General features: G+C 60.5%; 52 protein-coding genes and 1 tRNA gene (1 of these 53 running past the window's edge). 36 read left to right on the forward strand and 17 right to left on the reverse strand.

All coding sequences use genetic code 11. The features are described 5' to 3' along the window. Positions 1-256: 256 nt before the first annotated feature. Positions 257-466 carry a hypothetical protein gene (locus tag FHT84_RS27315; protein ID WP_183765298.1) on the forward strand — a complete coding sequence of 70 codons (210 nt, stop codon included), beginning with the start codon at positions 257-259 and terminating at the stop codon, positions 464-466. Positions 467-972: 506 nt separating this feature from the next. Here the strand turns inward: FHT84_RS27315 and FHT84_RS27320 are convergent. Then, positions 973-1,062 (reverse strand) — tRNA-Ser (locus FHT84_RS27320). Positions 1,063-1,368: 306 nt separating this feature from the next. Here FHT84_RS27320 and rplU point away from each other — a divergent pair. The 11 genes from rplU (at position 1,369) to modC (ending at position 11,000) form a co-directional block, all read left to right on the forward strand. After that, a complete protein-coding gene (gene rplU / locus FHT84_RS27325; RefSeq protein WP_028753733.1) occupies positions 1,369-1,686 on the forward strand; it encodes a 50S ribosomal protein L21 in 318 nt (105 codons plus the stop codon). Positions 1,687-1,718: 32 nt separating this feature from the next. After that, the gene (gene rpmA / locus FHT84_RS27330) at positions 1,719-1,988 is read left to right on the forward strand and encodes a 50S ribosomal protein L27 (RefSeq protein WP_112339827.1); all 270 of its coding nucleotides are present in this window, start codon (positions 1,719-1,721) and stop codon (positions 1,986-1,988) included. Between the two features lie 129 nt (positions 1,989-2,117). Continuing rightward, on the forward strand, positions 2,118-2,753 hold the full coding sequence (locus FHT84_RS27335) for a GNAT family protein (RefSeq protein ID WP_112339828.1): 636 nt from the start codon (positions 2,118-2,120) through the stop codon (positions 2,751-2,753). Continuing rightward, positions 2,750-3,337: a GNAT family N-acetyltransferase gene (locus FHT84_RS27340; protein WP_183765295.1), complete on the forward strand. Its 588-nt coding sequence runs from the start codon at positions 2,750-2,752 to the stop codon at positions 3,335-3,337. The genes FHT84_RS27335 and FHT84_RS27340 overlap by 4 nt, the downstream gene beginning before the upstream one ends. Positions 3,338-3,605: 268 nt before the next feature. Continuing rightward, positions 3,606-4,712 (forward strand): GTPase ObgE, encoded by a 1,107-nt coding sequence (gene obgE, locus FHT84_RS27345; protein WP_113250833.1) that lies wholly within the window; start codon positions 3,606-3,608, stop codon positions 4,710-4,712. Continuing rightward, positions 4,709-5,878: a glutamate 5-kinase gene (proB, locus tag FHT84_RS27350; RefSeq protein ID WP_113250832.1), complete on the forward strand. Its 1,170-nt coding sequence runs from the start codon at positions 4,709-4,711 to the stop codon at positions 5,876-5,878. Before obgE ends, proB begins: the two co-directional genes overlap by 4 nt. Continuing rightward, positions 5,871-7,154: a glutamate-5-semialdehyde dehydrogenase gene (locus FHT84_RS27355; RefSeq protein ID WP_183765292.1), complete on the forward strand. Its 1,284-nt coding sequence runs from the start codon at positions 5,871-5,873 to the stop codon at positions 7,152-7,154. Before proB ends, FHT84_RS27355 begins: the two co-directional genes overlap by 8 nt. Positions 7,155-7,191: 37 nt before the next feature. Continuing rightward, complete coding sequence (locus FHT84_RS27360; protein WP_245430224.1) at positions 7,192-7,773, forward strand: nicotinate-nucleotide adenylyltransferase; 582 nt, start codon at positions 7,192-7,194, stop codon at positions 7,771-7,773. A gap of 568 nt (positions 7,774-8,341) precedes the next feature. Further along, positions 8,342-9,139, forward strand: coding sequence for a molybdate ABC transporter substrate-binding protein (gene modA / locus FHT84_RS27365; RefSeq protein ID WP_169646304.1), 798 nt, complete (start codon positions 8,342-8,344; stop codon positions 9,137-9,139). A gap of 89 nt (positions 9,140-9,228) precedes the next feature. Beyond that, on the forward strand, positions 9,229-9,930 hold the full coding sequence (gene modB / locus FHT84_RS27370; protein ID WP_112339834.1) for a molybdate ABC transporter permease subunit: 702 nt from the start codon (positions 9,229-9,231) through the stop codon (positions 9,928-9,930). Then, positions 9,927-11,000 (forward strand): molybdenum ABC transporter ATP-binding protein, encoded by a 1,074-nt coding sequence (gene modC, locus FHT84_RS27375; RefSeq protein WP_183765286.1) that lies wholly within the window; start codon positions 9,927-9,929, stop codon positions 10,998-11,000. The genes modB and modC overlap by 4 nt, the downstream gene beginning before the upstream one ends. Here the strand turns inward: modC and FHT84_RS27380 are convergent, their stop codons facing one another. Continuing rightward, positions 11,001-11,384, reverse strand: coding sequence for a winged helix-turn-helix domain-containing protein (locus FHT84_RS27380; protein ID WP_112339836.1), 384 nt, complete (start codon positions 11,382-11,384; stop codon positions 11,001-11,003). 283 nt (positions 11,385-11,667) lie between these two features. On the opposite strand from FHT84_RS27380, the gene FHT84_RS27385 reads away from it, so the two are divergent. The 7 genes from FHT84_RS27385 to FHT84_RS27415 all read left to right on the forward strand — a co-directional run bounded on the left by FHT84_RS27385 (position 11,668) and on the right by FHT84_RS27415 (position 18,076). Continuing rightward, a complete protein-coding gene (locus FHT84_RS27385; RefSeq protein ID WP_112339838.1) occupies positions 11,668-11,967 on the forward strand; it encodes a DUF1330 domain-containing protein in 300 nt (99 codons plus the stop codon). Positions 11,968-12,126: 159 nt separating this feature from the next. After that, on the forward strand, positions 12,127-12,573 hold the full coding sequence (gene rsfS, locus FHT84_RS27390) for a ribosome silencing factor (RefSeq protein WP_112339839.1): 447 nt from the start codon (positions 12,127-12,129) through the stop codon (positions 12,571-12,573). Between the two features lie 115 nt (positions 12,574-12,688). Then, complete coding sequence (gene rlmH / locus FHT84_RS27395; protein WP_113250829.1) at positions 12,689-13,171, forward strand: 23S rRNA (pseudouridine(1915)-N(3))-methyltransferase RlmH; 483 nt, start codon at positions 12,689-12,691, stop codon at positions 13,169-13,171. Between the two features lie 189 nt (positions 13,172-13,360). Further along, positions 13,361-14,800, forward strand: coding sequence for a murein hydrolase activator EnvC (locus FHT84_RS27400; RefSeq protein ID WP_246698650.1), 1,440 nt, complete (start codon positions 13,361-13,363; stop codon positions 14,798-14,800). After that, positions 14,790-16,118 carry a S41 family peptidase gene (locus FHT84_RS27405; protein WP_112339842.1) on the forward strand — a complete coding sequence of 443 codons (1,329 nt, stop codon included), beginning with the start codon at positions 14,790-14,792 and terminating at the stop codon, positions 16,116-16,118. Before FHT84_RS27400 ends, FHT84_RS27405 begins: the two co-directional genes overlap by 11 nt. 218 nt (positions 16,119-16,336) lie before the next feature. Then, positions 16,337-17,521, forward strand: a complete 1,185-nt coding sequence (locus FHT84_RS27410; RefSeq protein WP_183765283.1) for a divergent polysaccharide deacetylase family protein — start codon at positions 16,337-16,339, stop codon at positions 17,519-17,521. Between the two features lie 15 nt (positions 17,522-17,536). After that, a complete protein-coding gene (locus FHT84_RS27415; protein WP_112339844.1) occupies positions 17,537-18,076 on the forward strand; it encodes an RNA pyrophosphohydrolase in 540 nt (179 codons plus the stop codon). Positions 18,077-18,123: 47 nt separating this feature from the next. On the opposite strand, the gene bfr is transcribed toward FHT84_RS27415, so the two are convergent. The 5 genes from bfr to FHT84_RS31585 all read right to left on the reverse strand — a co-directional run bounded on the left by bfr (position 18,124) and on the right by FHT84_RS31585 (position 24,954). After that, positions 18,124-18,609: a bacterioferritin gene (gene bfr / locus FHT84_RS27420; protein ID WP_069611399.1), complete on the reverse strand. Its 486-nt coding sequence runs from the start codon at positions 18,607-18,609 to the stop codon at positions 18,124-18,126. Then, entirely contained in the window at positions 18,575-18,886 is a 312-nt protein-coding gene (locus FHT84_RS27425; RefSeq protein ID WP_112339845.1) for a (2Fe-2S)-binding protein, read from the reverse strand. The genes bfr and FHT84_RS27425 overlap by 35 nt, the downstream gene beginning before the upstream one ends. Positions 18,887-19,026: 140 nt before the next feature. After that, positions 19,027-22,494, reverse strand: coding sequence for an error-prone DNA polymerase (locus FHT84_RS27430; protein WP_183765280.1), 3,468 nt, complete (start codon positions 22,492-22,494; stop codon positions 19,027-19,029). Beyond that, complete coding sequence (locus FHT84_RS27435; RefSeq protein ID WP_246698653.1) at positions 22,491-23,918, reverse strand: DNA polymerase Y family protein; 1,428 nt, start codon at positions 23,916-23,918, stop codon at positions 22,491-22,493. Before FHT84_RS27435 ends, FHT84_RS27430 begins: the two co-directional genes overlap by 4 nt. 40 nt (positions 23,919-23,958) lie before the next feature. Then, positions 23,959-24,954: a hypothetical protein gene (locus FHT84_RS31585; RefSeq protein WP_246698651.1), complete on the reverse strand. Its 996-nt coding sequence runs from the start codon at positions 24,952-24,954 to the stop codon at positions 23,959-23,961. 162 nt (positions 24,955-25,116) lie between these two features. On the opposite strand from FHT84_RS31585, the gene FHT84_RS27440 reads away from it, so the two are divergent. Then, entirely contained in the window at positions 25,117-25,554 is a 438-nt protein-coding gene (locus tag FHT84_RS27440; RefSeq protein WP_112339847.1) for a metallopeptidase family protein, read from the forward strand. A 47-nt stretch (positions 25,555-25,601) separates the two neighbouring features. Here the strand turns inward: FHT84_RS27440 and FHT84_RS27445 are convergent, their stop codons facing one another. Continuing rightward, a complete protein-coding gene (locus FHT84_RS27445) occupies positions 25,602-25,808 on the reverse strand; it encodes a DUF1737 domain-containing protein (RefSeq protein ID WP_112339848.1) in 207 nt (68 codons plus the stop codon). 26 nt (positions 25,809-25,834) lie between these two features. Continuing rightward, positions 25,835-26,779, reverse strand: coding sequence for a CoA ester lyase (locus FHT84_RS27450; protein ID WP_183765274.1), 945 nt, complete (start codon positions 26,777-26,779; stop codon positions 25,835-25,837). 111 nt (positions 26,780-26,890) lie between these two features. Between FHT84_RS27450 and FHT84_RS27455 the strand changes: the two genes are divergently transcribed. From FHT84_RS27455 to FHT84_RS27500, 10 genes are all read left to right on the forward strand, one after another. Beyond that, the gene (locus FHT84_RS27455) at positions 26,891-27,127 is read left to right on the forward strand and encodes a hypothetical protein (RefSeq protein WP_112339850.1); all 237 of its coding nucleotides are present in this window, start codon (positions 26,891-26,893) and stop codon (positions 27,125-27,127) included. Between the two features lie 193 nt (positions 27,128-27,320). Beyond that, entirely contained in the window at positions 27,321-27,929 is a 609-nt protein-coding gene (gene leuD / locus FHT84_RS27460) for a 3-isopropylmalate dehydratase small subunit (RefSeq protein ID WP_113250824.1), read from the forward strand. Positions 27,930-28,393: 464 nt separating this feature from the next. Continuing rightward, on the forward strand, positions 28,394-29,212 hold the full coding sequence (locus tag FHT84_RS27465; RefSeq protein ID WP_183765271.1) for a sugar phosphate isomerase/epimerase family protein: 819 nt from the start codon (positions 28,394-28,396) through the stop codon (positions 29,210-29,212). Positions 29,213-29,481: 269 nt separating this feature from the next. Beyond that, the gene (gene leuB / locus FHT84_RS27470; protein ID WP_112339853.1) at positions 29,482-30,594 is read left to right on the forward strand and encodes a 3-isopropylmalate dehydrogenase; all 1,113 of its coding nucleotides are present in this window, start codon (positions 29,482-29,484) and stop codon (positions 30,592-30,594) included. A gap of 186 nt (positions 30,595-30,780) precedes the next feature. Further along, entirely contained in the window at positions 30,781-31,545 is a 765-nt protein-coding gene (gene lpxE / locus FHT84_RS27475) for a lipid A 1-phosphatase LpxE (protein WP_183765269.1), read from the forward strand. A 238-nt stretch (positions 31,546-31,783) separates the two neighbouring features. Beyond that, a complete protein-coding gene (locus FHT84_RS27480; RefSeq protein ID WP_112339939.1) occupies positions 31,784-32,038 on the forward strand; it encodes a helix-turn-helix domain-containing protein in 255 nt (84 codons plus the stop codon). Positions 32,039-32,197: 159 nt separating this feature from the next. Further along, complete coding sequence (locus FHT84_RS27485; RefSeq protein WP_112339854.1) at positions 32,198-32,947, forward strand: glucose 1-dehydrogenase; 750 nt, start codon at positions 32,198-32,200, stop codon at positions 32,945-32,947. A gap of 298 nt (positions 32,948-33,245) precedes the next feature. Then, positions 33,246-33,755, forward strand: a complete 510-nt coding sequence (locus FHT84_RS27490; RefSeq protein WP_112339855.1) for a DNA starvation/stationary phase protection protein — start codon at positions 33,246-33,248, stop codon at positions 33,753-33,755. 369 nt (positions 33,756-34,124) lie between these two features. Further along, positions 34,125-35,159, forward strand: coding sequence for an aspartate-semialdehyde dehydrogenase (locus FHT84_RS27495; RefSeq protein ID WP_112339856.1), 1,035 nt, complete (start codon positions 34,125-34,127; stop codon positions 35,157-35,159). Positions 35,160-35,445: 286 nt separating this feature from the next. Continuing rightward, positions 35,446-36,267 (forward strand): lytic murein transglycosylase, encoded by an 822-nt coding sequence (locus FHT84_RS27500; protein WP_183765267.1) that lies wholly within the window; start codon positions 35,446-35,448, stop codon positions 36,265-36,267. 93 nt (positions 36,268-36,360) lie between these two features. Here the strand turns inward: FHT84_RS27500 and FHT84_RS27505 are convergent, their stop codons facing one another. Together FHT84_RS27505 and pdxY are read right to left on the reverse strand one after the other, a co-directional pair. Next, positions 36,361-37,002, reverse strand: coding sequence for a carbonic anhydrase (locus FHT84_RS27505; RefSeq protein WP_183765265.1), 642 nt, complete (start codon positions 37,000-37,002; stop codon positions 36,361-36,363). A 72-nt stretch (positions 37,003-37,074) separates the two neighbouring features. Continuing rightward, entirely contained in the window at positions 37,075-37,950 is an 876-nt protein-coding gene (gene pdxY, locus FHT84_RS27510; RefSeq protein ID WP_113250819.1) for a pyridoxal kinase PdxY, read from the reverse strand. A 292-nt stretch (positions 37,951-38,242) separates the two neighbouring features. Between pdxY and FHT84_RS27515 the strand changes: the two genes are divergently transcribed. Both FHT84_RS27515 and FHT84_RS27520 read left to right on the forward strand, forming a co-directional pair. Beyond that, positions 38,243-43,033: an NAD-glutamate dehydrogenase gene (locus tag FHT84_RS27515; RefSeq protein WP_183765263.1), complete on the forward strand. Its 4,791-nt coding sequence runs from the start codon at positions 38,243-38,245 to the stop codon at positions 43,031-43,033. Positions 43,034-43,085: 52 nt separating this feature from the next. Beyond that, positions 43,086-44,474: an MFS transporter gene (locus FHT84_RS27520; protein ID WP_183765261.1), complete on the forward strand. Its 1,389-nt coding sequence runs from the start codon at positions 43,086-43,088 to the stop codon at positions 44,472-44,474. Between the two features lie 66 nt (positions 44,475-44,540). Here the strand turns inward: FHT84_RS27520 and purH are convergent, their stop codons facing one another. The 4 genes from purH to htpX all read right to left on the reverse strand — a co-directional run bounded on the left by purH (position 44,541) and on the right by htpX (position 50,454). Then, positions 44,541-46,157, reverse strand: coding sequence for a bifunctional phosphoribosylaminoimidazolecarboxamide formyltransferase/IMP cyclohydrolase (gene purH, locus FHT84_RS27525; protein ID WP_113250816.1), 1,617 nt, complete (start codon positions 46,155-46,157; stop codon positions 44,541-44,543). Between the two features lie 95 nt (positions 46,158-46,252). Further along, the gene (locus tag FHT84_RS27530) at positions 46,253-47,899 is read right to left on the reverse strand and encodes a heparinase II/III family protein (RefSeq protein ID WP_113250815.1); all 1,647 of its coding nucleotides are present in this window, start codon (positions 47,897-47,899) and stop codon (positions 46,253-46,255) included. Between the two features lie 150 nt (positions 47,900-48,049). Continuing rightward, the gene (locus tag FHT84_RS27535; RefSeq protein ID WP_183765258.1) at positions 48,050-49,459 is read right to left on the reverse strand and encodes an RsmB/NOP family class I SAM-dependent RNA methyltransferase; all 1,410 of its coding nucleotides are present in this window, start codon (positions 49,457-49,459) and stop codon (positions 48,050-48,052) included. Next, positions 49,456-50,454, reverse strand: coding sequence for a zinc metalloprotease HtpX (gene htpX / locus FHT84_RS27540; RefSeq protein WP_113250813.1), 999 nt, complete (start codon positions 50,452-50,454; stop codon positions 49,456-49,458). The genes FHT84_RS27535 and htpX overlap by 4 nt, the downstream gene beginning before the upstream one ends. A gap of 110 nt (positions 50,455-50,564) precedes the next feature. Here htpX and FHT84_RS27545 point away from each other — a divergent pair, with 110 nt between their 5' ends. Together FHT84_RS27545 and FHT84_RS27550 are read left to right on the forward strand one after the other, a co-directional pair. Beyond that, positions 50,565-50,792 carry a DUF1674 domain-containing protein gene (locus FHT84_RS27545; RefSeq protein WP_112339865.1) on the forward strand — a complete coding sequence of 76 codons (228 nt, stop codon included), beginning with the start codon at positions 50,565-50,567 and terminating at the stop codon, positions 50,790-50,792. A gap of 41 nt (positions 50,793-50,833) precedes the next feature. Further along, positions 50,834-51,109 carry a DUF3658 domain-containing protein gene (locus tag FHT84_RS27550; RefSeq protein WP_281023919.1) on the forward strand — a complete coding sequence of 92 codons (276 nt, stop codon included), beginning with the start codon at positions 50,834-50,836 and terminating at the stop codon, positions 51,107-51,109. Positions 51,110-51,133: 24 nt separating this feature from the next. Here the strand turns inward: FHT84_RS27550 and acs are convergent, their stop codons facing one another. Continuing rightward, positions 51,134-53,092, reverse strand: coding sequence for an acetate--CoA ligase (gene acs, locus FHT84_RS27555; RefSeq protein ID WP_183765231.1), 1,959 nt, complete (start codon positions 53,090-53,092; stop codon positions 51,134-51,136). 224 nt (positions 53,093-53,316) lie between these two features. On the opposite strand from acs, the gene FHT84_RS27560 reads away from it, so the two are divergent. Then, positions 53,317-54,024 (forward strand): DUF1013 domain-containing protein, encoded by a 708-nt coding sequence (locus FHT84_RS27560; protein WP_112339868.1) that lies wholly within the window; start codon positions 53,317-53,319, stop codon positions 54,022-54,024. 262 nt (positions 54,025-54,286) lie between these two features. Here FHT84_RS27560 and FHT84_RS27565 read toward each other — a convergent pair whose 3' ends face one another. Continuing rightward, entirely contained in the window at positions 54,287-54,946 is a 660-nt protein-coding gene (locus FHT84_RS27565; RefSeq protein WP_113250810.1) for a YggS family pyridoxal phosphate-dependent enzyme, read from the reverse strand. A gap of 202 nt (positions 54,947-55,148) precedes the next feature. On the opposite strand from FHT84_RS27565, the gene leuS reads away from it, so the two are divergent. Next, positions 55,149-57,671 carry the 5' portion of a leucine--tRNA ligase gene (gene leuS, locus FHT84_RS27570; protein WP_113250809.1) on the forward strand. Its footprint extends 108 nt past the window's final position, so the window shows 2,523 of its 2,631 coding nt (coding positions 1-2,523); its start codon is at positions 55,149-55,151; the stop codon falls past the right edge of the window.

Here is a 57,671-nt window from a genome sequence, read left to right on the forward strand (position 1 = left end):
CGTAGCGGCGACGCGTCATCAAAGGCCTCCGTAGTTGGAAGCCTTGAATCAGAGCCGACCATAAACGACAAGCAATTTTATGAGTTTACGCCGTAAGAGAAGCTATCCGGCTACGACGGACGTTTCACCGCAAATTCTATCATCTGGCTACTACGCATTCGGCGCCAATCGCCTCAGATTATTCACGCATTGAATGAAGTCCTCGAATTTTTAGAAGAACACAAAGGTCTGAAAGTTTAACTTTGGAAGAGCATCGATGGCTTTTGTAGAGCTGCAGCATCTCATCCTCAAAAAGGAGTCTCCAGAGAAGAGACTGTCTAAAGCCGACGGCAGCACAGAGCGACATATGAGCGAAGCGGCGGTCATGCTCGCCTTTGCAATGCTCTATTCTCTCGCGGCGCTAAGAACGTATACGTTCGTCCAGACGGTGAGCACGGCAAGCGGTTCGAGATTCAAGCTTGGTTGATGATGCACGGCTTCACCTGGCACAAGGGCTGGGGAACGACGAGCCATGCTGGTCGGTATATGAACGGCGACCTAACTCTTGAGGTTCATGTAAGTCCTGGAAAGGGTGACGTCGTCGCGACGATCGGAGGCTGCCCAGTTATTGCAGAATGCAAGGGCGGCATCATAAACTCACGTCACGCCGGGCAGGTGTCTCGTCTGCGGAAGGGACTGCACGAGGCAGCCGGACAACTCCTTGCGAGGGCAGGAGAAGGTGAGATTAACATCGCGGTGGTCCCATACACGACTACAACGCGCAATCTCGCAAGCAAGATGGCACCACGAGCGAATCAGGCGGGTATTGCCATAGCGCTTGTCTCGGCGACCGGAGCCGTTGAATACTACGGCGCAGACCCGTTTAGTGCCGGGGTCGTGGCTCTCTGATGAAAAATGCCGACACTTCGCTCAAAAGTCGCCTGAACCAAGCTAGTAGTCATGCCACAATAGCTTGATCCTAAAGGAAAAACGTGGCGGAGAGGGTGGGATTTGAACCCACGATACCCTTGCAGGTATGCCGCATTTCGAGTGCGGTGCATTCGACCACTCTGCCACCTCTCCGGTTATGCTGGTCGGCGCGTTTTTCAGCGCGGGCTGTCTCATAGCGACAGAAGAGGAGGATGGCAAGGGCGAATATGAAAGCTTTTCATCCTTTCGCCTTGACAGATCAGGGGCGCTTATATATCCCGTGCGACGCAATAGGTGTGGATAAGTCCGCACCTTGCCCACCCTGCTTCGCGCAGGGTTTCACCGGCAGAATTTTTTGAGGGCTCAAGCCTTTGGAATCCCTGCTAAGTTTCGACTGATAAAAAGACGGCCGCTCGTCCTCTGGTCGAGAGAGCCGGAACGAACATGAAAGGATAAAAAATGTTCGCAGTCATCAAGACCGGCGGTAAGCAGTACCGTGTGGCAGCCAACGACGTGCTGACCATCGAGAAGCTCGAAGTCACGGCCGGCGACACCGTAGAATTCACCGAAGTCCTCGTTATCGGCGAAGGCGCCGACGCTGCGATTGGTGCTCCCTTCGTCAAGGGCGCTTCCGTCAAGGCCGAAGTGGTCGAGCACAACCGCGGCAAGAAGGTTATCGCCTTCAAGAAGCGCCGTCGTCAGAACTCGAAGCGTTCGCGCGGCCATCGCCAGCATCACACGGTTGTCCGCATCACGGACATCGTGGCTGCCAAGTAAGTAACGGGATCAAGGTTTAAAGGAGAACTCCAATGGCACACAAAAAAGCTGGCGGTTCCTCGCGCAACGGTCGCGATTCCGAATCCAAGCGCCTTGGCGTGAAGAAGTTCGGCGGCGAAGCCGTCATCGCAGGTAACATTATCGTGCGTCAGCGCGGTACGCAGTGGCATCCGGGCGCCAATGTCGGCCTCGGCAAGGATCACACGATTTTTGCGCTTACGGCGGGTAACGTGAATTACCGTACGAAGGCCAATGGCCGCGTGTACGTGTCTGTAATGCCGAAAGCGGAAGCAGCGGAATAAGCCGGTAGCGCTCTAAAACAGCCGGCGTCTCATCGACCCGGCTGACCGCATCAGGTTCAGTCCAGAAAACAGGGGAGATGGGGCGCCATCTCCCCTTTTTCTTTACCCTCAACCAAGGAGGACTGAACCATGCAAGGCGAATTGTTAAGGGAAGGCCAATCGAGGTCTCCCGAAGAACGGCTGAGGCCGGATAGGTTAAGGACCGATTGCCCTGTCTTACTGTCGGAAAGGCTCGTTCTGCGCGCGCCCCACGAAGAAGACATCGACGCCCTTGCCCATCTCGCCAACAACGCCAATGTCGCCACAATGGTATCGCGTATGCCGCACCCGTATACGAACGCCGATGCCGCCGATTTCGTGCGACGCACGAAGCTTGGCGAGATTGGCAAGTGCGTCTATGCCATTACCAAAGCCGACAACGGCGCCTTTCTCGGTTGCTGCGGGGTCGAGCCCACTGGCGATCCGAACACGGTCGAGATCGGTTACTGGTTGGGCGAGCCCTACTGGAACCAGGGCTACACCACGGAAGCGGCCCATGCCCTCATCGACATGGTCTTCCGCACGCGTGAGAACGTCGCGCAGATCGATGCCCGTTGCCGGGTGACGAACGTCGCCTCCAGGCGCGTCGTGCAGAAGTGCGGCTTCCAGTTCCAGGGATCCGGCCTTGCCGCATCGCTGGCGCTCGGCAGCACCGTGCCGGTCGAATGGTACCGGCTCGACCGCAAGACCTGGATCTCGCTGCGCAGCTGGGGAGGCATGAGATGAACGCTCTCGCCCTCACCCGCCGCGATGCCCGGACCCTGATGCCCGGGCCGACGCCGGTCATCCAGACCGGCCGACTGACGCTGCGCCCGCACCGGCTCAGCGATGCCGATATGATTGCGGAATCGCTTTCGGATTTCGCCGTCACCCGCATGCTGGCCCGCGTTCCCGCGCCCTATGACCGGCAGGATGCGCTCGACTGGCTGATCGAGCACACCTCCGGCCTCGGTGTCGATTGGCAGCTCGCCATCTCCGAGCGGGATGATGCCCATATCGGCTGTGTCGGCATCGAGCTTCGCCACGGCCGCTGGCACCTCGGTTACTGGCTGAACCGCTTCTACTGGCGGCAAGGTATCATGACCGAAGCAGTCAAGGCTTCGCTCGAACGTTTTGCCCGCCGCATGCCCGAAGTCGCCGTTCATTCCGGCGTCTTCGCCGACAATCCGGCATCGCTCAAGCTGCAGCAGAAGCTCGGCTTCGAGATCACCGGTTGCTCGGAGATCTACAGCTTTGCCCGCAATACCATGGTTCCGCATATCGAAACCATGCTGAAGCCGGGCGCGCTGCGGCTCTCGCAGGCGGCCTAAGGCCCTGAGAACAGGCCATCGCCGGCTCGTCCGGCGATGGCTGTCATACCAATCATGCAGTTCCGCCTCTTTATGGCACTGGAACCGCACGATATTCTTTGACCTCAGCCCGAAGCGCCTATATCGAAGGCGACATAACGGGCAAACGGCCGCCCGATGTGTCTTTTGGATGCAGAAGGAGCGGCAGATATTGAAAAGAGCGCATAGGCTTTTGTGAATCCCATTCGATCCGAAGGGATATGCGCCGACACCGGGTGACGGACGTACGATGAAATTTCTCGATGAAGCAAAAGTCTATATTCGCTCAGGCGATGGCGGCGCGGGCAGCGTCTCCTTCCGCCGCGAGAAATTCATCGAGTTTGGCGGCCCGGATGGCGGCGATGGCGGCCGCGGCGGCGATGTCTGGGTCGAGGCCGTCAACGGCCTGAATACGTTGATCGATTTCCGCTACCAGCAGCACTTCAAGGCGAAGGTCGGCATGCACGGCATGGGTAAGAACCGCGCCGGCGCCAAGGGCGATGACGTGACGCTGAAAGTGCCGGTGGGAACGCAGATTTTCGAAGAAGACCAGGAAACGCTGATCTGCGATCTGACGGAAGAGGGCCAACGCTTCCGCCTGGCCGCCGGCGGTAATGGCGGCTTCGGCAATGCCTATTTCAAATCCTCGGTCAATCAGGCGCCGGACTGGGCCAATCCAGGCCTCCCGGGCGAAGAAAAGACCCTTTGGCTGCGGCTGAAGCTGATCGCCGATGCCGGCCTCGTCGGTCTGCCGAATGCCGGTAAATCGACCTTCCTTGCAGCCGTCAGCCGTGCGCGGCCGAAGATCGCCAACTATCCCTTCACGACGCTGCACCCTAATCTCGGCGTTGCCACCATCGACGGCCAGGAATTCATTCTGGCGGATATTCCCGGCCTGATCGAAGGCGCCCACGAAGGTGTGGGCATCGGCGACCGCTTCCTCGGCCATGTCGAGCGCACCCGCGTGCTGTTGCATCTTGTCTCCGCTCAGGAAGAGAAGGTCGGCAAGGCCTACAAGACCGTGAAGCATGAGCTGGAAGCCTATGGCAACGACATCACGGACAAGCCGGAAATCGTCGCCCTCTCGCAGATCGACGTGCTGGACGAGGAAACGCTGAAGAAGAAGACGCGCGAGCTGGCGCGGGCCTGCGGCAAGACGCCCTTCCAGATTTCCGCCGCCACCGGACGCGGCATGACGGAAGTGTTGCGCGCGCTGCGCGACGTGATTGTCGAAGCCAATGCCGGCGAAGCGGATAAGCCCACGAAAACGCCGAAGCTGCGGCACCGGGACATGCAGCTTTCCGACGATGCGGGCGAGGATGATCGCCGTAGTGACGACGGGGATCATCAGGGATGACTGCCCGCAAGCCGCTTGATCGCTACCGCCGCATCGTCATCAAGATCGGCTCTGCCCTTCTCGTCGATCGCAAGACCGGCTTGAAGAAATCCTGGCTCGACGGCATGTGTGCGGATATCGCCGCACTGAAAGCCAAGGGCATCGATGTGCTGGTGGTTTCGTCGGGCGCGATCGCGCTCGGCCGCTCCGTGCTCGACCTGCCCTCCGGAGCGCTGAAGCTGGAGGAAAGCCAGGCAGCGGCGGCGGTTGGGCAGATTTCGCTGGCCCGCGCGTGGTCGGAAAGCCTGTCACATGACAATATCGTCGCCGGCCAGATCCTGCTGACGCTCGGCGACACTGAAGAGCGTCGCCGTTATCTCAACGCCCGCGCCACCATCAACCAGCTCCTGAAGATCGGCGCGGTGCCGATCATCAACGAGAACGATACGGTCGCGACCAGCGAAATCCGCTATGGCGACAATGATCGCCTCGCCGCTCGCGTCGCCACCATGACCGGCGCCGACCTTTTGGTGCTGCTGTCGGATATTGACGGCCTCTACACCGCCCCACCGCATCTCGATCCCCAGGCGAAATTCCTCGATACGATCGCCGAGATCACGCCCGAGATCGAGGCCATGGCCGGCGGTGCCGCCTCGGAACTTTCGCGCGGCGGCATGCGCACGAAAATCGACGCGGGCAAGATCGCAACCGGTGCCGGATGCGCCATGATCATCGCATCGGGCAAGACCGACCGGCCGCTGAACGCGATCGAAAGCGGCGCCCGCTCCTCCTGGTTCGCGCCGTCAGGCACACCCGTTACCGCTCGCAAGACCTGGATCGCCGGTCAGCTGCAGCCGGCCGGTGAATTGCATGTCGACGATGGCGCGGTGACCGCGCTTGGCGCCGGCAAGAGCCTGCTGCCCGCCGGTGTGCGCCGCGTCGTCGGCCATTTCGGCCGCGGTGATACCGTTGCCGTCATCGGGCCCTCCGGCCGCGAGATCGCCCGCGGCCTTGTCGGCTACGACGCCGAAGAGGCCCGCCAGATTACCGGCCGCAAATCAGCTGAGATCGAGGCGATCCTCGGCTATGCCGGCCGCACCGCCATGGTGCATCGCGACGACCTCGTCATGACCGCTTCCGTCAAGGCGAAGGCCGAGAAATCGAAGAAGGATGAAGCTCATGCTTGATACTGTCGCACAAAGCCCCGACATCGATGCGCTGATGAATGATATCGGCCGCAAGGCCCGGGCTGCGTCGCGACCGTTGGCCTTCGCGTCGACTGAAAGCAAGAACAAGGCCCTGAATGCCATGGCGGATGCCATTCTGGCCCGAAAGGATCATATCCTCAATGAGAACGCCAAGGACCTGAAAGACGTCGAAGGCACCGATATGCTCGCCTCCTTCGTCGATCGCCTGACTCTGAACGACAAGCGCGTCGCCGAAATGGCCGAAGGCATCCGCGCCATTGCTGCCCTCGCCGATCCCGTCGGCGAAGTCATCGCCGCCTGGGACCGCCCCAACGGCCTGAAGATCGAGCGCGTCCGCACGCCGCTTGGCGTCATCGGCGTCATCTTCGAGAGCCGGCCGAACGTGACCGCCGACGCCGGCGCACTGTGCCTCAAGGCCGGCAATGCCGTGATCCTGCGTTGCGGCAGCGACTCGCGCCGCTCCTCGCAGGCGATCCATGAGTGCCTGGTCGAAGGATTGAAGGCTGCCGGCTTGCCGGAACATGCTATCCAACTCGTGCCCGTCAGCGATCGCGCCGCCGTCGGCGCCATGTTGCGCGGCCTCGAAGGCAATATCGACGTCATTGTGCCGCGCGGCGGCAAGAGTTTGGTCGGACGCGTGCAGACCGAGGCGCGCGTGCCGGTCTTTGCCCATCTTGAGGGCCTTTGCCACATCTACATCGATGCGTCGGCTGATCTCGACATGGCGAAATCCATCGTCGTCAACGCCAAGATGCGCCGCACCGGTATTTGCGGTGCCGCCGAAACGTTGCTGGTCGACAAGAAGGTTGCCTCCACCCATCTGAAGCCGCTGCTCGACGGCCTTGCCGCGGCAGGCTGCGAAATCCGCGGCTCCGCCGATGTCCTCCAGATCGTTCCCGGCCTCAAAGCGGCAACGGAAGAGGATTGGACGACGGAGTATCTGGCCGCGATCATCTCCGTCGCGCTGGTCGATGGCATTTCCGGAGCAATCGACCATATCGGCAAATATTCGTCGAACCATACCGAAGCCGTGATTGCCGAAGATCCTCGTGTTGTCGAACGCTTCTTCACCGAGATCGATTCGGCGATCCTGCTGCACAATGCCTCGACGCAATTTGCCGATGGCGGCGAATTCGGCATGGGTGCTGAAATCGGCATCGCCACCGGCAAGATGCACGCGCGCGGGCCTGTTGGCGTCGAGCAGCTCACCTCTTTCAAATATCGCGTTCGCGGCACCGGACAGATACGGCCCTGACGTGCTGAAGGAAGAGGTCGATCAACGCCATCTGCGCATGCCCCATGCCGAGCGCGGCATGGTGGTTGGTCTTTTCGGGGGATCCTTCAATCCGCCGCATGAAGGCCACGCACTCGTGGCCGAGATCGCCATCCGAAGGCTGGGCCTCGATCAGCTCTGGTGGATGGTGACGCCGGGCAACCCGCTAAAGAGCCGCAATCATCTGGCGCCGCTCGCCGAACGTATCACGCTCAGCGAACGGCTTCTCCACGACCCGCGCATCAAGGTGACCGCCTTCGAGCAGACGCTGGGCATGAGCTACACGGCCAACACGTTGGCGCATGTGAAGGCACGCAACAGTCATGTCCACTTCATCTGGATCATGGGTGCCGACAGCCTGAATACGTTTCACCGCTGGCAGAAATGGCAGGAAATCGCCCGCACCTTCCCGATTGCCGTCATTGACCGGCCGGGATCGACGCTATCCTATCTTTCGGCCAAGATGGCCAAGACCTTCCATTACGCCCGCGTCGACGAGGATGACGCCCGCGTGCTCTGGAAGAAGCGGGCGCCGGCCTGGACCTTCATTCACGGACCGCGCTCGGCGCTCAGCTCGACAGCCCTGCGCGACGCACAATAATCGATCCAAATTCCTGGCTAAAATTTTTAGGAAGAGTTTAAAAATAAAAGCCCGACGCGGGAGGAGGTGCGTCGGGCTTTTGAACCTGATCAGCAACTGGGAGGAGGAGAGTTGCTGATCCATATCGAACGGCATTGGGAGGAGGAGATTGCCGTTTCGATGATTATGTTTTAGCAGATTTTACCGACAGATAAATGGCCGATTGCGCAATGCAGCAATGCAACAGACGCATGTCTCTGAAAATTTTCTGCCCAAAAAACGCTTCTTTTCCAATTTCTCAGGATTTGATTTTCAGTGTCGAACTTAATTCGGCGAAAGAATGGCACGGGACCCCACGTTTCGTAACGTTAAGTCTTGCTTCGTGAGCGTTCGCCAATCCACTGGGCAAATCCAGTCATGCATTTTTGCAATGCCCAAGATCGTTCATATGCGCTGCGCCACGGAAAATCCATAGAATTCGTAAGGTTACACGATCACATCGCGATGTATTTTTGTAAATACATCCCTAGTCAAGCCTCGCGCGTCGTTATATCTGTCGAAATATGTCGATATCTTTGGAGAGAATAAAATGGCCACCAGCCGACGCCGATGGATCAAGCTTGCAACCGCCGCCCTTTCCGCCGCGTGGCTGGGCCTCTCGAGCGCGCCTGTGCCGGCATTCGCCGCCGATAAGATCGTGGTTTTTGCCGCCGCTAGCATGAAAAACGCACTTGATAATGCCGATGCCGCCTTCACCAAGGAAACCCGCAAGGAAGTCGCCGTCTCCTATGCGGCAAGTGGCCCGCTCGCCAAACAGCTTGAAAACGGCGCACCGGCCGATGTCTTCATCTCCGCCGACACAAACTGGATGGATTATGTTGCCAGCAAGAAGCTGATCAAGGACGATAGCCGCGTCAACCTGTTAGGCAACAAGCTCGTTCTCGTTGCCGCCAAGGACAAGGCGAAGCCCGTCGAAATCAAGCAGGGCTTGGACCTGGCCGGCCTGCTCGGCGACGGCCGCCTAGCGATCGGCCAGCCGGAATCGGTTCCGGCTGGCAAATACGGTAAGACGGCGCTGGAAAAACTTGGCATCTGGGCTTCCGTCGAAAAGAAGATCGCCGGCGCCGAAAGCGTGCGCGCCGCCCTCGCGCTGGTTTCGCGCGGCGAAGCGCCTTACGGCATCGTCTATCAGACCGATGTCTCGGCCGATCCGGGCGTTGCCATCGTCGGCACCTTCCCGGCCGACAGCCACCCGCCGATCGTCTATCCGATCGCCATCACCAGCAGCAGCAAGAACGCGGATGTACAAGCCTATTTCGACTTTCTGAAATCGGCTAAGGCTGTTCCATTCTTCGAGCACGAGGGCTTCACGATCCTGAAGCAGTGAGCGTCATCACCGCAAGTCAGGCATGAAAAGTTCAAGCCATCAGGCTCGCAGGCTCGTGGCGAGCCTGAGATGTTTAAGGGGGCGGGTATTTGGAAGCGTTGGGTCTGAGCAGCGACGAATGGACGGCGATAGAGCTGAGCTTGCGGGTTTCCATCGTCGCCATGCTGGTCAGCCTGCCCTTCGGCATTGTCGCCGCACTCCTGCTCGCACGCGGTCGGTTCTGGGGCAAATCGGTCCTCAATGGCATCATCCATCTGCCGCTGATCCTGCCGCCCGTCGTTACTGGCTTCATCCTCCTCATCCTCTTCGGCCGCAAGGGGCCGATCGGATCTTTGCTTGATCAATATCTCGGTATCGTTTTCTCCTTCCGCTGGACGGGTGCCGCACTTGCCTGCGGCGTCATGGGCTTCCCGCTGATGGTCCGAAGCATCCGCCTGTCGATCGAAGCCGTCGACCGCAAGCTGGAGGAAGCCGCCGGCACATTGGGCGCCAGCCCCATATGGACCTTTCTGACGGTCACCCTGCCCTTGATCCTGCCCGGGATCATCGCCGGCATGATTCTCTCCTTCGCCAAGGCCATGGGCGAGTTCGGCGCCACCATCACCTTCGTCTCCAATATTCCCGGCGAGACGCAGACGCTATCGTCTGCCATTTATACCTTCACCCAGGTTCCGGGCGGCGATGCCGGCGCCATGCGGCTCACCATCGTCGCCATCGTCATTTCCATGGCAGCGCTGCTCGCTTCTGAATTCCTTGCCTATCTCGCCGGACGGAGGGTGGATTTCGAATGACGCTTTCGGTCGATATCCGCCACCGCCTCGGCGCCTTTTCGCTGGAGGCTGCCTTCACGTCCGATGGCGGCGTGACGGCCCTTTTTGGCCGCTCTGGCTCCGGCAAGACGTCGATCGTCCGCATCATTGCCGGCCTCACGCGCCCTGATCACGGCCATGTCAGCCTCGACGATACCGTACTTGCCGACACCAGCAGGCAGGTCTTCGTGCCGCGTCACCACCGCCGCTTCGGCTATGTCTTTCAGGAAGCACGCCTGTTTCCGCATCTTTCGGTACGACAGAACCTCAATTACGGCCGTTGGTTTGCGCCCAAAAGCGAGCGCGGTGAAAGCTTTGACGGCGTCGTCGATCTCCTTGGCATCAGTGCTCTTCTCGATCGCCGGCCAGCAAAACTTTCCGGCGGCGAGAAGCAGCGCGTCGCGATCGGGCGCGCCCTGCTTTCCTCGCCGCGCCTCCTATTGATGGACGAGCCGCTTTCCGCCCTCGACGAAGCCCGCAAGGCGGAAATCCTGCCCTATCTCGAGCGGCTGCGCGACGAGACGAAGATCCCGATCATCTATGTCAGTCACTCGATGGCCGAGGTGGCACGCCTCGCCAGCCGCGTCGTCGTCATGCGTGACGGCAAGGTCGAGACGATCGGCGCCGCCGTCGATATTTTCAGCCAGCTGTCCGGCCCGCTGGCGGCCGATCGCCGCGAAGCCGGTGTACTGCTGGAAGGCCGCGTGGAGTCGGTGGACGACCAGCATCATCTGACCGTTATTGCCCTGAAGACGGCGAAACTGGTGGTGCCGGGTCAGGCCGTCGCTATCGGCAAGACCGTGCGCGTCCATATCCCCGCCCGCGACGTCATGCTGGCGACAACGCGGCCAGAAGGTCTCAGCGCCCTCAATATCCTCGACGGCGAAGTGCTGGGGATCGGTGCGGCCGCGGACGGAACGGCGGAGATCAGGATCGATTGCGGCGGCGACGCGGTGCTTGCACGCATCACGCAATTCTCCGCCGAGCGGCTGGGATTACGCATCGGCCTACCGATCCATGCTGTTATCAAGACCGTGGCGCTCGAACATTGATCAGGATTTTTCCTGGGAAGCCTTAGCGGGGTTGCGATTGGCCTCGAGCCAGTTGAGATCGTCGGCTATTGCCGCCCGCAGCGTCGTTTCCATGCCACGGAAACGCTGCAGCAACTCCTCGCCGAACGGCGTCAGGGCCGCGCCGCCGCCCTTCTGCCCACCGCGCTGCGACTCCACCACAGGCTCGCGGAACATATGGTTCAATTCGCTGATGAGCAGCCAGGCCCGGCGGTAGGACATGTCCATGGCGCGGCCGGCGGCCGAGATCGAGCCGGTCTCCTGTATATGTTCGAGAAGCTCCATCTTGCCGCGCCCGAGCCGATCCTGCCCCGAAAAACTGATCCGGAGAATAGGCTTCAAGGGCGGTTGCGGAGCATTTGTCATGGCATCTGTAACGGTTTGGTTTACCGGGAACACGATGCCGAAAACTGTAAGCGATTTTCGGATGACATCATGCTCTATCTATTTGATGCTAGCGCGGATTCAGATTTCAGGTCAATTCGAGCTGAAACGCGCAGCGGCGGTCGCCTGCCTGTATATGCCGGCGGGAATGGACGAGCGGCGACACCGGCCTATCTGATCTCCGATATAAAAGATGCGTCCGCATGCAAACCGAGGCCCAAGCGGGATTGCGCGGGAATTCGGCTTCGCGTGGAAGGGAGACACTATGCCGGCTTATATCATCTCCGACGTCACGGCGAGGGATGCCGAAGCTTTCGAGGCCTACCGGACCCGCGCTGCCGCCTCCATAGCCCATTATGGCGGCCGCTATCTGGTCCGCGGCGGTCCGATCGAACAACTGGAGGGCAACTGGTCGCCGCGAGCCCTCGTCATCGTGGAGTTTCCCGACATCGAGCAGGCCAAAGCCTGGTATCGCTCGCCGGAATACGCAACTGCGCTCGACATCCGCGACAGGGCCCTCACCCGCAATCTCCTTCTTGTCGACGGCGTGAGCCCGGAAGCCTGATTTTTGGCCCGCGGCGCGAATATTTACCCATATCTGGTGCGAAAGAGCCCTAGTCGGACACAAATCCTTGTCCTGAACGCCCTAAGATGGCCTTTGGCGTCTTGAAACCTTAATGCTTTGATGCCTATCTTTACGGGGTGATCGACTCAGATCACCTCCGTGCATGTTCTGTTACTCAAGGAAGGAAGAGCACTGACAACAGTACACGCCAAGGGAAGAACGCCTGTCGTTATCCCGAAGAGCTCGGAACGTGGCGCCGATGCCGCTGCCCGCGCCCTGCAAGCCGTCCTCGCAAGCCTCGAGGATTCCAAGGCCGAAAATATCGTCACCATCGACATTGCTGGCAAATCCGCGCTTGGAGACTACATGGTCGTCGTCTCCGGCCGATCGAACCGCCATGTCCTGGCGATTGCCGACCATCTCATGACCGATCTCAAGGACGAGGGCTTCGGCACTGCCCGCGTCGAGGGTCTTGATGGCGGCGACTGGGTGTTGATCGACACCGGCGACATCATCGTTCATGTCTTCCGACCCGAGATCCGTGAGTTCTACAACATCGAAAAGATGTGGGCAGCACCCGATCTCGACGAAGGCACGCTGCACTAACCGACCCCGGAACGCTTTCCCGGCCCCGGTTGGCAGCTTTACATCGCCGGACATGAGCTTCCGGCAGGAGTTTCGTTTTGTGCCGCCATGACGGCGGATAGGCTTGGGAGCGGGAATGCGGATAGGTCTTTTTGCGGTGGGACGGCTGAAAGCCGGCCCGGAAAAGGATCTTGCGGCTCGCTATCTCGACCGTTTCGCCAAGGCCGGACCGGCGATCGGCCTGGAATTGGCGCGCATGACCGAGGTTGCCGAAAGCCGCGCTTCCAATAGCGAGACCCGCAAGCGCGAAGAGGCGGGTCTCTTGCAAAAGGCCCATCCGGAAGGCGGCGTCCTCATTCTCCTCGACGAACGCGGCAAGGCGCTCGACAGCGAAGCCTTCGCCGCTATGCTCGGGACATACAGAGATCAGGGCAAGCGCGACCTGACGATCGCCATCGGCGGCGCCGACGGACTGGACCCGTCCCTTTACGAAAAGGCCGATCTGACCATTTGCCTCGGCAAGCTGACATGGCCGCACCAGCTGGTCCGCATCCTGATCGCCGAGCAGCTCTACCGCGCCGTCACCATCCTCTCCGGCCATCCCTACCACAGGGTGTAACCGTCCCATCCCGTTTCGAAAACAGTTTGGCTTTCGGGCTTTTTGCGTTAACGAAACGCTCACAGAGGCGTGTTTTGATTCTCGCCCTGAAAATGACGATGCTTCCTAGCTGATCGCGGCAAATCAGCCTATTTTCACGCGATCCGAAGGGACCAGGCCCGAACCGACTGGATGAGAAAAGCCCAGCCCATGCTTTCCCGTCTTCTGCTGCCACCCCTGGCGGCATGTCTCGGTGTGGGCGTCTATATGACCGCCTTTTTCCCTTTGCTGAGCGCGGCCGTGGCACAGGAGGCCGATAGCACTGCACCCCAGGCGCCAGATGATCGCGCCGCGATGACCGCATCGGTGCCGCCAGCGCAAGAAGCGCCCGACCCGGCAGCGGATCTCGCTCGCAAGCGCGACGAAACCCGCGCTCAGCTGGATGAACTGTCGAAGACGATCAATCTCTCCTCCGGCAAGACGAAAGAGCTGGAAGACAGCATCGCCTCTCTCGACAAGAGTACCGACAGCCTGCGCCAGGCGCTGATCGACAGCGCCGCCCGCCGCAAGGAACTCGACCGCAAGATCCAGCAGAGCGAGAAGACGCTGACGGGCCTTGCCGTCAAGGAAGGCAAGATCCGCGCTTCCCTGCATGACCGCCGCGCCCTGCTGGCCGAGGTGCTGGGCGCTCTTGAGCGCATGGGCCGCAACCCGCCGCCAGCGTTGCTGGTGACGCCGGACGATGCGCTCGCCTCGGTGCGCAGCGCCATTCTCCTCGGCGCCGTCGTGCCCGGTATGCGCAAGGAGACGGACAAGCTCATCGCCGATCTCACGGATCTCAGCAAGCTGCATGCCGACACGGCCGCCGAAAAGGCGAGCTTCACCGCCACCATGACCAACAGTCTGGAGGAGGAGCGGCGCATGGATCTGCTGATTGCCGAAAACGACAAGCACAGCAAGGAGAATGCCGCCCAGCTCGGCGCCGAGCGCAAACGCGCCGAGGAACTGGCGAGCCAGGCAACCAGCCTGGAAGGACTCGTCGCCTCGCTGGAAAGCCAGATCGGCTCGGTACGCGACGCTGCGGCTGCCGCGCGTGCGGAAGAGGCGCGCCGGGCGCAAATGACCGAACAGCAGCGCGAGCAGGCGAAAGCCCTGGCCGAGAACGGTGTGCCCGATAAAAACCGCATTACGCCCGCATATCCCTTCTCGGACCTTAAACAGAAGTTGGAGCTGCCCGTGGCGGGCGATACCCTCCGCCAGTTCGGCGACGACGACGGTACCGGTCATACGGCGATGGGGTTGACCATTGCGACAGGTCCGGAAGCACTCGTCACGGCTCCTGCCGATGGCACGGTTGTCTATGCCGGCGCGTTTCGCAGCTACGGTCAGATGATCATCCTGGATACGGGTGACGGTTACCACATGGTGCTGTCGGGAATGGACGCGATCAAGACGCGCCCAGGCAGATTTGTCTTCGCCGGCGAGCCGCTCGCCACGATGGGCCAAAAAAGAGTCGCGAGCGCGACCGCATTGGCGCTGGAAACGGATCGGCCAACGCTTTACATTGAATTCCGAAAAGATGGAAAACCAGTCGATTCCCGGCCCTGGTGGACCTCCAAAGACACTGGAAAGGCACGCAATGATACGTAGGGCTTCTCTTGTTCTCGTCGGCGCATTGATGGGTGCGACCGCGATGGGCGTTATCTACTCGGCGGTAGCGCCGGCGGAAGCCGCTGGCACTTCCACCTATAAGGAGTTGTCGATTTTCGGCGACGTCTTTGAGCGCGTCCGCGCGCAGTATGTGACGCCGCCGCAGGAAGACAAGCTCATCGAAGCCGCCATCAACGGCATGCTGACCTCTCTGGACCCGCATTCGAGCTATATGAATGCTAAGGATGCCGAAGACATGCGCACCCAGACCAAGGGTGAATTCGGCGGTCTCGGCATCGAAGTGACGATGGACAACGACCTCGTCAAGGTCATCACCCCGATCGACGACACGCCCGCCGCCAAGGCCGGCGTTCTTGCCGGCGACTACATCACCGCGATCGATGGCCAGTCCGTTCGCGGCCTGAAGCTGGAAGACGCCGTCGAGAAAATGCGCGGCCCGGTCAAGACGCCGATTAAGCTCACCTTGATGCGCAAGGGCGTCGACAAGCCGATCGAACTTACCGTTGTTCGTGACGTCATCGCCGTCGCCGCCGTCAAGTCGCGCGAGGAAGGCGGCGATGTGGGCTATATCCGCATCATCTCCTTTACGGAAAAGACAACGCCGGATCTCGAAGCCGCGATCGCGAAGATCAAGAAGGATATTCCGGCCGACAAGCTAAAGGGCTATGTCCTCGACCTGCGTCTCAACCCGGGCGGCTTGCTCGACCAGGCGATCAATGTCGCTGACGACGTGCTCGAGCGTGGCGAGATCGTTTCCACGCGCGGCCGCAATCCGGACGAAACCCGCCGCTTCAACGCCACTCCCGGCGATCTGACCGACGGTAAGCCGATCATCGTGCTCACCAACGGCGGCTCGGCTTCCGCTTCGGAAATCGTCGCAGGCGCCTTGCAGGATCTGCGTCGCGCCACCGTCCTCGGCACGCAGTCCTTCGGCAAGGGCTCTGTCCAGACGATCATTCCGCTCGGCGACGGCAACGGCGCGCTGCGCCTGACGACGGCACTCTACTATACGCCCTCGGGCCGTTCGATCCAGGGCACCGGCATCACGCCTGACATCAAGGTCGACCAGCCGCTGCCGGATGACCTTAAGGGCAAGCTGACGACGGAAGGCGAATCCAGCCTGCCGGGCCACATCAAGGGCCAGAGCGAAACCGACAAGGGCTCCGGCTCTTCGGCCTATGTGCCGCCGGACCCGAAGGACGATCTCCAGCTCAACTATGCGCTCGACCTTCTGCGCGGCGCCAAGACCGATCCGGCCTTCCCGCCGAACCCGGAAAAGGCAGTTTCCTCCAAGTAAGGGGATGGCGCCGGGCTGGAAACAGACCCGGCGCTTTCATGAAGGAGGGAGCAGCATTTGCGTTGGTCCGCTCCCCTTGGCCGGATGACATCGGCCTTGTTCAAAACAGCTTTGTTCACGTTTTGGAACTTTGAGTGTTGCGGGCATCTTGCCGCTCGGCTGCGGGGGAGAGAGTGCCCGGCGCCGATTCAGTTTTCCGCTTGAGGTGGATAGGAACTTTGGGAACGGATCTGCATGCACCGTTGGGACAGAATCGCCGCCCCGGCCGCCAGCGGCGTCTTCCACCCTTTGGGCGCATTCTCGGCAGCTTCTGTCTGATCGCGATTGCCTGTTTCTCCCTCTATTCCGCGCTGCAGCGCGACGAGCTTCAGAAAACCCGGCCGATCGAGGCCGCAAAGAAGGAAGAGCCAGCGCCGCAAGCCGAGACCAAGGCGACGCCGAACGGCCAATCGACCCTGACCCAGGTCGATCCGCAATCCGGCGCCAATACGACGCGCGTCGTCACCGACGACGGTTCGGTCGTCACCATGTTCAGCCCCGGCAATCGCGACGGCAGCGGCCCGGTCTTGATCAACGCCAATCAGGTGGGCCAGGATCCGCGCATGGCGGCGACGCCGAACGAAAGCCTGCTGGAGGATTCGCCCTTCGGCAAGCTGCCGATCACCGCGCCGAGCGGGCTTAGACCGATGGATCAATATGCGCGACCCTGGTCCGGTACCCGCGGCACGCGCATAGCCATCGTCGTCAGCGGCCTCGGCCTCAGCCAGACGGGCACCCAGCGCGCCATCGAAAAGCTGCCGGAGGAAATCACGCTCGCCTTTGCCGCCAGCGGCAACAGCCTGCAGCGCTGGATGCAGGAAGCAAGGCGCAGCGGCCACGAGATCCTTATCCAGGTGCCCTTCGAGCCCTTTGATTATCCCAGCAACAATCCCGGCCCGGATACGCTGCTGACCTCGCTGTCGTCGGCGAAGAATATCGACAACCTGCATAAGGCAATGGGCAAGATCACCAATTATACCGGCGTCATGAACTATCTCGGCGGCCGCTTCCTTGCCAATCCCAATGCGCTGGAACCGGTGCTGCGCGACGTCGGCAAACGCGGCCTGCTGTTCCTCGATGATGGCTCATCGGCACAATCGAAATCCGGAATGCTGTCGAAAACGCTGGAAGTGCCGCATGCCTTTGCCGATATCCAGCTCGATGGAGAGCTGCAGCAGGATGCTATCCTGAAGAAGCTCGATGAGCTGGAGCGCATTGCCCGCCGCAACGGTTCGGCGATCGGCGTTGCCTCCGCCTTCGATGAAAGCGTCGACGCCATCGGCAAATGGAGTGAGGAAGCCGCCATGCGCGGCATAGAAATCGTTGCTGTCTCGGCGCTTGCCGAAGACCCGAAACATCCCTGATCGCTGGAGAGAAAGATGAGCACGCCCCACGCGCCCGTGAGAGCTGAAGACCTGCCCTACCGCCCCTGTGTCGGCGTCATGATCCTGAACCGGGATGGTCTGGTCTGGGCCGGGCGCCGCATTCCCGACGGCAATTCCGAATACGACGGCTCGCCGCAGCTTTGGCAGATGCCGCAGGGGGGAATAGACGAGGGCGAAGATCCATTGAAAGCCGCCTATCGCGAGCTCTACGAGGAAACGGGTATGAAAACCGTGACCCTGCTGGCGGAGGCGAAAGACTGGATCAACTACGATCTGCCGCCGCAGCTGATCGGCATCGGCCTCAGGGGAAAATACCGCGGCCAGACGCAGCGCTGGTTTGCTTTCCGATTCGATGGCGACGAAAGCGAGATCGCCATCAACCCGCCGCCGGGCGGCCATGAGCCGGAATTCGATGCATGGGAGTGGAAGCCAATGGAGGCGCTACCCGAACTCATCGTCGCCTTCAAGCGATCGGTCTATGAGCGGGTCGTCTCGGAATTCAGCCATCTCGCGGGCCTGAAAGCCGAGGACTGATTACAAGAGAACCGGCCGCGAAAGCGGCCGGTTCTGCAAAGCGTCAGCTATTCTGCGGAATCGGCGGAGTCGGCGTTGAGCTGGCCATACTTGGCTTCGCCGATCTTCCCGAGGAGTTCGAGCTGGGTTTCCAGGAAATCGATATGGCCTTCCTCGTCCGCCAAGAGCTCTTCGAACAGCTTCATCGAAACATAGTCGCCGGCATCGTGACAGATGTCGCGGGATTTCTTGTAGGCCGTGCGGGCGTCGTATTCGCCAGCGAGATCGGCTTCCAGCACTTCCTTGACATTCTGGCCGATGCGCAGCGGCGCCAGCGTCTGCAGGTTGGGATGACCTTCGAGGAAGATGATGCGGGCAACGAGGCGATCGGCGTGCTGCATTTCCTCTATGGATTCTGCGCGCTCCTTTTTGGCGAGTTTGGTGTAGCCCCAGTCTTCGAGGAGTCGATAATGAACCCAATATTGATTGACTGCACCAAGCTCGAGAAACAGCGCCTCGTTAAGCCGCTCGATGACTTTTTTGTCGCCTTTCAATGTCCGCTCTCCTGTTGTCTTCATGGAATTTTTTCAGGCGGGACATGAAATCAAATATTTCCGCTTCCGTCGAGTGGCGACGGGCATGATAATCCTCGGTTGTCTGTATAATGATATCAACGACATTCGGGAAACAGCCGCAGCAACGGCCGCGCTTTTCCATAGCGTGATAAACCTTGGCGGGAACGATGAGCTGCCAACAGTCCTGATCGAGGAGTTCAGTGATGACGTCCCTGATTTCCTTGTCGGTGATGTAATTACAACTGCAAACCAGCATTCTTCGTTCAGCCCGTCAAACATGACATCCGCTGTCTTGTTATCTGCTAAAGAAGACGCCCTTTGTCAAGAAAGAAACGATTCGAATTCATCCGTCGATGAGGCCATTGACCTTTCGCCTGGCATGCGAAGGCCGGAAACTCAATGGAAATTACGACCTCGCGGCATGACTCTGGCCGTTTCGGCACCGTTGCTGCGGTCGTCCGCCGCTGTCCCGGCAGCGGTTCCACCTGGCAGCATAGGGGACTTCTCCTTTCGTCGGTGGTCCATAGTCGGCCGCAGCGCCTCATCCGCCCGATCGCTGACGCCGAAACGCCGTGCCTCGCGCTGAAGAATGCCGAGCGCCGGCGTCATATCCTCGATATGATCGACCACCACGTGGATAACGCCGCTCTCGCTCTGCAGCCGGCCACGGATCTTCACCAGCCGCGCGCCCATGACGATGGCGCGGTATTTCTCGAATTTTTTCCGCCAGACGATCGCATTGGCGACACCGGTCTCATCCTCCAAGGTCATGAAGATCACCCCCTTGGCCGAACCCGGCCGCTGGCGCACCAGCACCAGGCCCGCGATCGTCACCATCTGCCCATTCGCCACCTTTGGCAGATCCCGGCTTTGCACGATGCCCTGCCGCGCGAAATCGGCGCGCAGGAATGAAACCGGATGTGCTTTCAGCGACAGCGACAGATAGCGATAATCTTCGATGACCTGCTCGCCGGGCAGCATTTCCGGCAGCGCAACCGCCGGCTCGACCTGCAGCTCCGCATGATCGGCGAGATCGAAGAGGGGAAACTTTTCGGCGGCACTTCCGGCATCGAGGGCCCGCACGGCCCATAGCGCCTCCCGTCGGCTCAAGCCGATCGAGCCGAACGCATCCGCATCCGCCAGACGCTCGATCTGCGCCTTTGCAAGACCGGAGCGCAGCCAGAGATCGCGCACGGACCGATAGCCATCACCACGACGCTCGACGAGCTGCTGCATCTCCTCCTCGGATAGGCCTTTGACCTGCCGGAAGCCGAGGCGGACGGCACATTGCGTCTTGATGATCCCGCGCATCGACGCATGGCGCGGCTCGACCGCATCCTTATCGAAGCGTCCCCGCTCGAGCAGGCAATCCCAGCTGGAACGATTGATATCCACCGGCCGCACCTCGACGCCATGCTCGCGTGCGTCACGCACCAACTGCGCCGGGGCATAGAAGCCCATCGGCTGGGCATTGAGGATCGCCGCACAGAAGACATCGGGATAATAGGCCTTGAGCCAGGAGGAGGCGTAGACGAGCAGAGCGAAGGAGGCCGCATGGCTTTCGGGAAAGCCATACTCGCCGAAACCTTCGATCTGGCTGAAACAGCGTTCGGCAAAGTCCTGAGGATAGCCATTCGCGACCATGCCCGAAACCAGATCCTTCTTGAATTCATCGACCCTCCCCGTTCGCTTGAACGTCGCCATGGATCGGCGCAGCCGATCGGCCTTGGCGGGCGAAAATCCGGCTGCGGTGATGGCGATCTGCATCGCCTGTTCCTGAAACAGCGGAACCCCCAAAGTTCGCTCCAGAACAGCCTTCAACTCCGGACGATGATATTCGATCGGCCGCTTGTGAAGATCGTCATCCCGCCGCTTGAGGTAAGGATGAACCATGTCTCCTTGAATGGGGCCGGGACGGACGATCGCTACCTCGATGACCAGATCATAGAACTTGCGGGGCCGAAGACGCGGCAACATGCTCATCTGTGCCCGGCTTTCGATCTGAAAGACGCCGATCGTATCGGCACGACAGATCATGTCATAGACCGGGAACCGGTCGGGGTATTCACCGCTGCCAAGGTCGGAGAGCTGCTTCTTCACGTCGTAATGCAGCAGCAGCAGGTCGAAGGCCTTGGCAAGGCAGGTCAGCATACCAAGCGCGAGCACGTCGATCTTCAAGATGTTGAGATTGTCGAGATCGTCCTTGTTCCACTCGATCATATAGCGATCGTCCATCGCCGTATGCATGATCGGCACGACCTCATCCAGCCGATCCCGGGTGATGACGAAGCCGCCGACATGCTGGGTCAGATGCCGCGGAAATCCCATTAGCGTCGAGGCATAGGAAAGGACGTTCTGCGTCGTCTTGTTTGTAAGATCGAGGCCGGCAATCTTCGCCTCACGCTCGGACAGTTCTTCCGTCGACCAGCCCCAGACACCGCTGGCAAGGGCGGACTGCACATCCTCCGACAGACCGAAGGCTTTCGCCACTTCACGGCCGGCCGAGCGCGCCCGATAGCTGGTGACCGCCGCCGTCAGCCCGGCATGCTCCTTTTTGTAATGCCTGTAGATGAACTGGATCACCTCTTCCCGCTTCTCGTGCTCGAAATCGACATCGATATCGGGCGGCTCCTCGCGCTCCGTCGAGATGAAGCGCTCAAAAAGCAAGCTTGTTATTTCCGGATTGACCTCGGTAATCCGGAGGCAATAGCAGACCGTCGAATTGGCCGCCGATCCGCGCCCCTGACACAGGATATTCGCACTGCGGGCAAACTCCATGATGCGATGCACCGTCAGGAAATAAGGCTCATATTGCCGCTCCCGGATGAGTTTGAGTTCATGTTCGATCTGCGTCGAAACCTTCGGAGGAATCCCTCCAGGAAAGCGCCATCTGGCGCCCTCCCAGGTCAGTCGCTTCAGCGTCTCCGCAACGGTTTCGCCCTTGGTGCTTTCGTCGGGATAGTTATGCTTCAGCTCATCCAATGAGAAAGACAGCCGGCTAAAAAACTTCTGCGTATTGGCGATAGCCTTCGGATAATCTCTGAAGAGTCGCGCCATCTCGGCAGCGTCCTTCATGTAGCGTTCGGCGTTCGCCGCCAGCCTGAAGCCGGCCTCGGCGATCGGTACATGCTCACGGATCGAAACGACGATATCGGCAAGCGGCTTGCGTTCGGTCGCATGATAGAGTGGCTGGTTGCTGGCGATCAGCCGCACGCCATTGCGCTGCGCCAGGATGGAAAGCGTCGCGAAGGCCATGCGGTCCCGCCCGTCATAGGCTGGCGACAGGACCATGTGGAACTTCCGGCCGAAGCGCATCCAGAGCCGCTTCAGACATTGTTCCAGCCTTGCCTGCTCCTCCGGCGCCTCGACACTTTCAGCATCGGGAACGAGCGCCAGCATCATCTCGTCACCCCATTCTACGAGGTCGCTTTCATTAAGGATGCATATGCCTTTTTCGCCGCGCAGATTACCGGCGCTCAGCAATCGGCAGAGATGCGCCCAGCCCTTGCGATTTTCCGGATAGGCAAGAATGTCGGGGGTGCCGTCTGAAAACACGAGGCGGGCGCCCGGCTGGAAAGGGACCGGCTTCAGAAGCGGCTTTTCTGGCTCGCCCTTGGCTCGAAGCGTCAGATTTTTCTCAATGCCTTCCTTATATTTTTCCCAGAGAACCTTGGTATGCGCATGCGCCTTGACGACGCCGGCAACCGAATTGCGGTCGGCAATCCCAAACCCCGACAGTTTCAGGATGGCGGCCTGCACCACCATTTCCTCCGGATGCGAGGCACCTTCGAGAAAGGAGAAATTCGTTCTCACCCCGATCTCGAAGAAGGGCATGGGTTCGTGAAAGCTCGGGCGCGCATTCATGCGAAGACCCCATGCATATACCAGTCCGGCGTCGTGCTGCCTCGGCCATAGAGCCCCTTGCGGAACAGCCAGAAACGATGACCTTCTTCATCTTCGATCTGGAAGTAATCGCGGACAGGTTCTTCCTTTTCCTCAAGCCACCATTCCGCCGAAAGCCGCTCCGGCCCTTCGGCCCGGCTGACCCGATGCATGACCCGCCGCCAGCGGAACTGCCGGGGAGGGCCGTCAGGCACTTCGGCAGCAATGGTTTCGACTAGTTCCGGCATGCGAAGCAGCCGCAGCGGCCGCTCGCCGCGGAAGAAGCCGTGGCCGGCATCCTCCTGACCTGCGCGCCGCCTCGATGCGAGGATAGTCATGGCCGGCAGTGGCCGCACGGCTCGTTCGGGGATATGGCTCTGCCGCAGCTCGAATCCTTGCAGGCAGTCCGGTCCGAGCCGGGCGGCCACGCGATCGACAAAGGCGGCAAGCGACCCTTCCTGGCGGCCTTCTCCGACGAAATCACCTTGCATGGCATCGAAGGGCGCATGCTGCAGCACATTGAGGCGGATGATTTCGAAACCATAGCCGACATCGAGATCGTCATGAACGGCGCCAAAGCGCTCCGTGAACAGGCTGGCGATCCTGCTCGGCTCCCGCAGCGGCTGCGACGCGCCGGCCGCGATGCGGAAGACCGCACCATCCACACGGAAGAGCAGGAGCTCGAAGGAACGACCGCCAATGCCGCGGGCTTCCAGCCCCGACTTCAGGCTTTCGGCAAGCTGGCGGGCAAGCTGGAGAATATCGGCTTCCGCCTGCACCGGCTCGGCCAGCCGCCGCTCGGCCGATAATTGCGCGACCGGACGGCGCGGCGAGATCGGCTCCTCGACGAGGCCGACGGCCTGATCGAGCCGCAGCAGCAGCTGCGCGCCGAACCGGCGGGCAAGCGGCGCCCGCGGCGCGGCCAGAAGGTCGCCCACCTGCTTCAATCCCAGCTTCTGCAACGCGGCAATGGTCTCTTCACCGAGCCTCAGAGACGCCACAGGCAGTGGCGCCAAGGCTTCCTCCATGGCTTCCGAAGGAACGACACGGCTATCGTCGAAACGAGCAACCGCCCAGGATAGGCCGGGCGCGGAGGAAATGGCGCCGCGCACATCGAGACCGAGCCGGGAAATCCGGATCAGGATGTCCTCGAGGAGTGCCTCTTCGCCTCCAAAAAGATGGGCGCAGCCGGTAATATCGAGAAAAAGGCCATCCTTGCCATCGATCGCCACCAGCGGCGTATAGCGGTCGCACCAGTCGGCAATCGCTTCCAAAAGCTTGCGATCCGCGGCGAGGTCCTCCTCGATGACATCGAGATCGGGACAGATCGCCTTTGCCTCGGCCACACCCTGACCCTGCTTCAGGCCGATCATCTCCGCGCGCTCGTTGAGGGCGGTCAGCCGCATGGCATTGTTGAGCTTGCCGGCGCAGGCGAGCGGCGGCACTTCAAGCCTGCCTGTCGAACGCCAGGAGAGACCCCATCGCTTGCGCGCGATGCGGTCGGTCGGCAGATGCGGAAAGGTCAGCGCCAGAATGCGCTGCGTGTTCGCCGGGAAAGGCAGGGCGTTGAGTGTCGAGGATAGGGGCAAAGCGGCGGTCATGGGCATTCCACTCCAGGGTTATGGAAAGGGGCGCCGGATTTCGGCTCTTTTCCAAGGTCAGACGAAAGGCCGGATGACCGATGCTGCCGCCAAGCACCGATCCGTCCGGCAGGGGGCGCGCCAGCGCCGGCGCGGGTTCGACCGAAAAGCGGAAGAGGGCGCTACTTGCCTCCTCCTCGCCTCCCTGTCGCAACAGAAATAAGGGCCGCCCCGCCGCCTTGGCCCTCAGCGCCAGCCGCCGGCTTTCGGTTAGGCCGAAACGGGCGGGATTGCCGCGCACTTCCAGAATGACGACGGCAAAGGCCGCACTGCCAAGGGCTGCTTCCGCCACCCAGAGCGCATCATCCAGCTTGCGCGGCGACGCCTGCAGGAAAGCCTCGGGTTCCAAGCCGAAATCCCGGATGCCGATGACATAGGGCAGGCCCGCCTCCATCGTGGCGACCGTATCGCCGATCCACAGGATTGGAGACTTGGCCACGGCCGTATCCGACGTTTGCGCGTGAAGCCGCGCGGCAAGCGCAAGGGTAAAGCCGCTCGCCGCCCCCGCATCGCGCAGGCCGAGCGAACGGATTTCCGTTAGCGCATCGAGCGGCAGGCCGCCTTGCAGGCCAACATCGAGATCGTCGACGCCGGTCGCAAGAAACGGCTGAGCCGGCTTAGGCTGAGCAGACCCTGGCTGGACAGGTAGAGGTTTCGCAATACCTGCCGATTCCATGGCCGGCTTGGCCGCCAGCATCTCATGCGCCGCCGCTGCCAGTGCCGGAATCGGCCTGCCTTCCAGTCTGGCAATGGTTTCACGCAGGGCAAAAAGCGTTTCCCGCGCCACGGCGGCCTCGGCCATGACGTTCACTCCAGATCGATAATGTTCCTGTTATGTTCTTATGGATTCCAGAGCTTGCGAAAAGAGTCAACACCATTTCATGAGAAAATATTCCTCTGTCGCAATCTACACTCGTAAAAGCGGCGCAAAGCCTCTATATGACCAGCCAAGGAAGGAATATTCATGGCTCGCGTCGACCAGAGCGAAGATTGGCGGGATCGCCACTCGCCCTCCATCAGCACATTCGAATCTCTGGCAATGGAGGCTTACAGCCATCTGCCGGATGAATTCCGCTCACTCACCGGTGATCTCATCATCCTCATCGAAGATTTCCCGGATGACGAGGTATTCGAGGACATGGCGCTGGAAACACCTTTCGACCTGCTCGGTCTCTTCGAAGGCCGCGGCATTTCGGAGCGCTTCACCGCCCAGACCGGGGATATGCCCAACAAGATCCGCCTTTATCGCCGACCGATCATCGACTATTGGGCTGAAAACGACGAAACCCTCGGCGACATCATCACCCATGTCCTGATCCATGAGATCGGCCACCATTTCGGCCTGAGCGACGAGGACATGGAGCGCATCGAGGCAAGCGCTGAAGAAGCGACGGATCGCTGATACCACCCCGACCGCAAGACGGCCGGGGGAAGAACTTCAGTTATGGCTTACTGTTCGGAAAGCTTCATATCCGGATCGTAATCCTTGCCGGCCACGTCCTTGATGACGGCCTGGCCGCACTCCATCCGGCCGCTCGCGGCATTGAAGCCATAGGTCGGCGAACCGTACAGCTCCCAGCCCTTGTTCAGCGCCGCACTTACCTTGTGGCAAAAGGAAGCGTCATCGGGACCGGTGAGGAAGCGGTAGAGTTTCATCAAAGCATCTTTCTTGTATTTAGCAATCAGACGTCGCTACGGGGCGTTCCGGCAGCGCCCGAAGAGCGCTGCTCGATCAGGCGAGCTTTATGGACGAGTCTCTCCGCCTGGACAAGGTGCAGCCGCTCCACCATCCGCCCACCAAGGTTCACGACATTGAGAGCGTCAGCGCCCGGTTCGGAGAAGGCTGATATGATGGCTTCAGCCTCGGCGATGGCAGCTTCATCGGGGCCGAAATGCCGGTTGGCCGCTTCGATCTGGTTCGGATGGATCAGCATCTTGCCGGCAAAGCCCATGATGCGGCCTTGGCCGCATTCGGCCTCGAATGCCGCGTCATCCTTGAAATCGTTGAGGACGCTGTCGATGGCCTCGAGCCCATAGGCGCTGACAGCAAGCACCACCTGCATCAGCCAAGGCACGAGATAGGCGCGACCAGGCTGCGGCAGGACACCGGTTTCCTTTCTGAGATCGTTGAGGCCGACGACGAAGCAATCGAGCCGGCTGCCCGCCGTGCGTCCGGCCTCGGCGATCGAAGCGGCGTTCAGGATACCGCGCGGCGTCTCGATCATCGCCCATATACGCAAGCTTTCCGGCGCATCGGCTTCCGCGAGCCTGTCGCTGACGCCGGTCACATTCTGCGGTTCGTCCACTTTGGGCAAGAGGACCGCATCCGGCTCCAGCTCCGTGACCAGCGCCAGGTCGTCGGCCCCGAAATTGGAGGAAAGCGCATTGATGCGGATGATCCGCTCCTTGCCCGGAAGCGGCGAGGCTAAAAAGAAGGTCCGCAAATTCTCCCGCGCCTCGACCTTCTTTTCCGGCGAGACCGAATCTTCGAGATCGAAGATGACGGCGTCGCAATCGAGGCTCGAAAGCTTGTCCAGCGCGCGCCGATTGCTGGCGGGAACGCTTAAGACCGAGCGGCGCAGGCGGGCGGGGCGGGAAGGGGAATCTTGGCTCGCGGAATGGCTCATTGTGCTGTTTTGCCGCGCTTTTGATCATCAGGCAAGTCAACAAAAAGCCACGCTCCTCTTGCAGATGACAGAGATGAGGACCACATTGCTCGGAGTAGAGAGGTCTCGACCATGCAGAATATCCGTTCCCTGTTCATCGCGCTCGCCGGTATTACCGTGTTTGCAGCCATGGCGCTATTTACCGTTTCGGTCACGCTTGCCGTCGGCGGCATCCTGACCGTGCTCATGGCAGCCCGCGCGATTTCGCTGCGCATGAAGCCGGCGCCGGTGCACGCCAAGGCAAAGACGAACGGCCAGCGCGAAATGCGCATCTGGAACGACGGTCGCGGCACGATCATCGACCTCTGAGGTCGAAACAGGTGAGGGTAGCCTCTTGCGGGCTGCCGAACGCATTCCCCCAAGCTCGGACACGTGCTCGAAGGATGGAATGCGACCCAAACGCCGCCTTTTAGAGCATTTCCAAGATTCTCCTTCATTTCGGGCCGGATTTGCTCTATTGGCAAGATAATTCGTGCTTAGACGAGAATGAAGGCAGGACCCCATGGACAAGTTCGTGAAGTTGACCGGTGTCGCAGCACCTCTCCCGGTCGTCAATGTCGATACCGACATGATCATCCCGAAGGATTATCTGAAGACCATCAAGCGCACGGGTCTCGGCAAAGGCCTCTTCGCTGAAGCCCGCTACAATGAAGACGGTTCTCCGAACCCGGATTTCGTGCTGAACAAGCCGGCCTATCAGAACGCCAAGATCCTCGTCGCCGGCGACAATTTCGGCTGCGGCTCTTCGCGAGAGCATGCTCCCTGGGCACTTCTCGACTTCGGTATCCGCTGCGTCATCTCGACCAGCTTCGCCGACATCTTCTACAACAACTGCTTCAAGAACGGCATCCTGCCGATCAAGGTCAGCCAGGAAGACCTCGACAAGCTGATGGACGACGCCTCGCGCGGCTCCAACGCCATCCTGACGGTCGATCTAGAAAACCTCGAAATCACCGGTCCGGACGGCGGCTCGCTGAAGTTCGAACTCGACGAATTCAAGCGTCACTGCCTGCTGAACGGCCTCGACGATATCGGCCTGACGCTGGAAAAATCCTCCGCGATCAACAATTTCGAAAAGACGAACGCCGCATCGCGCCCCTGGGCAGCCTGATCGGTTTTATCATTATTTCGCGTTTCGAAGCCGGGCCTTGCGCCCGGCTTTTTCATGCCGAAACGGACTCCCTGTCCCGCCTGTGGAAGGGCCATTGCATATAAAATAAAAAGCTCCCCTTTTGACGGGGAGAGGGGCGATTCCGTCAAAACCCTTCGCCCCGCCCTGAGCTTGTCGAAGGGGCGGGAGAAGGTGAACTCGAACAGTTGAGCGAAACGAACTGTGAGAGGACTGAAGAGGGGTTGATCTGTCTATATGCGATTGCTCTGGGCGAGCGGGAGAAGGGACTATCCCGCAGTTGCAGCACCTCAGGAGAGGGAAACGCAAATCCCGCGAAAACAGCTGAGACATCACCTTTCTCATCCGCTGTAATATGATCGACAAGAAGGAGGTCCATACAGGCGTGCCGAGAACCTTCGGGCATCTCTCCCACCCTTAAATTTCTCCACGCATTGGAGCCCCTCATGACCTCCCTTCCCATTGTCGGCGCCGCGATGACGCTTGACGACGTCGAAATTCATCGTAACTGGCTGCTCGAAAAGCCGCGCGACCTGGAACTGCAGAGCTTCGTCGAAGCCGAAATCCTCAACGGCGACTGGGCTCCGCTGGCCGAACGCGCCCGCAAGCTGCTCGACGGCCATCAGGGCCGCCTTGGCATCCACGGCCCATTCTGGGGCTTCGTCATCGCTTCTCAGGATCCGGATATCCGCGCCGTCGTCTCCAGGCGCCTGCTGCAGGCCCTCGACGTCTGCGCCAATATCGGCGCCACGCAGATGGTCATCCATAGCCCCTTTACGTCGTGGTCCTACAACAACCTCGACAACAACAAGGGCGAGCGCGAAAAGATCATCGAATACACGCATCTGACGCTGAAAGAAGCCGTGAAGCGTGCCGAAGATATCGGGCTGACCATGGTCATCGAGAATATCGAGGACAAGGATCCCCATATCCGCGTCGGCCTCGCCGACAGCTTCAATTCGCCCGCCGTCGCGGTTTCGATCGACACCGGCCATGCCCATTACGCCCACGGCTACACGGGCGCTCCGCCGGTCGACTACTACGTCCACGCCGCCGGCAACCGCCTGCAGCATGTCCACCTGCAGGACGCCGACGGCTATGCCGACCGTCACTGGAGCCTCGGTGAAGGCAGCATCCATTGGCGCGCCGTCTTTGCCGCCCTTGCCAAGCTTAACAGCAATCCGCGCCTGATCATCGAGATCAAGGATAAGTCAAAGATTCCGGCATCGGCCGCCTACCTCGCTTCGCTCGGACTGGCGGAGTAAGGTTTGGATATCCCTTCTACCCTTGGGGAAAGGTGCCCGGAGGGCGCGGATGAGGGGCGGCACGAAGCTGCCGCTACCAGATTTACCTAAAATCTCCGGTAACGCCTCCTCACCCCGCGCGTTCCGCGCGCCCTCTCCCCGATGGAACGTGGGTAAGCTTTCGGTTCAATACGCCCGAAAACCGTACCGTTTCGGCCCTTTCCTCGCTTGAAAAGCCGTATTTGCAGGTCTAAAAACCCCGCAACTTTTTCTTTCGCGGAGGCTTTCCCATGACAGTGCGCAATCTTTTCCTCCTGCCGGGTGATGGCATCGGTCCCGAAGCCATGGGCGAAGTTCGCAAGATCATCGCCTATATGAACGAGGCAAAGAATGCCGGCTTTGTCACGGATGAAGGCCTTGTCGGCGGCTGCGCCTATGATGCGCATGGCTCCGCCATCTCCGAAGAAGACATGGGCAAGGCGCTTGCGGCTGACGCCGTCCTCTTCGGCGCCGTCGGCGGCCCGAAATGGGATGCTGTACCCTATGAAGTGCGTCCGGAAGCGGGCCTGCTACGCCTGCGCAAGGATCTGCAGCTGTTCGCAAACCTACGCCCGGCTATCTGCTACCCGGCGCTGGCATCGGCCTCATCGCTGAAGCCGGAGCTGGTCGACGGCCTCGATATTCTCATCATCCGCGAACTCACCGGCGGCGTCTATTTCGGCGAGCCGAAGGAAATCATCGATCTCGGCAACGGCCAGAAGCGCGGCATCGACACACAGGTCTACGATACCTACGAGATCGAGCGTATTGCCGGCGTCGCCTTCGAACTGGCGCGCACCCGCAGCAACCGCGTCTGCTCGATGGAAAAGCGCAACGTCATGAAGTCGGGCGTGCTCTGGAACCAGGTCGTCACCGCAACGCATAAGGAAAAATATGCCGATGTGCAGCTCGAGCATATGCTCGCCGATGCCGGCGGCATGCAGCTCGTTCGCCAGCCGAAGCAGTTCGACGTCATCGTGACGGACAACCTGTTCGGCGACATGCTCTCCGACGTCGCCGCCATGCTGACTGGCTCGCTCGGCATGCTGCCGTCCGCTTCGCTCGGCGCACCGGACGCCAAGACCGGCAAGCGCAAGGCGCTCTATGAACCCGTGCATGGCTCGGCCCCCGATATCGCCGGCAAGGGCATCGCCAACCCGATCGCCATGATCGCCTCCTTCGCGATGTGCCTGCGCTATTCCTTCGGCATGGTTTCTGAAGCCGATGCGCTGGAAAAGGCGATCGCCAACGTGCTCGACAGCGGCATCCGCACTGCCGACATTATGTCGGCTGGCAGCCGTCAGGTCGGCACGACAGAAATGGGTGACGCCATCCTCGCCGAATTCAAGGCGCTTTCGGCCTAAGCCAGACAGATCGCCTGATATATTTCACGTGAAACACGAGACCCCGCTCTGCAGCGCAGCGCGGGGTTTTCATTAGAGCGTTTCCGCTTTTCCTCGGATCGGCGGACCGATCTCGGAGCTCTTAAAAATACTGTTACAGGAACCTGCTAGTCATCCGGCTGATTGGAAATCAAACGGGCAATGGTTATGCAGGCGATCTTGACGTCTCTCGACAGGCGTTGGCGGCGAAGCGATGCGGCACTGGCACCGTCTCACTGGAAAATCTGCCTTTTCCTGACAGCCAATATTGTGCTGCTCTCGGCGCTTCTGTTCGACTGGCCTGTCGGAGCCACCATCAAGAACCTTTCGCCACCCCTTCACTTCTTCGGCAAGATGCTGACGAATTTCGGGGATTCCGAGTGGATCATCATCATCAGCGCCTTTCTGCTCTTCGAAGGCTGGGCCGGTAGCCGTCTGCTGCATTCGCAGCGCTGTCGCTGCAAGGCGTTGCGTGTCTGCCAGATCGGCGGCTACCTGCTGACGACAGTCGTGCTTTCCGGCCTTCTCTCCAATCTGCTCAAGCGCGCCATCGGCCGCGCCCGTCCGACCCATTTTGCCGATTGGGGGCCGTTCGGCTTCTCGCCCTTCAACGGCCGGGCCAGCTTCGAGAGCTTCCCATCAGGCCATGCGACCACCATCGGCGCCCTCTTCGTGGCGCTTGCTTTCGTGTTCCCTCGCTACCGCTACATCTTTGCTGCCTGCGCTCTGTGGCTGGCGATCACGCGTGTCATGGTCGGTGCGCACTATCCAAGCGACGTCATCGCCGGCCTAGCGCTCGGCGGCTGGTTTTCCTTCATGACGGCAATCGTCTATTCCCGCTATGGCCTGCTTTTCCGCATCAACGCCGCCGGCTGGCCGACGCCGAAATGGCAGCTATTCAAGGGCAGCAAGTCAGGTCAAGCCAACGCTTGATCCGATCCGCATTATCGGCATCCGCAGCATCGAACCGACAGCACTCTCGATGAACCAAGGCAAAGCTTCCACCAGCGCGGTAAAAGCAGCTTTCAATAGCAACCGCGCCGCAAAGGTTGCCAAGCCCGCCGTACATTCATATATCTGACGGGCGGGTCACCGAAGGTGGTCAACCCGATTTCGTTCATTTGCGATGAAAATCATGGATGCCGGGCCGATACGTTTGAGCGAAAGGCAGATGGGATTGATCTCCCGGGCGCTTGCCGAGCCGCGACGTGTGCAGATCCTCAAGGAAATCGGCACGCGCAGCGAACCCATGCCCTGCAGCACGCTCAACGAGTGCCATGCCGTCAGCGCCGCGACGATGTCCCATCATATCAAGGAACTTGAGAATGCCGGACTCATCGAGATCCAGCGGGACGGCAAATTCGCAAACCTTGTCCTGCGTCGCGATACATTGAACGCCTATATGGCGGAACTTTCCAAGATCTGACGATTCCGACGATCTCGCCAGCATTTGCTGTCGCTGCCCTTGTATCAATTAGATGATTATCTAAATATCAAAGTGACGATGCGGATCGGTTTTCGGGTCGCATGCGCCGTATGATTTGATGATTATAAAACTGTCTTACAATTTCCGAAGGAAGATGACATGAGCAAACTGGCAGGCAAGGTCGCGATCGTGACCGGAGCATCCAAGGGAATCGGCGCGGGCATCGCCAAGGCGATGGGCGAGGCGGGTGCAGCCGTCATCGTCAATTATGCCTCGAGCCGCGAAGGTGCCGATAAGGTGGTGGCGGAAATCACGGCAAAGGGCGGTAAGGCGCTCGCCGTTCATGGCGATGTTTCCAAGGCCGACGACGTCAAGCAACTCTTTGCCGAAGCTAAACAGGCCTTCGGACGCGTCGATATCCTCGTTAACAATGCCGGCGTCTACCAATTCGCCTCGATCGAGGAATTCGCCGAGCAGGAATTTCATCGCCAGTTCAATATCAATGTGTTGGGCACATTGCTGACTACGCAGGAAGCCGTAAAGCATTTCGGCTCCGAAGGCGGCAGTGTGATTAACATCGGCTCCAACGCCGTCAGCATGAACTTGCCGACTGCCTCCGTCTATACGGCAACCAAGGCCGCTGTGGATTCCATCACCAAGATCCTCGCCAAGGAACTCGGTTCACGCAATATCCGCGTCAACAATTTGGCACCGGGCGGCGTCGAGACCGAAGGCGTCGTCGCCGCAGGTATTATCGGCAGCGATTTTGAAAAGCATCTCGTCTCCCAGACCCCTCTCGGCCGTCTCGGCCAGCCGACCGATATCGCTCCGGTCGCCGTCTTCCTCGCTTCGCAGGATGCCGCTTGGGTAACCGGCGAAACCCTCTATGTCGGTGGTGGTCTGAAGTAGTCGCTGTTCGCGATATTTCCCTCCGAGAGGAGGGCGGTTTGCCGGGCGCGACACAACCGCGCGCCCGGTCGATACTTTAGCAAACAATTGCCAAACCACCTCATTTTCCTATTTAGTAGATCCGTTCGGGTTTTCCGACCAAGCATCACAGCCGCCAGGCCGCAAAGCGGCAATATCAGGCCGTGAGATTTCAAAACGATTCTATCTTCAATGCGATCCTACGCGGCAGCGAATGCCATCGAACTCCCCTAAGATCCGCCGGCGATCGCTGTCGTGAACAACAACGGAGGACGTCTTTATGAATACCGCCAATACCAAATCGAAATTGGGTACGCGCACCAATCTCAGCGAGGAGGCAACGCGCGATATTTCCGCAGCCTTGAGCGCCCTGCTGGCGGATGTCTTTGCCCTTTATCTCAAAACCAAGAATTTTCACTGGCACATGAGCGGGCCGCATTTCCGCGACTATCATCTGCTTCTCGACGAACAGGGCGAGCAGATTTTCGATATGACCGACCCCATGGCCGAACGCGCCAGGAAGATCGGCGGAACGACCCTGCGGTCGATCGGTCAAATCGCCAAGCTGCAGCGCATTCCGGACAATGACGCCGAATATGTCGATCCGCAGGACATGCTCGCAGAACTGGCGGACGATAATCTGAAGCTCTCTGCCGAAATGCGCGCCGTCCACGACGTCTGCGACGAGTACGGCGATGTCGCTACAGCCAGCCTTCTGGAAAACTGGATCGACGAGACCGAGCGCCGTACCTGGTTCCTGTTTGAAACCACACGCAAGTCCAACCGCTGATACTGAAACGGCGCGCCTTCGAACATGGTGAAGGCCCGTTTCGGCACGCTCGATTTCCTCGCTTCCGCACCGATGGAAGCGAGGAAATCCTTGACTCCTGTGGAAAACATCTTAGAACCGGCGACGGAAAAGGAAGACTTCCATGGTTCGCTTCGAACAGCTCGATAGCTTCAGTCACCTGGCGCAATGTGCCGGGCGGGATGTCCATTTTCCGGTTTCTTCCAAAACCAAGGCCAAAACGACGACGAAAACCGTCTGACGTCTCTGGCCTGCCGCTCTCTCCCCGGCTCGGCCGGGGACAGGAACCGGTCGTTATGACCGCGGTTCCCCCCTCGCCAAAGAGGAGAGAAGAGAAAGAGAGCTTGAGAAATGGGTTTCAAAGTTGCAGTAGCGGGCGCGACCGGGAATGTCGGCCGCGAAATGCTCAATATCCTGGCCGAACGCGGCTTCCCGGCCGATGAGGTCGTGGCACTCGCATCGGCCCGTTCGCAGGGAACCGAAGTATCCTTCGGCGACCGGACCCTGAAGGTTTCCAACCTGGAGAACTACGATTTCTCCGACACCGACATCTGCCTGATGTCGGCCGGCGGCGACGTTTCGAAGAAGTTCTCGCCGAAGATCGGCGCCCAGGGCTGCGTCGTCATCGATAACTCCTCCGCATGGCGCTACGACGCCGATGTGCCGCTGATCGTTCCGGAAGTGAACCCGGATGCCGTCACGCAGTTCACCAAGCGCAACATCATCGCCAACCCGAATTGCTCGACCGCGCAGCTCGTCGTTGCGCTGAAGCCGCTGCATGACTTCGCCAAGATCAAGCGCGTCGTCGTTTCGACCTACCAGTCGGTTTCCGGCGCCGGCAAGGACGGCATGGACGAGCTGTTCAACCAGACCCGCGCCGTCTTCGTCGCCGACCCGATCGAAGCGAAGAAGTTCACCAAGCGCATCGCCTTCAACGTCATTCCGCACATCGATGTCTTCATGGAAGACGGTTACACCAAGGAAGAGTGGAAGGTGCTGGCCGAAACCAAAAAGATGCTCGATCCGAAGATCAAGGTCACCTGCACGGCTGTGCGCGTCCCCGTCTTCATCGGCCATTCCGAATCCGTCAACATCGAGTTCGAAAACGAGATCACCGCCGACCAAGCCCGCGATATCCTGCGCGAAGCTCCCGGCTGCCTCGTCATCGACAAGCAGGAAAACGGCGGCTACATCACGCCGTACGAATCCGCCGGCGAGGACGCGACTTACATTTCGCGCATCCGTGAGGACGCAACGGTCGAAAACGGCCTCAACATCTGGGTCGTCTCCGACAACCTGCGCAAGGGCGCCGCGCTCAATGCCATCCAGATTGCCGAACTGCTCGTCAACCGCGGCCTGATCAAGCCGCGCAAGCAGGCTGCGTAAGGATCCGTAAACCAATTTACGGTTTATAAATCCTTGCCGGCTAAGCAGGATCGAATGAAAGCCTCGCCATTTCGGATGAAAGGCGGGGCTTTTGCAAATGGGTTTGGGGGTCGTGTTTCACGTGAAGCGAAACATTGATCGCTAAAATGAGATAATGACAGAACGGTTGGATGCTGGCATGGTCCAGTGGCAACTAGACAGCGCATAAGCCTGGAAACTGGAGGGTTTATGCGCCTTTCAAAACGGTTACCGCGCCCGCGGCGCGGTGAGAATTCGGGGACACTGAATGCGCATCACAAAGTCTGGAATGGCAACTCTCGTGGCGGGCGGGTTGTTGCTGGCGACGCCGATTGCCGCAAATGCGGCATCCTGTGGCAACACTTCCGCCGGTTTCGAGAATTGGGTGCAGGAATTCAAACGCGAAGCGCAAGGACAAGGCGTCAGCCCCTCGGTCCTCGATAGGGCCTTCGCCAACGTTCATTACAACCAGCCCACCATCCGCGCCGATCGCGGCCAGAAGAGCTTCAAGCTTTCCTTCGAGGAATTCATGAAGAAGCGCGGCGGCCAGACCATCATCAATCGTGGCAGGAGCATGAAACAGGCCAACGCGGCACTGTTTGCCAAGATCGAGAAGCGTTTCGGCGTCCCCCCAGGCCCGATCATCGCGATCTGGGGCATGGAAACCGGCTTCGGCAGCTATATGGGTGACCAGCATACGCTCTCCGCCGTTTCGACCCTTGCCTATGATTGCCGTCGTTCGGCCTTCTTCACCGAGCAGCTCTACTCCGCCCTGAAGCTTGTCGGCGAAGGCTACCTCAGCCCGTCGGCGCGCGGCGCGGCGCATGGCGAAATCGGCCAAACGCAATTCATGCCCAAGAACGTCGTTGCCTTCGGCGTCGACGAAGATGGCGACGGCAGGGTCGACCTCGTCGGCTCGCGCGCGGATGCACTCGCTTCGACGGCCAACTTCCTGCGCGGCCATGGCTGGCAGCCCGGCGCCGGCTATCAGCCCGGCGAGCCGAATTTCTCCGCTATTGCCGGCTGGAATGACGCAAGGGTCTATCAGCAGGCGATCGCCTATATCGGTCAGCAGATCGACGGCAGGTAAGCCTGATACCATGAATTAAAAAGGCGCTGCGACCGGATGGTGCGCAGCGCCTTTTCATTTGATCTGCCGTTCGCCCCAATAAACGTCCGGCCGTTAAACGTCAGGGCGGATGAAATCGCGGGTGCTTGGGTCCATGATCCATAGCTCGCCCGTCGAAATGTCGAACCATGCACCATGCAGGTGCAACGTGCCCTCTTCTTCCCGCGCCTTGATCTCCGGGAAACTGCGCAGATTCTCCAGCGAATTGCGGATCGAAATGCGCTCAAGCGCCGTCTGGCGCTCGGCCGCTGTCATGATATCGTTGCTCTGGATCTGTTCGGCGGCCGGCTTCAGCAAGCCCATCCATCGGCCGATGAAATCGCCAGGAGACAGCGGCTCGGCATCGGGGTCGAGCGCGGCGCGGATACCGCCGCAACGGCCGTGGCCCATCACGACGATATCGGAGACCTTAAGCGACAGGACAGCGAATTCGAGTGCCGACGACGTTGCATGGAAATTGCCATCCGGCTCATAGGGCGGCACCATGTTGGCGACGTTGCGGATGACGAAGAGCTCTCCCGGGCCGGCATCGAAGATGATCTCCGGGGCCGAGCGGGAGTCACAACAGGCAATCACAAGGGTCGATGGGTTCTGGCCGAGCTCGGCCAGATTGCGATAGCGTTCGCGCTCATCGACGTAACGCCCGCTCATGAAGTTACGATAACCGTTCAGAAGGGTGTCGGGAAAGCTTTGCATGACATTGAATTACAGCGCAGTTTGGCCGATGGCAACTGTTGCGCTGTAAAAAGCGTTAACCGTCGTAAGCCGCTATTTTTTTCGCCGCTGCGCCGGATGGACCAGGTGCCGCAGCTGCACCATCGCCATCGGCGTCGACAGGCTCGCTGAATCGACGGCAAGCGTCAGCTCGTTGCTGCCGCGTTTGACGGCGCGCGCCAGCACTTCGTAGACGCTGGCCGTCGTCAGCTGCAGTGCCCTTTCCTCGTCCACGCCGGAGAGCAGGCGCGACAGGAACACGGCGGACAGGAGATCGCCAAGGCCGTTCGGCGCCCCCTCGATGCTGCGATGCTCGGCAAGCAGCGCGTTTCGGCCGCTGAGATAGAGATTACCGATGCCGCCGGCCATCATCGGCACAGCCGAGGTTACCAGCATGCGCGAAGGTCCCAGCGCAAGGGCCGCCTCCATGATGGCGTTGTTATCCTCGAGTGGCGCACCGGCCAGCCACGCAAGCTCGTAACGGTTCGGCGTGGCCAAGGAGGCTAGCGGGATCAGGAGATCGCGGATGGCTTCGGCCGTTGCCTCGGGCACGTAAAGACCGCCGGCGTCGCCGATCACAGGATCGCAGGCATAGAAAAGATCGGGATTCTTTTCCCGCAGGGCAGTCACCAGCCTGGCGACGGAGCGCGCCTGTGCGGCATTGCCGAAATAGCCCGAGAGAACCGCCTTCACCTCGGAAAGCCAGGGTGCCGCTATGAGATCGTCGATGGCGTGGTCGAAATCCGCCTCGTTGAAGGTCAGCCGCGTGGAGCGGCCATGGCCCGGATGCCAGGGCAGAACGATGGTCGGCAGCGCCCAGACAGGGTGGCCGAGCGTTTCCAGCGCGAAAACGGCCGCACGATTGCCGACGGAGCCTCTGACGACATGACTGGAAATGACGATAACGGCGCCGGCCGACATTTGCGACATGATCTTGCTTTCAGTTCAGGGCTTCGCACTGCATGGCGCCGTTGATGATCCCTTTGGCGCCACTCTGTCAACCGCGCTTCACAGAGTCATGAAAACCTCTGTTGACGTCCGTGTTTCGCCAATTTCATGCCAATGTTCATCTGCTTTGCATCCAGATCGCATATTCCAGCAAGATTTTTAAAAAAACGGAGCGAAATCGGTCCAAAAGCAACCAAATCCGCATTCTTTTTGCCAGTTTTTTCGCTAAACCTTCTGCTACTGTGGTCAGAATTCGAAAATCGGGAGGAATTTCATGGCGCCCAGAACCAATCCGAAACGGGAAAAACAGATCGACGCGGCACGCAAAATAGCCGCGGCATCGGGCAAGGCGCATCTTGATCCCGAAATCCTGTTCGGTCGCGCCAGCAATGACGATATGGAGCGGTACACTCCGGAAATGCTAGCTCTTGCCGCGAGGCACGCGGCCAGGGAACTGGCAGCCTGGAGCGGTACCTCTCCGCGCGTCAGCATCGAGCAGGTCGCCAATATCGAGCCCGATGGCACCGCCGTGTCGATCCTCTCCATCACCGACCACAACATGCCCTTCCTTTACGAATCGATCATGGGCGAGGTGACCAGCAGCTACCGCGATCTCTATATGGCGGTGCACCCTATCCTGGTCATCGAGAAGGGCAAGCAGCCGAGCCTCTATTCCGCCGATCAGCCAAGCGACCCAGCCCATCGCGTCAGCCATATCCAGCTTCATCTCTCGCCCTTGACGACAGCGCAGGCGACCGATCTGACCAAGCGGGTCCAGACCGTGCTCGATCAGACGCATCTCACCGTTTCCGACTGGAAGCCGATGCTGTCGCGCCTCGATACCGTCATTTCCGAACTTTCCACCTATGAGGCAGCTGGCCGCCGCAAGAACGATCGCGACGAGGCGCTCGCCTTCCTTGCCTGGCTACGGGATGGTAATTTCACCTTCCTCGGCATGCGCGAATATGTCTATTCCGGCAAGGGCGCCAATGCCAAGGTGGAGCGCGATCGGGGCACCGGCCTCGGCATTCTTTCCAATCCGGATGTGCGCGTTCTCCGGCAAGGCAAGGACGCCGTCACCACGACGCCGGAAATTCTCGCTTTCCTCGACGGGCCGGATTTCCTGATCGTCACCAAAGCCAACGTCAAATCGATCGTCCACCGCCGTGCCTATATGGATTATGTCGGCGTCAAGCGCTTCGATGCGGACGGCAATGTCACGGGCGAGCTGCGCATCGTCGGCCTTTTCACCTCCACAGCCTATACCAGTACGGCAACCGAAGTGCCGCTGCTGCGCTCGAAAGTACAGAAGGTCAAAGATCATTTCGGCTTCGATCCCACGAGCCATTCCGGCCGCATGCTTGAAAACACGCTGGAATCCTATCCGCGCGACGATCTCTTCCAGATCGACACCACGCTGCTCGCAAGCTTCGCCGAACAGATCAACGACCTGACAGACCGGCCGCGGGTGCGGGCGCTGCCGCGCATCGACCATTTCGACCGTTTCGTCTCGGTGATCGTCTATGTTCCGCGCGAGGAATATGATTCCGTCGTCCGCGAAAAGATCGGCAACTACCTGAAGTCAGTCTATGACGGTCGCGTCTCCGCCTATTATCCGGCCTTCCCGGAAGGCGGCGTGGCGCGCGTGCATTTCATCATCGGCCGCAGCACCGGCAAGACGCCGCATATTCCGCAAGCGAAACTCGAAGAGGCGATCCGCGCCATCACCGCCCGCTGGGACGAACGCTTCGTCATGCTGGCAGGCCCGAAGGCGCCGAGCATCTCCGTCAGCCAGGCCTTTCAGGAAGCCTTCTCGCCGGAAGACGCTGTTGCCGATCTGCCTGATATCACGGCAACCGCCGGCGCCGAACCGATCCGCATCGCCTTCTATATCCGCAAGGATGAGGCCGGCGACATTTTCTCGCTGAAGATTTTTCACGGCCAGGGCAACCTGGCGCTGTCGCGCCGCGTGCCACTCCTCGAAAATCTCGGCTTCAACGTCATGAGCGAGCGCACCTTCGATATTTATGTCACTAGCAGGGACGGCTCGACCGGCCATGTCGTCCTTCACGATATGGAGCTCGAAGCTCGCAGCGGCGCGACGATCGATCTCGCCCGCCATGGCGCGGCACTGGAGGAAGCTTTCCTCGCCGCCTTCGACGGCACGATCGACAATGATGCCTTCAACCGGCTGATCGTCTCCGCCGACCTTTCCGCTCGCGAGACCAATGTGCTCCGCGCCTATTCCCGCTATCTACGCCAGGCAGGCATCGCCTATTCGCAGGATTACATCGCCGCGACCCTGGACAAATACCCGCGCATCGCTGCCTCGCTTTTCCGCCTCTTCCATGACACGCTTGATCCGAAGCTCAGCGAGAAGAACCGCACGAAAAAGCTTGTCGACCTGCATGCGGGCATCGAAGCCCAGCTTGCCGACGTTCCAAGCCTCGACGACGACCGCATCCTGCGCCGCTACGTCAACGCCATCGATGCGACGCTACGCACCAACTATTTCCAGAAGAACACCGACGGCACGCCAAAGGCCATGCTTGCCTTCAAGCTCGATCCGAAACTGCTGGATGGCCTGCCCGAACCGCGCCCCTTCCGCGAAATCTTCGTCTACGGCGTCGAAGTGGAGGGCGTCCACCTGCGCTTCGGCAAGGTTGCGCGCGGCGGCCTGCGCTGGTCGGATCGTGCGGAAGACTATCGCACCGAAGTGCTGGGCCTCGTAAAGGCGCAGCAGGTCAAGAACGCTGTTATCGTGCCCGTCGGCGCCAAGGGTGGCTTCTATCCGAAGAAGCTTCCGGTCGGCGGCAGCCGCGACGAAATCTTCAACGCCGGCCGCGAGGCCTATAAGACCTATATCCGCACGCTGCTGTCGATCACCGACAACATCTCCGGCGCCGATATCATTCCACCGGCCGACACCGTGCGGCTTGACGGCGACGACCCCTATTTCGTCGTCGCCGCCGACAAGGGCACCGCCACCTTCTCCGACACCGCCAATGCGCTGGCGCAGGAAGCCGGCTTCTGGCTGGACGATGCCTTTGCCTCGGGCGGCTCGGCCGGTTACGATCACAAGAAGATGGGCATCACCGCCCGCGGTGCGTGGGAAACGGTGAAGCGGCATTTCCGCGAAATGGACATCGACATCCAGACGACGCCCTTCAGCGTCGTCGGCGTCGGCGACATGTCCGGCGACGTCTTCGGCAACGGCATGCTGCTGTCGCCGAAAATCCGCCTGCTTGCCGCCTTCGACCATCGCGACATCTTCATCGATCCCGATCCGGACATGGACAAGACGCTCGCCGAACGGCAACGCCTCTTCAACCTGCCGCGTTCGAGCTGGCAGGACTTCGACAAGTCGGTCCTGTCGAAGGGCGCCATGATCATCTCGCGCTCGGCCAAATCGGTCACGCTGACGCCGGAAGCGGTCGCTGCCATCGGCATCGAGAAGTCGGTCGCAACCCCCTTCGAGATCATGACGGCGATCCTCAAGGCGCCGGTGGACCTGCTATGGTTCGGCGGCATCGGCACTTACGTCAAGGCAACCGCTGAAACGGACTCGGACGTCGGTGATCGCGCCAACGATCCAATCCGCATCACGGCCGACGAGGTTCGCGCCAGGGTGATCGGCGAGGGCGCCAACCTCGGCGTCACTCAGAAAGGCCGCATCGCCTATGGCCTGAAGGGCGGGCGCTGCAACTCCGACGCCATCGATAACTCCGCCGGGGTCAACACCTCCGACGTCGAGGTCAACATCAAAATCGCGCTTGCGAGTGCCATGCATGACGGCCGGCTGACACGCGCCAAGCGCGACACGCTGCTCGCCTCCATGACCGACGAGGTCGCAGCGCTCGTTCTGCGCAACAATTATCTGCAATCCTTGGCAATCTCGCTGTCAGAGCGCAAGGGCACAGGCAACGCTCTCGAACTCAGCCGCTTCATGAGCGTGCTGGAAGCGGCCAAGCAGCTCAACCGCAAGGTGGAGACCCTGCCTGACGATCAGACCTTCGCCGAACGCTATGCCAACGGACGCCCGTTGACCCGCCCTGAAATCGGTGTGCTGCTCTCCTACGCCAAGATCGCTCTATTCGATGCGATCGTTGCCAGCGACCTGCCCGACGATCCCTATTTCGCCGCCACCCTCAGCCGCTATTTCCCGGCCAAGATGCAGCGCTCGAATGCCACGGATATCGAAAACCATCGTCTGCGCCGCGAGATCATCGGCACGGCGCTTGCCAACGAAGCGATCAACCGTGGTGGCCCGGGCTTTGTCGTCAGTATGATGGACGCGACGGCCGTATCGGCTGCCGAAGTCGTCAAGGCGGCCGTCATCGCGCGCGACGGTTTCGATCTCGACCGGCTCTGGAACGAGACCGACGCACTTGACGGTAAGGTCGGCGGCCAGATGCAGAACCGAGTCTATGGCGAGATCACCGAGGTCTACACCGCGCTGACGCGCCTCCTCCTGAAGACCGGAGCGACCAAGGGCGATATCGACGAAACCGTTAGCCGGCTTGGTGCTGCCCTGAAGAAGCTGCGGCCAGTCTTCCTGACTCATATCCCAGCGGATTTTGCAGCCGAAATCGCCGCTCGCGAAGCGGAATACCAGGCCGCCGGCCTGCCGCAGAAGCTCGCTTCGGAGATCGCCACGATCTACGCGCTCGTCCTCGTGCCTGAGATCATGCAGATCGCCGAGCGCACCGGCGATACGCTGAACCGGGCCGCAGAAAGCTACTTCACCGTCTCGCAGACCTTCCGCGTCGGCCGCTTGTTGCTCGCCGGCAGCCGGATCGTGACAGGCGATCATTATGAGAGCCTCGCTTTGGCGCGCAGCCTCGACCAGATCGCCGGCGCCCGCCGCGATATCGTCATTTCCGCATTGTCCAACCATCCGAAGGACAAGCAGCCGGTTCAGGCATGGCATGCGGAAGACCGTATCCGCATCAATCGCATCGCCGAAGAGCTCGGCGGCCTCAGCGAAAGCGGCGATCCCAATCTCGCCCGCATCACCGTTGCCGCCGGTCTGCTCACCGATCTTGCGAACGGCCGGGCAAGATGACACAGTCCGCCCGACCCTGTCATGCGGGGTGAGGGAATGAGGGCAGAATCTGGTGGCGACCGAAATTGTTGACGATGACGTGCCGGCAAAAGTGCCGGCACGCGGTATCTGGGGCTGGATGTTTTTCGACTGGGCGGCCCAACCCTTCTTCACCGTCGTCACCACCTTCATCTTCGCCCCCTATTTTGTCGCGCGGCTGACGGCCGATCCCGTCTCCGCCCAGACGACATGGAGCAATATGGCGACGATCTCCTCGGTGATCATCGCCATTCTCTCCCCGGTCCTTGGCTCGATCGCCGATCAATCCGGCGCCCGCAAACCATGGATCGCCTTCTTCGCCGTCATCAAGATTGCAAGCCTTTTCTGCCTCTGGGGCGCAGCCCCCGGATCGCCCGTCATCTATCCGGTGATCTTTATGATCCTGGCTTCGATCTCGGCCGAATTCTCGATCGTCTTCAACGATTCCATGATGCCGCGGCTGGTCGGTAAGGACGATGTCGGCAGGCTGTCGAACGCCGCCTGGGGGCTTGGCTATCTCGGCGGCATGATCGTGCTGATCACTGTCGTGACCCTGCTTGCCGGCAATCCGCAGACCGGCAAGACCGTTCTCGACTTCAGCCCGCTCTTCGGCCTCGACGCCACGCTGGGCGAGGATGCGCGTATCACCGGGCCGATCTCGGCCGTGTGGTATTTCATCTTCATTCTGCCGATGTTCCTCTTCACGCCGGATGCCGCACGCGGCCTGCCGCTTCGCGCCGCAGTCCGCTCCGGCCTACAGGAACTCTCCACGACCCTGGTCGAGCTCAGGCGCCGGCGCGGCATCAGCCTCTTTCTTGTCGCCCGCATGATCTATCAGGATGGCGTCAACGGGCTCTTGATCCTTGGGGGCACCTTCGCGGCCGGCATGTTTGGCTGGGCGACGATCGAAATCGGCATCTACGGCATCATTCTCAACGTCATCGCCATCTTCGGCTGCTTTGCCGCCGGCTATGTCGATCGCTGGCTGGGATCGAAGACAACAGTCGTCATCAGCCTGACTTTGCTGCTCGTCGCGACGTTCGGCATCATATCGACCGGACCGGGCTTTACGCTCTTCGGCCTCGTGCCGCTTTCGACCCTCGATGCCGGCGGTCTGTTCGGCACGGCAGCGGAAAAAGCTTATATCGGCTATGGACTGCTGATTGGCATCGCTTTCGGTCCCGTCCAGGCCTCCTCGCGCTCCTATCTTGCTCGCAGCGTCAGTCTCTCGGAGGCCGGCCGTTACTTCGGCATCTATGCGCTCTCGGGCCGCGCCACCAGCTTCATGGCGACCCTGTTCTTCTCGCTGGTGACCTATTGGAGCGGCTCTGCCCGCCTCGGCATGGCGACGCTCGTCATCTTCCTCGCCGGTGGCCTGCTACTTCTGTTGCCGACACCCTATCCAGCCAACAAGGCGAAATAGGCAAAGAAAATCCCGGCTGGCAAACCAACCGGGATATACGCTTTACAAATCCGGTATATCCGCCGCTCAGTGGCGGAAGTGGCGAACGCCCGTGAAGACCATTGCGACGTTATGCTCGTTGGCAGCGTCGATCACTTCCTGGTCGCGCATCGAACCGCCGGGCTGGATGACGGCCGTGGCGCCCGCGGCAATCGCCGAAAGCAACCCGTCGGCAAACGGCAGGAAGGCTTCGGAAGCAACAGCGGAACCGCGCGTCAGCGGCTCAGCAAGCCCCATGGCCTTGGCGGCTTCCTCGGCCTTGATAGCGGCGATCCGGGCAGAATCGACGCGGCTCATCTGTCCGGCGCCGATGCCGGCCGTCTGGCCATCCTTGGCGTAAACGACAGCGTTCGACTTCACATGCTTCGCGACGCGGAAGGCGAACTTCATGTCTTCCAGCTCCTGCGCCGTCGGCGCGCGCTTGGTCACGACCTTGAGCTCCATATCCTCGACCAAAGCATTGTCGCGGTTCTGAACCAGCAGCCCGCCGGAGACGGTCTTTGCGGTCAGGCCAGCTGCACGCGGATCGGGTAGGGCGCCGACCGCGAGCAGGCGGAGATTAGGCTTGCGGGCAATGATCGCCTTGGCTTCCTCGCTCACTTCAGGCGCGATGATGACCTCGGTGAAGAGCTTGACGATCTCTTCGGCCGTTTCTGCGTCAAGCAGGCTGTTCAGCGCGATGATGCCGCCGAAGGCGGAGGTGGAATCGCACGCAAGCGCCCGCTTATAGGCTTCCGCCAGGCTTGGGCCGGTGGCAACGCCGCAGGGATTGGCGTGCTTAATGATCGCGCAGGCTGGCCCCTTTTCCGGCAGGAATTCGGCAACGAGCTCATAGGCCGCGTCGGTGTCGTTGATGTTGTTGTAGGACAGCTGCTTGCCCTGGATGAGCGTCGCCGTCGAGACGCCGGGCCGGTTTTCGCCGGTCAGGTAGAAAGCCGCCTTCTGGTGCGGGTTCTCGCCGTAGCGCATCTCCTCGCGAAGAACGCCGCCGATGACACGGTGGCGCGGCGTGGCGATATCGAGCGCTTCGGCAAACCAGTTGGAGATCATCGCGTCGTAAGCAGCGGTGCGGGCAAAAGCCTTGGCGGCCATGCGCTTGCGGAAATCATAGGTCGTCTGGCCGGCGTCGGCGGAAAGCTGCGCCAGCAGTTCGGCGTAATCGGCGGGATCGGTCAGCGTCGTTACATAGGCATGGTTCTTGGCCGAAGCGCGGATCATCGCCGGGCCGCCGATGTCGATATTCTCCACCGTCGTCGGATAGTCGCCACCGGCCTTGCGCACGTCCTCGAAGGGATAGAGGTTGATAACGGCAAGATCGATGCCTTCGATGCCGTGCTCCTTCATCGCAGCCTGATGCTCGGCATCATCACGGATGGCCAGCAGGCCGCCATGCACCTTCGGATGCAGCGTCTTGACACGGCCGTCCATGATCTCCGGAAAATTCGTCACTTCCGACACGTCGGTCACCGCAAGCCCTGCTGCAGCAATCGCCTTGTGCGTGCCACCGGTCGACAGCAGGCGCACGCCCTGTTCGCTAAGCGCACGCGCCAGCTCGACGATGCCGGTCTTGTCGAAGACGGACAGAAGCGCGGTTTTCACCTTCACCTTGTCGGGGGCGGGAATTTTCTTGGAAACGACGGCCATTGGCTTTCTCCGGTCTAGCATAGGGAGATGACGCGTCCGGCGGGAAGGCGCGGGACGGATAATGCCGCCCCGTTAGCATAGCTCACGCGCTTAGCCTATGGCCGATGCGATAAAAACCAGCGGATTTCCGGCTTTTCCGTGATCCGGAAGACGATCTCGAGCTGATCGGAGGAGCGTATGCCCGAGGGATCGGCAAAGAAGATATCCTCCGCCACAAGCACTTCATTGCCGGGCGAGGAGAAGACCCAGGTCTCGCCATCCGGCGCGATCAGCAGCGCGGCATCCGTCTCGGTCTGCAGCAGGCTGATGGAGGGGTGAATGTGAAAGCGGGCCGAAGCAATGCCCTCACCCTTCGGCTGATGCTTCTTGCCTTCCGGCGCGAAGAACCGGTCGCGGCCGGCGACGATCGTGCCGCTGGCATTCAGACTAATCTCGCGCTCATGAACATAGCCGAAGGCGGAGAGATAGCCGTCATGCGCGGCGCGGACATAGTCTCGCCCGTCTTCCGTCTCGGCGCGCTCGACGATGACCTTCTTGACGCCGCTGACCATGATCGGCCCAAGCGATTTCGATTTGGAGAACTGACAGGACGAGGTGTCGTTGAGCGTGACGGTCGAATGCGCCGCGGTCGCCCGCGCGGTTTGCGCAAAGCGATCGCCCGCAAACTCCGGCGAACCGGAATTAATGATGAAGCGCGTCTTGCCCGACGACATTTCGAAGGAAAGACAGCCGGCATGGGCCGTGCGGCTGAGATCGGCCGAAGCCGCGGTTCCCACGTCGACGATGACGACGGCCGGACCGGCCGCTAACCGATGATATTTGGTATGCGGCAGCGCCTTGAAGGCCTGCCCTGCTGTTTCGTCATAGCGCAGCACCGACATCAGCTCGTTGGCGAGCGTCGAGGTCGCACCGTTGAACAGCGCCAGATCGCCATCCTGATGGCGGAAGAAGCGCAGTGCCGGATACATGCGGTCGATGCCGGGAATGAGCCGGATCGGCACGTCATGGCCGAGATTGACATAGGTCTGGCGGAGCGGCAGCAGATCGAGCAGGAGCTCGAGCGATGCCCGCGGATTGCGCGAGATATGGCCGCCATCCTGCAGGATTTGCCGGTCGATCTCCCGGTCGAGTGCCTGCCCCGCTCGCTTCAGTGTAAGGGAACTGCTCGGCATGGCGACCGAGGCCATGGCAAGCGCGATACGCACGCGGAACCTTGTGATCCCATCAGGCGATGACGCAACGATCCGCCGCAGAAAGCGCACATGGAAGACGAGCATGCGCATGAAGCGGCGGTAGAAAGCACTATCCGTGCCCTGCAGGAGTACGGGCGAATGCGATAGAAGCGCGATCAGCCGCTGCGCCGCTATATCGGGCGACCAGGCAAGGCCATGCAGCCGGCGGCCGTGGACGGCAATCCAGTCGGTGAGGATCAACCGCGCCGCGGCTGAGGCCTGATCACTCTTTTCCGCCCGTAAATGCCGCAGCCAGCGAAAATTATGCAGCCGGGCGGCAAAGGCCAGCGATGGCAGCTCCAGCGAAAAGGGCGATGCGCCCTGCGTTTCCAGGACGCGCCCGGCGAGCAGAATGCGGCCGTTCAAAAGCTCTTCGACGAAAAAGGGATCGATGCTACGCAGGTCGGTCGGTGCCACGATCAAGCGCTCCGGCACACGCATCGTGTGGCGGGTGAGACGCAATCGCGTCAACGCCGCGCGGCGCGACATCCGCCGCCATGCTTCCCGCATGTATGAACTCACAAAACCCTGCCGCAGATCTGCATATTTGCTTCTGCTTACTCTCACTACCCGTGGTTAAAAAGAGGTTACAAATATACCAATTAAAGACATGTTCACCGGTTTTTTAACCATCCGGTAAAAGCGATCTGAGCCGGGGAACTAACGCGTGCGGCGAAGCACGACGGCAAAGAAGCCGTCGAGACCGGAAGCAAAGCCATCGGCAAGCGGCAGCATGTCCGGCGTGGTGCGGAACGCTCCAAGCGGCGAGATCGCCGTTTCGAGACCTGGCCAATTGCTCGCAGCGATCGGTATGCGCTCGACATTGTCGGTATCGGAGAGGAGGCGCGCGACCAGATCTTCGCCCTCCTCGGGATCGAGCGAGCAATTGGAGAAGACCACCACACCGCCCGGCTTGACCAATGTCAGGGCATGGCGCAGCAGGCGCTCCTGCAGGGCGGCCAGCTTGGCGATATCCTCCGGTCCCTTGGTCCACAGCACGTCCGGATGGCGGCGTGTCGTTCCAGTCGAGGAGCAGGGGGCATCGAGAAGAGCCGCGTCGAAGAGTTCGTCAGGGCGATATTTGCTCATATCGGCAACGACGGTTTCTGCCTCGAAGCTCAGGCGTGCCAGATTACCGGACAGCCGCTTCAGCCGATTGGCGGATTGATCGAGGGCCGTGACCTTAGCGCCGGCGAGAATGAGTTGCGCCGTCTTGCCGCCAGGTGCTGCGCAGAGATCCACCACCCGCTTGCCGGTCAGCGAGCCGAAAAGCTTTGCGGGAATGCTGGCGGCGGCATCCTGAACCCACCACTCACCCTCATTGAAGCCTTCCAGCGAGGGAATGGACCCTTCGAAAGCGGCAAGCCGCACGCCGCCGGTCGGCAGCACTACGCCGTTCAACCGCTTCGCCCAGCCTTCGGGATCGGATTTGACCGTGAGGTCGATCGCGGCAGGCTCGAGCTGCGTGTCAGAAATCTTTAGCGCGGCGGGGGCGCCATAGGCCGCTTCCAGGCGGGACAGGAACCAGGCCGGCATGGCCGGCACGTTCGCAACCCGCTCGAGGATTTCCTGCTTTTCGCGGCCGATGCGGCGGAGAATGGCGTTGACCAGCTTAGCGAAACGGCGATTGCGCGGATCGCGATTGGCTTGCTCGACAGCAAGATCGACGGCGGAATGATCCGGCACGTCAAGATAGAGGATCTGCGTAGCACCAACGACGAGCACATGATGCAGGGCACGGGCGCCTTCCGGCAGCGGCGAATCCAGCAACGACGATATCGCCGCCTCGATGCGCGGCAGGTGCCGCAACGCGCTGTTCAGGATGGCCCGTACCAGTGCCCGGTCGCTGTCGCTGAGCGTGGTATAGGCGGCACTGCCACCTTCGGCATCGAGCATGCCGTCGAGCGGCGTCTTGCGGTCGAGCACGGCTCCCAGAATCTTTGACGCCGCCGCGCGGGCCTCAAGCCCGGGCTTGGGCGGAGACGAATCAAGCGGCCGCGATTGCTGCGGCCGCTTGCCCGATCGTTTTCCGTCTCTATTGGAAGCTTTGGTTTTCGTGTCAGAACTCAAGACCAGGGACCCTTCGGCGGTTGCGAACCACCGCGACCCGTATTCGGCACGGAACGCGATTTGCGCCCCGGATTATCAGTGAAGGACGGCCCCGTCGAGCCAAAGCCGGAAGATGGGGCAGAAGAGGATGTCATAGGCGAGCCGCCGCCGCCACCGAAACGAGCCATGTCATGCAGCGCGGCGATGCGGTTTTCCGTATTCGGATGGGTGGAAAACAGATTGTCCATGCGTTCGCCGGAGAGCGGATTGATGATGAACATATGCGCGGTCGCCGGATGGCCTTCGGCCTCTTCGTTCGGAATATGCGCTGCACCGCGAGCGATCTTGCCGAGCGCGGAGGCGAGCCAAAGCGGATTGCCGCAGATTTCCGCGCCACGGCGGTCGGCAGAATATTCGCGCGTCCGGCTGATCGCCATCTGCACCAGCATGGCAGCCAGGGGGGCGACGATCATCGCCACGAGAACGCCGACCATGCCGAGCGGATTGTTGTTGTCGCGGCGGCCGCCGAAGAAAAAAGCGAAATTGCCGAGCATGGAGATGGCACCGGCAAGCGTCGCCGTGATCGTCATGGTCAGCGTGTCGCGGTTCTGCACGTGCGCAAGCTCGTGTGCCATCACGCCGGCTACTTCCTCCGGCGTCAGCGCGTGCAGCAGGCCGGTGGAGGCTGCAACAGCGGCGTTTTCCGGATTGCGGCCCGTTGCAAAGGCGTTCGGCTGCGGGCTGTCATAGAGATAAACCTTAGGCATCGGCAGGCCGGCGTTGCGGGCGAGATCGCGGACGATGCGGTAGAATTCCGGCGCGCTACGCTCATCCACCTCCTGAGCACCATAGGTTGACAGCACCATGCGGTCGGAATTCCAGTAGGAAAAGAAATTCATGCCCGCGGCGGCGACCAATGCGATCAGCATGCCCGATTGACCGCCGATCAGATAGCCGACGCCCATGAACAAAGCGGTCATGAAGGCAAGCAGCATGGCAGTACGCATGAGATTCATCGAGAGGTCTCCAACACATCTGTCGTCCAAACCTTTCTCTTTGCGGCCGGACGCACTATGATTTGGCTATTCCTCCCTCCATTTCAATATTTCGGAGGTCGCGCGAGACCATGCAAACCGCAGATAACGACAATAAACTCGACACCGAAGCCGGCGATATCACCCGCAAGCCACTCTCGCCCGCCGCCAAGCGCGCGCTTGCCGAAGCCGAGGAGCGCCGTAAGGCGCAGGAAGCTCAAGCGCAGGCCGAACTTCCCCCCGAAATCGGCGGCCGCGGCGGTGCCGACCCCGCGCGCTTCGGCGACTGGGAAATCAACGGCCGCGCGATTGATTTTTGATTCTCGACGAAGTTCGAGTGCATTCGCTACGTTGATATGAACTGTACTTCCCCTATCGGAACCAGGCGCGCATTATTGGAGAGACAATGGGTTCAATTTCCGAACCCTACTACCAAGTTGGCGACATAATGCTGCATGCGCGATTAATGGCCCTTATTGACGAAGGAAAGCTCATTGCTGAGGGCGATCCGTGGAATATCCAGACTTGCCAATCTGGCTTTTGCAATGAGCTCTCGAAATCAGTGAAGGTTTCACGTGAAAAAAATTGGCGAGAGACAAGCCCTCGCCAACGCAAATTTCCTGATTTTACGATATGAGTGGGAGCGGCGCTCCCACTTGCATCAAGCCGCATCCGCCTTGTTCTGCCTATTGGCGATCAGATCATCGACAACAGCAGGATCAGCGAGCGTCGAGGTATCGCCGAGAGCGCCGAAGTCGTCCTCGGCGATCTTGCGCAGGATGCGACGCATGATCTTGCCTGAGCGGGTTTTCGGCAGGCCGGGTGTGAACTGGATCTTGTCGGGTGAGGCGATCGGGCCGATTTCGGCGCGGACATGCTTTACCAATTCCTGCCGTAGCGCTTCGGTGCCTTCCATCCCGACCATCAGCGTCACGTAGCAATAGATGCCCTGGCCCTTGATCGAATGCGGATAGCCGACGACGGCGGCTTCCGAGACGTGCTTGTGGGATACGAGCGCCGATTCCACCTCCGCCGTACCGAGACGATGGCCCGAGACGTTGAGTACGTCGTCGACGCGGCCGGTGATCCAGTAGTAGCCGTCCTCATCGCGGCGGCAGCCGTCGCCGGTGAAGTACTTGCCCTTGTAGGTGGAAAAGTAGGTCTGGATGAAGCGCTCATGGTCGCCATAGACAGTGCGCATCTGGCCGGGCCAGCTGTCGGTGATGACGAGATTGCCGTCGGCCGCCCCTTCCAGCACATTGCCTTCATTGTCGACCAGCTGCGGCTGCACGCCGAAGAAGGGCAGGGTGGCCGAACCGGCCTTGAGATCGGTCGCGCCCGGAAGCGGCGTGATCATGTGACCGCCGGTTTCTGTCTGCCACCAGGTATCGACGATCGGGCAGCGGCTGTCGCCGACCACCTTGTAATACCATTCCCAGGCTTCCGGATTGATCGGCTCGCCGACCGTGCCGAGAATGCGCAGGCTGGAGCGCGAAGCGCGCTTGACGAACTGATCGCCGGCGCCCATCAGCGAACGGATCGCCGTCGGCGCAGTATAGAAGATATTGACCTTGTGCTTGTCGATCACATCCCAGAAACGGCCCTGATCCGGGTAGTTCGGCACGCCTTCGAACATCAGCGTGGTCGCGGCATTCGCGAGCGGCCCGTAGACGATATAGGAATGGCCGGTGACCCAGCCGACATCGGCCGTGCACCAATAGATATCGCCGGGGTGATAGTCGAACGTATATTCATGCGTCATCGCCGCATAGACGAGATAACCGGCCGTCGTGTGCAGCACGCCCTTCGGCTTGCCCGTGGAACCGGAGGTATAGAGGATGAAGAGCGGGTCTTCCGCCTTCATCTTCGCCGGCGGGCAATCCGCCTTCACCTTGGCGGTTTCCTCGTGATACCAGACATCGCGGCCGGGCTCCCAGGCAACCTTGCCGCCGGTGCGGCGCACGGCGATCACGGTCTTGACCGCGACCTTCTGCTTGGCGGCGATCTGGATCGCCGTATCGGTATTTTCCTTCAGCGGAATGGACTTGCCGCCGCGGACACCTTCATCGCAGGTGATGACGACGGTCGAGGCGCAATCGACGATGCGGCCGGCAAGCGCTTCCGGCGAGAAGCCGCCGAAGACGACCGAATGCACCGCGCCGATGCGGGCGCAGGCCAGCATCGCATAGGCGGCTTCCGGGATCATCGGCATGTAGATGGTGACGCGGTCGCCCTTCTTGACGCCGTGCTTCTTCAGCACATTCGCGAGCCGGCAGACCTGCTCATAGAGCTCACTATAAGTGATCTTCTTGTCGATATAGGGATTGTCGCCTTCCCAGATGAAGGCGACGCGATCGCCATGTTTCTTCAGATGCCGGTCGATGCAATTGTAGGAGACGTTGGTGACGCCATCCTCGAACCACTTGATCGACACCTTGCCGGTAAAGGACGTGTTCTTGACCTTCGTGTAGGGCTTGAACCAGTCGATGCGCTTGCCGTGCTTGCCCCAGAACTTGTCGGGATCCTCGACGCTCTGCTCATACCATTTCTGGTACTTCGCCTTGTCGATCAGGGCGCGTGCCTTAACCGGTTTCATCACGGGATGGATCTTCTCCGACATTGTTTCCTCCTCAAATCCCTAGCACTCCGATTTGTAACCGCGAGCACTCTTTCCGCGCAATAAATAGCAGGTCAAACTACGACAGCAATTGGACAAAGTGCATTTCATCCGCAAAGAATTGCAATTCCGCGACACTGTCGCTATATAGGGCCGTATTTCCCGGACAATGTGGTGTTACACCCCGGACCGCGACACCGGCGCGGACTGACAGAAGGACTATATCCATGGCTCAACAATTGCTCATGCCGAAGGCAACCGCCATCTGGCTTGTCGACAATACGGCCTTGTCATTCGACCAGATCGCGCAGTTCTGCAGGCTGCACCCGCTCGAAGTGAAGGCCATTGCCGACGGTGAAGCCGCACAGGGCATCAAGGGCCTCGACCCGATCTCGACCGGCCAGCTGACGCGTGACGAAATCGCCCGCGCCGAAGCCAATCCGAACCACAAGCTGAAACTTTCCGAGCCGAAGGTCCGCGTGCCGGAATCCAAGCGCCGCGGCCCGCGTTACACGCCAGTCTCCAAGCGGCAGGATCGCCCGAACGCCATCCTGTGGCTGGTGCGCAACCATCCGGAACTGAAGGATGCGCAGATTTCCCGCCTCGTCGGCACCACCAAGTCGACCATCGAACAGATCCGCGACCGCACGCACTGGAACGCAGCCAACCTGACGCCGATGGATCCGGTCACGCTCGGCCTCTGCAGCCAGATAGACCTTGACATGGAAGTCGAAAAGGCCTCCAAGGGCCGTCCGCTGCCGACCGCCGCCGAACTCGGCGCGACCCTGCAGCCGGCTCAGGAAACCGAAAAGCTCGGCTTCAGCTATGATCGCGATGACGAGAAGGAAAAGGAAATCGACGCCGACGCCGTTTTCGCCAAGCTGAAGTCGCTGAAGTCGACCAGCCGCGACGACGAGGACGACGACCAGTTCTAAGATCCGGTTTCATCGCAGATTTACGAAGCCCCGGTTTTCACAGCCGGGGTTTTTTGTCGGGAGACACGGCCAACTCGTCCTTTGACGGGCTCAGGGTGAGGATGGAAGCGCTCTGCGGTGTAAGGCCCAGCTCCTGTAGCTGAGGCACAGTTTAACGTACCGTCTTGCGCAGGAAACTAGCCTTCATGGTGAGGTGCGTAGGCCGTGAGGCCGGAGCCTCGAACCACGAGGCGGTAGCCGTGGCTTTTATTTTCGACCGAATTTATCGCGCCCCGAAAATCGCAGAACCGACCCGGACGCTTGTCGCGCCGAAGGCGACGGCAATTTCGTAGTCGCTAGACATGCCCATGGAGAGCTTTTCGACGCCGGCCCGCTTGGCGAGCTTTGCCAGGAGGGCAAAATGCGGCCCCGGATTTTCCTCCGCGGGCGGAATGCACATCAGGCCTTCGACCGGAAGTCCGAGTTCCTTGCGGCAGAAATCGACGAAAGCGACTGTGTCATTAGGGGCGATCCCGGCCTTTTGCGGTTCCAGCCCGGTATTGACCTGCACATAAAGCCGCAAAACCTTGCCCTGCACCTTCATTTCATCGGCGATGGCGCGGGCGATCTTTTCCCGGTCGATCGTCTCGATGACGTCGAACAGCGCCACGGCATCGGCCGCCTTGTTCGATTGCAGCGGGCCGATCAGGTGCAGCTCGATCCCGGGCGTTTCGGCCTTCAGCTCCGGCCATTTTGCCTGGCTTTCCTGCACACGGTTTTCGCCGAACACACGCTGGCCGGCCGAAATCGCCGGGCGGATCTGGTCGGCATCGAAAGTCTTCGAAACGGCAACGAGCTGCACGGAACCCGCCGGCCGGCCGGCCTGACGCTCGGCCGCAGCGATATGGGAACGGACTTCGTTCAGGCGCTCTTGAAGTTCCATCTTTTCGCCTCGATATGTTCGCTTGCTTTTTCAACCCTTGCAGTAATGAGGCGGGCAGGCTTTGCCAAGGGCGAATACGGCCGAATCCGGCTTTGCTTTGCAAGATAAGGCACTTGCCGCAACCGCTAAACTTGACGCTTGGGTAGTTTCGTGGTGAAGGTCACCCCCTAACTCCCCATGATTTTCCGGAATACAAGATCAGATGACGACCGAACGTTATAATCCGCGCGATGCCGAGCCCCGCTGGCAGGAAAAATGGAACGAAGAAAAGGTCTTCGCGACAGACAATGCCGATCCGCGTGAGAAATACTACGTTCTGGAGATGTTTCCCTATCCGTCGGGCCGCATCCACATGGGCCATGTGCGCAACTACGCCATGGGCGATGTCGTTGCCCGCTACAAGCGCGCCCGCGGCTACAACGTGCTGCATCCGATGGGTTGGGACGCCTTCGGCATGCCGGCAGAAAACGCAGCGCGCGACAACAAGGTGCATCCCAAGGAATGGACCTACCAGAACATCGCCTCGATGCGCACCCAGCTGAAGGCCATGGGCCTGTCGCTGGACTGGAGCCGCGAATTCGCGACCTGCGATGTGGACTATTATCATCGCCAGCAGATGCTCTTCATCGACATGATGGAGAAAGGTCTGGTCTACCGCAAGAAATCGAAGGTCAACTGGGATCCGGTCGATAACACCGTTCTCGCCAACGAGCAGGTCATCGACGGCCGCGGCTGGCGTTCCGGCGCGCTTGTGGAACAGCGCGAGCTGACGCAGTGGTTCTTCAAGATCACCGAGTTCAGCCAGGATCTGCTGGATGCCCTGGACACACTCGATCATTGGCCGGAAAAAGTGCGGCTGATGCAGAAGAACTGGATCGGCCGGTCGGAAGGCCTGACCGTCCGCTGGGAAATCGTGGCCGAAACCGCTCCCAATAGCGATCGCGAGATCACGGTCTACACGACCCGCCCCGATACATTGTTCGGCGCCTCCTTCCTGGCGATCTCTGCCGACCATCCGCTGGCCAAGGAAGCGGCTGCCAAGGATCCGGCGATCGAGGCTTTCTGCGAGGAATGCCGTCGTGCCGGCACCTCGCTGGCCGCGCTGGAAACCGCGGAAAAGAAAGGCATGGACACCGGTATCCGCGTCCGTCACCCCTTCGATCCGTCCTGGGAACTGCCAGTCTACATCGCCAATTTCGTGCTGATGGACTATGGCACGGGCGCCATCTTCGGCTGCCCGTCCGGCGACCAGCGCGACCTGGACTTCGCCCGCAAGTACGGCCTGCCCGTCGTTCCCGTCGTCATGCCCGCTGATGGCGATGCTGCGAGCTTTACCGTCGGCGACACTGCCTATGATGGTGATGGCGTCATGATCAACTCGCGCTTCCTCGACGGCATGAGCACCGAGGAAGCCTTCGAGACGGTGGCAACGAAGCTTTCGGAAACGAGTCTTGGCAACGCGCCGCAGGCCGAGCGCAAGGTGAATTTCCGTCTGCGCGACTGGGGCATTTCCCGGCAGCGCTATTGGGGCTGCCCGATCCCGGTCATCCATTGCGACGATTGCGGCGTGCTGCCGGTGCCGAAGCAGGATCTGCCGGTCCGGTTGCCCGACGACGTCACCTTCGACCAGCCAGGCAACCCGCTCGACCGGCACGCCACCTGGCGGCATGTCGCCTGTCCGCAGTGCGGCAAGGATGCGCGGCGGGAAACCGATACGATGGACACCTTCGTCGATTCGAGCTGGTATTTCGCCCGCTTCACTGCTCCCTGGGAAAACCAGCCGACGGATCAAAAGGCGGCTAACCACTGGCTGCCGGTCGATCAGTATATCGGCGGCATCGAGCACGCGATCCTGCACCTGCTCTATTCGCGCTTCTTCACGCGCGCGATGCGCGAAACCGGCCATCTTGACGTGAAGGAGCCTTTCAAGGGCCTGTTCACGCAAGGGATGGTCGTGCACGAGACCTATAGCCGCGGCAATGGCCTGACGCGCGAATGGGTTTCGCCGGCGGATATCAAGATCGAGGAAGTGGACGGCCAGCGCCGCGCCACGCTGCTGTCGACCGGCGAGGACATCGCCATCGGCTCGATCGAAAAAATGTCGAAGTCGAAGAAGAACGTCGTCGATCCGGATGACATCATCGCCTCCTACGGCGCCGATACGGCTCGCTTCTTCGTGCTCTCCGATTCGCCGCCCGATCGCGACGTCATCTGGTCGGAAGCCGGCGTCGAAGGCGCGCATCGTTTCACGCAACGCATGTGGCGGCTGGTGTCGGAAGCCGCCGATGCTCTGAAGACAGTTGAATCGACTCCGGCTAAGGAAGGCGAGGGGCTGGCGATTTCGCAGGTCGCCCATCGTACGTTGAAGGCCGTTCAAGGTGATTACGATAAGCTCGCCTTCAACAAGGCCGTGGCGCGCATCTACGAATTCGTCAATGCGCTGGCCGCACCACTCGGCAAGGTGGCGGCCGGTCAGGCGGATGGCGCCTATCGCTCCGCTGTCCGCGAGGCCGTCGAAATCCTGATTTCGCTGGTTGCGCCGATCACGCCGCATCTGGCCGAAGAATGCTCGGCCGCCCTCGGCAACACGCATATGGTCGCGACCAGTGCATGGCCGGTCTATGACGAGGCGCTCGTCATCGAAAACGAAATCGTCTATCCCGTTCAGATCAACGGCAAGAAGCGCGCCGAATTGACAATCGCGCGCGATGCAGATCAGAATGCC

It is taken from the genome of Rhizobium sp. BK289 (assembly GCF_014193575.1).
GTDB lineage: Bacteria > Pseudomonadota > Alphaproteobacteria > Rhizobiales > Rhizobiaceae > Rhizobium > Rhizobium tropici_C.

Bases quoted from the DNA above. Each gene is read 5' to 3' on its own strand.
- FHT84_RS27490 (WP_112339855.1), top strand. From the start codon at position 33,246: ATGAATACCGCCAATACCAAATCGAAATTGGGTACGCGCACCAATCTC.
- FHT84_RS27360 (WP_245430224.1), top strand. From the start codon at position 7,192: ATGCCCCATGCCGAGCGCGGCATGGTGGTTGGTCTTTTCGGGGGATCC.
- purH (WP_113250816.1), bottom strand. From the start codon at position 46,157: ATGGCCGTCGTTTCCAAGAAAATTCCCGCCCCCGACAAGGTGAAGGTG.
- FHT84_RS27335 (WP_112339828.1), top strand. From the start codon at position 2,118: ATGCAAGGCGAATTGTTAAGGGAAGGCCAATCGAGGTCTCCCGAAGAA.
- FHT84_RS27445 (WP_112339848.1), bottom strand. From the start codon at position 25,808: ATGAAACTCTACCGCTTCCTCACCGGTCCCGATGACGCTTCCTTTTGC.
- FHT84_RS27385 (WP_112339838.1), top strand. From the start codon at position 11,668: ATGCCGGCTTATATCATCTCCGACGTCACGGCGAGGGATGCCGAAGCT.
- FHT84_RS27480 (WP_112339939.1), top strand. From the start codon at position 31,784: ATGGGATTGATCTCCCGGGCGCTTGCCGAGCCGCGACGTGTGCAGATC.
- acs (WP_183765231.1), bottom strand. From the start codon at position 53,092: ATGTCGGAGAAGATCCATCCCGTGATGAAACCGGTTAAGGCACGCGCC.
- FHT84_RS27440 (WP_112339847.1), top strand. From the start codon at position 25,117: ATGGCTCGCGTCGACCAGAGCGAAGATTGGCGGGATCGCCACTCGCCC.
- leuB (WP_112339853.1), top strand. From the start codon at position 29,482: ATGACAGTGCGCAATCTTTTCCTCCTGCCGGGTGATGGCATCGGTCCC.
- obgE (WP_113250833.1), top strand. From the start codon at position 3,606: ATGAAATTTCTCGATGAAGCAAAAGTCTATATTCGCTCAGGCGATGGC.
- FHT84_RS31585 (WP_246698651.1), bottom strand. From the start codon at position 24,954: ATGGCCGAGGCCGCCGTGGCGCGGGAAACGCTTTTTGCCCTGCGTGAA.
- FHT84_RS27545 (WP_112339865.1), top strand. From the start codon at position 50,565: ATGCAAACCGCAGATAACGACAATAAACTCGACACCGAAGCCGGCGAT.
- FHT84_RS27515 (WP_183765263.1), top strand. From the start codon at position 38,243: ATGGCGCCCAGAACCAATCCGAAACGGGAAAAACAGATCGACGCGGCA.
- FHT84_RS27560 (WP_112339868.1), top strand. From the start codon at position 53,317: ATGGCTCAACAATTGCTCATGCCGAAGGCAACCGCCATCTGGCTTGTC.
- FHT84_RS27455 (WP_112339850.1), top strand. From the start codon at position 26,891: ATGCAGAATATCCGTTCCCTGTTCATCGCGCTCGCCGGTATTACCGTG.
- FHT84_RS27485 (WP_112339854.1), top strand. From the start codon at position 32,198: ATGAGCAAACTGGCAGGCAAGGTCGCGATCGTGACCGGAGCATCCAAG.
- pdxY (WP_113250819.1), bottom strand. From the start codon at position 37,950: ATGTCGCAAATGTCGGCCGGCGCCGTTATCGTCATTTCCAGTCATGTC.
- FHT84_RS27505 (WP_183765265.1), bottom strand. From the start codon at position 37,002: ATGCAAAGCTTTCCCGACACCCTTCTGAACGGTTATCGTAACTTCATG.
- FHT84_RS27400 (WP_246698650.1), top strand. From the start codon at position 13,361: ATGCTTTCCCGTCTTCTGCTGCCACCCCTGGCGGCATGTCTCGGTGTG.
- FHT84_RS27465 (WP_183765271.1), top strand. From the start codon at position 28,394: ATGACCTCCCTTCCCATTGTCGGCGCCGCGATGACGCTTGACGACGTC.
- FHT84_RS27565 (WP_113250810.1), bottom strand. From the start codon at position 54,946: ATGGAACTTCAAGAGCGCCTGAACGAAGTCCGTTCCCATATCGCTGCG.
- leuD (WP_113250824.1), top strand. From the start codon at position 27,321: ATGGACAAGTTCGTGAAGTTGACCGGTGTCGCAGCACCTCTCCCGGTC.
- FHT84_RS27355 (WP_183765292.1), top strand. From the start codon at position 5,871: ATGCTTGATACTGTCGCACAAAGCCCCGACATCGATGCGCTGATGAAT.
- FHT84_RS27430 (WP_183765280.1), bottom strand. From the start codon at position 22,494: ATGAATGCGCGCCCGAGCTTTCACGAACCCATGCCCTTCTTCGAGATC.
- proB (WP_113250832.1), top strand. From the start codon at position 4,709: ATGACTGCCCGCAAGCCGCTTGATCGCTACCGCCGCATCGTCATCAAG.
- modA (WP_169646304.1), top strand. From the start codon at position 8,342: ATGGCCACCAGCCGACGCCGATGGATCAAGCTTGCAACCGCCGCCCTT.
- FHT84_RS27315 (WP_183765298.1), top strand. From the start codon at position 257: ATGGCTTTTGTAGAGCTGCAGCATCTCATCCTCAAAAAGGAGTCTCCA.
- modC (WP_183765286.1), top strand. From the start codon at position 9,927: ATGACGCTTTCGGTCGATATCCGCCACCGCCTCGGCGCCTTTTCGCTG.
- rlmH (WP_113250829.1), top strand. From the start codon at position 12,689: ATGCGGATAGGTCTTTTTGCGGTGGGACGGCTGAAAGCCGGCCCGGAA.
- rpmA (WP_112339827.1), top strand. From the start codon at position 1,719: ATGGCACACAAAAAAGCTGGCGGTTCCTCGCGCAACGGTCGCGATTCC.
- FHT84_RS27530 (WP_113250815.1), bottom strand. From the start codon at position 47,899: ATGCGGGAAGCATGGCGGCGGATGTCGCGCCGCGCGGCGTTGACGCGA.
- FHT84_RS27435 (WP_246698653.1), bottom strand. From the start codon at position 23,918: ATGCGGCTGACCGCCCTCAACGAGCGCGCGGAGATGATCGGCCTGAAG.
- lpxE (WP_183765269.1), top strand. From the start codon at position 30,781: ATGCAGGCGATCTTGACGTCTCTCGACAGGCGTTGGCGGCGAAGCGAT.
- FHT84_RS27425 (WP_112339845.1), bottom strand. From the start codon at position 18,886: ATGCTGGTTTGCAGTTGTAATTACATCACCGACAAGGAAATCAGGGAC.
- FHT84_RS27450 (WP_183765274.1), bottom strand. From the start codon at position 26,779: ATGAGCCATTCCGCGAGCCAAGATTCCCCTTCCCGCCCCGCCCGCCTG.
- rplU (WP_028753733.1), top strand. From the start codon at position 1,369: ATGTTCGCAGTCATCAAGACCGGCGGTAAGCAGTACCGTGTGGCAGCC.
- FHT84_RS27340 (WP_183765295.1), top strand. From the start codon at position 2,750: ATGAACGCTCTCGCCCTCACCCGCCGCGATGCCCGGACCCTGATGCCC.
- FHT84_RS27380 (WP_112339836.1), bottom strand. From the start codon at position 11,384: ATGACAAATGCTCCGCAACCGCCCTTGAAGCCTATTCTCCGGATCAGT.
- FHT84_RS27500 (WP_183765267.1), top strand. From the start codon at position 35,446: ATGCGCATCACAAAGTCTGGAATGGCAACTCTCGTGGCGGGCGGGTTG.
- FHT84_RS27415 (WP_112339844.1), top strand. From the start codon at position 17,537: ATGAGCACGCCCCACGCGCCCGTGAGAGCTGAAGACCTGCCCTACCGC.
- FHT84_RS27495 (WP_112339856.1), top strand. From the start codon at position 34,125: ATGGGTTTCAAAGTTGCAGTAGCGGGCGCGACCGGGAATGTCGGCCGC.
- FHT84_RS27405 (WP_112339842.1), top strand. From the start codon at position 14,790: ATGATACGTAGGGCTTCTCTTGTTCTCGTCGGCGCATTGATGGGTGCG.
- htpX (WP_113250813.1), bottom strand. From the start codon at position 50,454: ATGAATCTCATGCGTACTGCCATGCTGCTTGCCTTCATGACCGCTTTG.